Below are 57,671 nucleotides of genomic sequence, written 5' to 3' on the forward strand. Positions count from 1 at the left end.
TGACGATCACCAGACCGGAGTCGTTCTGCGGCGTGGGCAGCAGTCCCATCGGGTAGGCCACCGGGTACGCCACGGTGGACCCGGCGATGCGGTCCTTGGCCGAGTACGCGTACACCCCCCGTACCGCGCTCTGGTTCTGCATCGGCCCCAGGCACACCGTGCCGGTGAGGCCGGTCGCGGCGCCCGCCGAGGGGGTCGCGGTCAGCGGATGCACGGAAAGGTCGGCCACGTCGCGGCAACTGCCCAGGGCCGGCACTTCCAATGGATGCGCCAACGACCCGTACAGCCCGAAACGCAGATCACCGGCCGCGGCGGGCTTCTCCTCCGGTTTCGCGGCCGCCCCCGTGATATCGACCAGCACATACCCGTTCTGGAACCGCAGGTTCGCGACGCTGAGATTCCAGCCCAGCAGGCTCTGCGTCTCACCGACCTTGGCAGTCGGTGCGCCGTAAACCAGTTCCTTCTCAAGGTCTTTCGAGCAGCCCGTCAAGACCAGGGCCCCGGCGACCAGCGCGGCGAGGGCCCGACGGAAGGTCACGATCCGGCCAGGCCGAGATCCGCCAGTCCCAGCACGTACCGATAGGGAACACCTTCGGCGCGAATCGCCTCGGCGGCGCCGGTATCACGGTCCACGACGGTGGCCACCCCGATCACCTCGCCTCCGGCCTCACGGACCGCCCGCACGGCTGTGAGTGCGGACCCACCGGTGGTGCTGGTGTCTTCGACCACCAGCACCCGCTGTCCGGTCACGTCAAATCCCTCGATAAGCCGTTGCATGCCATGAGCTTTCACCGACTTACGCACCACGAACGCGTCGATGGGACGTCCGGGCGCATGCATGACCGCCGTCGCGACGGGATCGGCGCCCAGGGTGAGTCCGCCGACACCGGCGTAGTCCCAGTCGTTGGTCAGCTCGCGCACCAGCCGGCCGATCAGGGCGCCCGCCCGGTGATGCAAGGTGGCCCGGCGCAGGTCGACGTAATAGTCGGCTTCCTTGCCCGACGACAAGGTCACCTTGCCGTGCACCACCGCGATATCGCGGACCAAAGCCGCCAACTCATCACGCTCGGCCGCATTGAGAGCCGGTCCTAAATCAAGTTCTGCCACGACCCCGTCCTACCACGCTGTTGAATTTCCGCACCAAACCTCTTGGTATTAGCCGTGTTACCGAGGTAATCGCCTTGTACTGGATGCCCGGAACGCTGAGCACCTTACCTGCCGCAATGTCCTGCAGACACGCGTTGACCACATCGTCGACCTGGAGCCACATGAACTCCGGAATGGTGCCCATCTCGATTCCGGCCCGCTCGTGAAACTCGGTGTGAATGAATCCCGGGCACAACACGTGCATACCAACTCCGGTGCCCAACAACCCATTTGCCAATCCCTCGGTGAAAGAAACCACCCAGGCCTTGGAGGCCGAATACGTCGACCCGCGTCCAGAGACCAGGCCCGCCACGCTCGCCACGTTGATGACGGTGCCGGCGCCCGCCTCGACCATCGACGGAAGGGCCGCACGGGTGAGCTCCATGACCGCGGTGACATTGACGTCCAGCTGCGAGTGCAACAGGTCGGGCGCCGCCGTCCAGAACTCACCGGCGGTCGCGAATCCGGCGTTGTTGATCAACACCGATATCCCGGCGGCGACGCGCTCGGCGACCTTCGCGCGATCGGCAGCATCCGCGAGGTCAGCGGGCAGCACCTCCGCGTGCACGCCGTAGCGGCAGGTGAGTTCGTCGGCGAGGGCGCCCAGGCGCCGCTCGTCACGGGCGACGAGCACCACGTCGTATCCGAGGGAGGCGTACTTGCGGGCGAAACCACCCCCCAGGCCCGAGGTGGGGCCGGTGACCAGCGCCACGGGGCGCGCCGAATTGGGGACGGCCGCGGACGAACCGCGTGCGTCAGGACCGTCAGCCGCGGAGGAACCGCTTGCGTGAAGACCATCAGCCATGGTTCGTCAGCGTACCGGCTGGCCGCACGCCTCAACCCGCCGTATAACCGGTACTAAATGTTACTAGTACAAATTGTCCGGAAACTGCCGCTTGCGGGAGCAAGCGTTGCTAGCATCGCGAAATGTTTGACCGGCTAGTGGTGTGGCTCATCGAGCGTCAGCGCTGGATTTACCCGGTACTCGCCGTGTTGTGGATCGCCGCGGGCACCTACATAACCACCGCCCCAAAGGTTGCACTGCCGACACCCGAGGTCACTCCGACCAGGCAGGCAGTCAGCGCCATGTCGCTGAGCCAGCCCAAGACGGTGACCTACGAAGTGTCCAGCGATGGCCGTCCCGTCACGGTCTCCTACCTCGACGAAAAGGGCCAATCCAAGCTCTTCAACGGCGCCGCACCGTGGCGCACCAGCCTGACCACCAGCGACTTGGCGTTCGCGGCGGGTGTCACGGCGATATCGACCAACACCGTCACCTGCCGCATCACCGTCGACGGCAAGGTCGCCGACGAGAAGACCGACACCGGTCGCACGCCCTCGGTGAGCTGCAACCTCGTCGCATTCCAGAAACTCGACCCACAAGGCGGTCACTGATGCACGACAGTCCCCTATTCGGACGCTTCGCCGGCATCATCAGCAGGCACGCCGTCCTGGTCATCGGGTTCCTGATGATGGTGGCCGGCGGCCTGATGGCCTCGGCGCCCAACCTCGAGGAACTGGCCCTCACCCACGGCAGTCCCATGATGCCGACCAACACCCAATCGGCGGCGGCGCTCAAACACATGGCCAAGGCCTTCGGGGAGTCCGAATCGAACAACACCGCCGCGGTGGTCGTCGTCAAGGATCAACCATTCACCGAGCAGGACCGTCAGTTCCGTGCCGAACTGATGAAAAAGCTGCGGGCCGATACCGCGCACGTGGAACCGGGTATGGACATGTGGTCCGATCCTCAGTTCGCCACCGCATCGGAGAGCCCCGATAAGAAGGTGGCCCTGGCGCAACTGCAGCTGGCCGGGGAGATCGGCGGACCCAAAGCCATGGAATCGGCCAAGGCCGTGCAGCGCATCATCGATGACATCGAGAAGCCGCCGGGCACCACGATCTATGCCACCGGAACAAGTCAGGCCGCCGCCGACCAGATCAACACGATGATGCGGGATGTCGTGATCATCGGAGGACTCTCGCTGGTGCTCGTGGGTGGCCTGCTGCTGTTGGTCTACCGCTCACTCGTGGTCGCGTTCCTGCCGCTGATCACCGTGGGTGTTGCCGTCGGTATCGCGACCCCGATCGCCAGCTTCCTCACCTTGGCCGGGCTGATTCCCACATCCATGATGACCAATGCGTTGATGGGTGCGCTGGCGCTGGGCGCCGGCACCGACTACTCCATCTTCTTCATCGGCCGCTATCAGGAGGGGCGACGCTGCGGCCTGAGCGTCGATGACGCGTTCCGCGCCAGTTATCGGGGCGTGGCACCGGTCGTGATCGCGTCCGGCCTGACCGTGGCGGGTGCGTTGTCCTGCATGACATTCGCCCAACTGGACATGATGAAATCGATGGGCATACCGGGGGCCATCACCATGATCTTCACCGTGCTGTCCGCGGTGACCGTGACGCCCGGCGCACTACTCATCGGGGCACGCCGCTTCGGCTGGTTCGAGCCCCGCTCGACCGCCCGATCGACTCGGCTGTGGCGCCGGGTCGGTATCCGCGTGGCGCGTTGGCCCAGACCGATATTCGTCACGACCTTCGCCGCCTTGATCCTGCTCATGATGGTGATCCCCACCGCGTCCTTCAACTATGACGAACTGCAGTTCATCCCCAAGGACATGCCCAGCGCGGCCGGTATGCACGCGATTCAGGAGCACTTTCCCGCAGGCCAGATGAACCCCGACATGATCTTGATCCGGGCTCCCGAAGACCTGCGCAGCTCGGCCAACATCGGGCTCCTGGAGAAGGCCGCGCAGCAGATCACCAAGCTGGACAGCGTGGCATCGGTGCAATGGATCACCCGGCCCACCGGCATGCCGATGGATCAAACATCGCTCATGTACAGCGTGGGGATGGCCGGAACGATGATGTCGCAGAACAAGATTGTGATGGAGCAACGTCAGCAGCGGATGCACGCCATGACCGGCGACATGAACTCGATGATGTCCACGCTCCAGGGCCTGCAAGGCACCTTGCGGACCGCGCAGCAGGGCGCCAAGCAATTCAGTGCCGCCGCGCAGCCCATTCAGTCCAGCTTGAATCAGCTTAAATCACAGCTAAATTCGGCAATGGGTCCCGTTCGCGAGGCGGTACGTGCGCAACCCAACTGCGCCGCCGACCCGATGTGCGTGGGTGCGCAATCAACCTTGTCGAACTTCGAGAACATGTCCAGCGTCACCGACCAGATGCGCAGCCTCGTCAGCACATCGGGTTCCATGACCGGAGGTTTGACCCAGGCCGCGCGGACGATGCCACGCATGCTCGAATCCATGTCTTCGATGCAGGATCTGATGACCGAGACCAATGAGCAGATGACGCAGATGATGTCGCAGATCGACACCATGACCTCGCTCATGCAGGACCTCGGCCGAAGCAGCGCCGGCACCGGGGACTACTTCTACTTCCCCGCGCAGATGCTCTCGGACCCGCGATTCAAGCCGTACCTGAAGATGATGTTCTCCGAAGACGGCACCACCACCCGCATGATCGTCATAGGCAGCGGCAGCAGCTACGGCGACGAAGGCATCCAGCGCGTCCGGGATCTGGCCCATGAGATGAAGTACGCCCTCAAGGGCACTCGCCTGGAGGGCAGCGTGATCGAGATCGCCGGCCCGGCGGCGCTCATCGGCGATATGCGGGTGATGCTCGATCGCGACGAGAAGCTGATCATGATCGGCTGCCTGACCGTGATATTCACGGTGGTACTGCTGCTGCTGCGCGGTTTGGTGGCCTCGCTGATCGTCATCGGCTCGGTGCTGGTGTCCTTTGCCTCGACCCTCGGGCTGGCCCTGGTGATCTGGCAGCACGTGCTCGGCATTCAGCTGCACTGGTCGGTGCCGGTGGCAGTCTTCGCGATTCTGATATCGGTAGGGGCCGACTACAACCTGCTGGTCGCGTCGCGTTTCAAGGAAGAGATGAGCGCCGGTATCCGCACAGGGGTCATCCGTGCCATCGCCGGCACCGGCGGGGTGGTGACCACGGCAGGTCTGGTGTTCGCGATGACGCAGTTCGCCATGATGGGGTCGAGTCTGATCAACATCGCGCAGATGGGTTCGACGATCGGGCTGGGCTTGATCATCGACACATTCGTGGTGCGCACCTTCACGGTGCCGACCCTGGCGGTGATTCTCGACAAGAAGTTCTGGTGGCCGCTGCCGATGAACCAGCTCTGGCGGCGTTCCTAGTGGCCGAGCGGCTGGCCGCCCTGACCCACGGGAGCGGGCTGCCGATCCACGGCGGGGGCGGAACTGCTGCCGACGGGCCGGCTGGGGCGCTCGGCGGCCTGGATGGGCGAGGGTGCCGATTCCCCGGAGGGAGGCAGCACCCGTAGCAGGTCGTTGAACTGGCGGACGGCCTTGAGGCCCTCGTCCCACTGCTCACGGTTGCTGTTGATGGGTAGCGCGGCCAGCGTCCAGTGTTGTTCATTCCACAACACCTCCGCCGTCTCGGTCGCGGTGTGGGCGAACGTGACCATGCGCCGGTCACAGGCCCGACGGGCGGCGTCCAGGTTGGTGGAGTACACCATGCGCGGGCCGATGGCGCCGAGCAGCCAGATATCGGCTTCGCGGGGTTCCTGCATGACCTTGAGTCGCAGGTCCACCATGACGTTGGTGCCCACCTTGCGGTGCAGCGCGATGATGGTCGCGACGTCCTCCAGGTCGAAGACGTAGACGGCCTCGCCGCGGATCTGTCCGAGGACCACATTGGCGGCCGCGGCCGATCCCGCACTCGACATCACGCCGCGGTTCCAGCGCTTGACGATCTCTTTGTCCTGCGACATGTAGTCGAAGCCGTGAGATCGCGCCCAGGCCTTTCGGCGATGTCCGCGACTGCGGCGGCGGCCGATATCGACATACAGCAGCACGGCCGCACAGACGAAGCACAGTGCGGACAGCGTGAACCAAAGTAGAGCCATCCGCGACAGCCTAACCGGTGCCGGCCAAACTGCTGCGCACAGCGCTCGGATCGTGACCCAGAGTTACCGCTCCGTGATGGGCCCAGATAGCAGCGAGTGTCGACTTATCGCGGGAAAGTCCCCATGGACACCGCGACAAGTCGACACTCGACAGCTACTTATCCCAGGGTGAGCGAGTCGCCGTCGGCGCTGACGTTCACCGGAACGACGTCACCGTCGTGCACTTCACCGGCCAGCAGCTGTTTGGCCAGCTTGTCGCCGATGGCCTGCTGCACCAGGCGGCGCAACGGACGCGCCCCGTAGATCGGATCGAATCCGCGCTGGGCCAGCCAATTCTTGGCGGGCTCGGACACCTCGAGCGTCAACCGCCGCTGGGCGAGCCGCTTCTGCAGCTGCGCCAACTGGATGTCGACGATCCGCACCAGCTCCTCGGGGTTGAGCGGCTCGAAGATGAGCACGTCGTCGAGCCGGTTGATGAACTCCGGCTTGAACTTGGCGCGCACCGCCGCCATCACCTGCTCCTCGGAGCCACCGGCACCCAGGTTGGAGGTGAGGATCAAGATGGTGTTCCGGAAGTCCACCGTGCGGCCCTGACCGTCGGTGAGCCGTCCCTCGTCGAGCACCTGCAACAGCACGTCGAACACGTCCGGGTGCGCCTTCTCGACCTCGTCGAAAAGCACCACTGTGTACGGGCGCCGCCGCACCGCCTCGGTCAGCTGACCGCCGGCGTCATATCCGACATATCCGGGCGGGGCACCGACAAGTCTTGCCACGGAATGCTTTTCGCCGTATTCGGACATGTCGATGCGCACCATGGCGTGCTCGTCGTCGAACAGGAAGTCCGCGAGCGCCTTGGCCAGCTCGGTCTTGCCGACACCGGTGGGCCCCAGGAACAGGAACGAACCCGTGGGCCGGTTGGGGTCGGCGACGCCGGCCCGGGCACGGCGCACCGCATCGGAAACGGCCTCGACGGCCTTGGTCTGGCCCACGACCCGCGCGCCCAGCACGTCTTCCATGCGCAGCAGCTTGGCGGTCTCGCCCTCCATGAGCCGGCCGGCCGGAATACCGGTCCAGGCCGACACCACGTCGGCGACGTCGTCGGGCCCGACCTCTTCCTTGAGCATGACGCTTTCGCGTGCCTGGGCTCCGGGCAGCGCGGCCTCCAGCTGCTTCTCCAGGTCCGGGATGCGCCCGTAGCGCAGCTCCGCGACCTTGCCGAGATCGCCGTCTCGCTCGGCGCGATCGGATTCACCCTTGAGGGTTTCCAATTGCTCCTTGAGTTCCCGGACGACGTCGATGGCGTTCTTCTCGTTCTGCCACCGAGCGGTCAACTCGGCGAGGCGTTCCTTCTTGTCGGCCAGCTCCTCGCGCAGCTTCACCAGACGCTGCTTGGAGGCCTCATCGTCTTCCTTGGACAGCGCCATCTCTTCGATCTCGAGACGACGCACGACGCGCTCGACCTCGTCGATTTCCACAGGGCGCGAATCGATTTCCATGCGCAGACGCGAAGCGGCCTCGTCGACCAGGTCGATGGCCTTATCAGGCAGGAATCGCGAGGTGATGTACCGGTCGGACAAGGTGGCGGCGGCTACCAGCGCGGAGTCGGTGATCCGCACGCCGTGGTGAACCTCGTAGCGCTCCTTGATGCCGCGCAGAATGCCGACGGTGTCCTCCACCGAAGGCTCCCCCACCAGCACCTGCTGGAACCGGCGCTCCAGGGCAGCGTCCTTCTCGATGTACTTGCGGTACTCGTCGAGTGTGGTGGCGCCGACCAGACGCAGCTCACCGCGCGCCAGCATGGGCTTGATCATGTTGCCGGCGTCCATCGCCGACTCACCCGTGGCACCCGCACCGACGATGGTGTGCAGCTCGTCGATGAACGTAATCAGCTGTCCCGCAGAGTTCTTGATCTCGTCCAGGACGGCCTTGAGACGTTCCTCGAACTCACCTCGGTACTTGGCGCCCGCGACCATGGATCCCAGATCCAAAGAGACAACGGTCTTGCCGCGCAGGCTTTCGGGCACGTCGCCCGCGACGATGCGCTGCGCCAGCCCCTCCACGATGGCGGTCTTACCGACACCGGGCTCACCGATCAACACCGGATTGTTCTTGGTCCGGCGGCTGAGCACCTGCACGACGCGGCGAATCTCGGTGTCGCGGCCGATCACCGGGTCAAGCTTTCCCTCGCGGGCACGGGCGGTCAGGTCGGTGGAGTACTTCTCCAACGCCTGGAACGTCGACTCGGGCTCGGGGCTGGTCACCCGGCCGCTGCCGCGCACCTGAACAAAGGCGTCGCGCAACGCGTTCGGAGTGGCACCGTTGTTGGCGAGCAGCTTGGCGATATCGGAATCACCGGTGGCCAGGCCTACGAGCAGATGCTCGGTGGATACGTAGTCGTCATTGAGCTCGGTGGCGAGCTGCTGCGCCGTGGTGATCGCGGCGATGGAATCACGCGAGAGCTGCGGGTTGGCGCTGGCGTTGCTGACCTGAGGAAGCCGGTCGGCGATGGCCTGCGCCTCGTTGCGCACGGTCGCGGGGTCTACGCCCACGGCCTGCAACAGCGGCGCGGCGATGCCATCGGTCTGGCTCAGCAGCGCCACCAGCAGGTGGGCGGGACGGATTTCGGGGTTGCCTGCAGTAGTTGCTGCCTGGAGGGCAGCAGTCAGCGCGGCCTGGGTTTTCGTGGTCGGATTGAACGAGTCCACAACACCTCCATGGGTTGAGAGAAATGCTTGTCAGTAATTCCAACGCAGCCAACCTTGAGTCTGTTCCGCTCAACTTTGAGAATTTTCGCGGCGCCGTGTCTAGCTCATCACACCCCGGTGTGCTCCGAACCGAATCGGGGATCACACGCGGTCGCCGCGCCCCTCGAGCAGCTCGCCGACGCGCGACAACACGGGAAGTGCTCCGCCACGCAGAACCGACCGCAGCTGGCGATTGAGCGGCGACTGCGGATCGAACCCGCTCAGCGTGAACCAGAGCTGGGTACCGCCATCCCGGGGAATCAGTCGCCAGGTCATGCGCAATGTGGTGATTCCGCCCAGGATCGGAATCTCGAAGGTGCTGTCGATGAGCTCGGGCTCGCGCACCTCCAGGAACTCCATCTCGACCCGTCCGGCGAATCCGACGAGCGGAATCGCATAGGTGCTGATGAAAAGCCGGCTACCGGCTTCCACCGACACCAAATCGTGGTCGTTCACCAGGTCCCCCACGAACTCCTTGGAGGTGACCACCTGCCACACCGTGCGCGGCGGATAGCGATAGAACTCGCCCAAACTGAAGGCCGTCGCATCATCGGGCGGGGGCTCTGCGTCGGACTCCGGAAAGACCAAGAGCTCCTCGACACGCGACATGACCAACGCCCATAAGTCCCGAACGAGAGCGCGAAGCCTCCCATGAGCGGGGTTCGCGAGGTCAAAGCCGGTGTGCACAACCAGTAATCGCGTCCCTCCCGGCTCGGGGTGGAGCGTCCACGTGACCCGCAGATCCCAGGAGTTCTCCGGCGTGGTGAATCTATAGACCATGCGTTCACCCGGCACGACGTCGGTGAACTCACAGTTCCCGCGGCCACCGAAGTTCACCTCGGGCATCGGAAAGGTGGTGAACGAGAACGATCTGCCCGCCTCCACCGCATCCCTGTCGACCTCGGTGGTCCAGTCCGAAACCGACGCGGCCGAGGTGATGGCAAGCCAGACCTGCTCGGCGGGATAGGGGAAGAACTGTCCGACCGTCACCGATGTCAGGTCATCCCGCGAGGCGGTCATACCCCTGGGATACCGCAGATGTGTGATGTGTGCGGACGATCAGGCGGATACATCGGTGACCAGACGGTGCGGAGGCCGATTCTCGGTGCACGGCGCGGTGTCGATACATCGCCCAAGCCGCCCCATCGTGCCGGGCCAACCAAGCTCGGAGATCTTCCGGTAGATACGCGACGCGGAATCGCTGAGATCGAACCCTTCGTGCCGGAACGTGACCATGGTGCCGCCCGGAACCTCGTGCAGCGTCCACGTCACCGTCGACACCCTCTGCTTCGACGATTTCATATCCCACCAGCGGATCGGCAGCACCCTGTTTGGGGTAGCCGCGAGGACCTCGCAGGACAGCGCACCCGAGAAGTCGGCCATGGGCAGGGGGAACGCTTTGAAACGGAACCGGGTTCCGACCTGGGGCCGAAATCCAACCGGGTCCATCAGCCATTCCTCCATGGCGTCTGGGCATGCCATCACGCTCCACACCCGCGCGGGCGGATGCGGATAGAAATGGTCGAGAAGAATGGTGGCGATGTCGTTCGCGTCGTCGAGCACGGCACTCTCCAGATTGATGGGGTTATCTTTCATACCCCACGAATCTGGGTTACCGCCGTGTTCGCATCTGTTAGCCAGGCAAACTCACCCAACTAGGGCTCAACGGCGCCCCCGTCGATCGGGGTGGTCGCTGCACACTCGATCAGGCGCCCGAGCTTGGCCATAGCCGTCGGCCAGAACCGATCGGAAAGAGCGGCCATCCTGCGCACAGCAGGGTCATCGCTACTGAAGGCCGGCCGGCTCACGGTAACCACGGTGCCGCCGGGAACCTCGCACAACGTCCACGCGGTTCGCCAGGCCACCGGGTCCGGAGATTTCGTATCCCACCAGGAAATCGCCAGCATTTCATTGCGAATAGCCACCAAGACTTCGCACGCGATGTCCCCGGAATAGTTGGCAATGGGCATCGGAAGATCCGTGAGCCGGTAGCGCGTACCTTGCACCGCGCGGAACCCAACCTGTTCGACGAACCAATCCCCCATGACATCGGGGTCGACCAAGACGTTCCACACGCGTTCGGGAGCGTGTGGATAGAAGAAATCGGCGACGGCATCCGGCCGATCATCGAGATCGCCCACGGCACACCCTCCATTGTCGGTGGTGAGACCTTTGTACTCCGCGAACCTGGGCGACTGCCGCAATTAGATCGGTTAGCTAAGCAAACCTAATTCGGAAGCATCGGCCGTCAGATACCGATCAACGGTCGGGGCCAATATGGCGACCATCTGCTCCCTGGTCAGCGCGACCAATGGATCGATCTTGAGCGCGTATCGCAGGAGCGCGGTCCCGACCATCGAGGTGGCCGCCAGCGCGAATCGCGTCCGCACCTCCGGCCCCCCACCCAGTTCCTCGCTGATCGCCGCCAACACGTAGTTCTGCATGAATTCCCGAAACGCGCGATGGGCATCGTCGTTGGTGGTGGCCGACTGCAGGATCGCGAGCATCGTGTCGACCGTGCCTGCCTGTTCCCACATCGACAGGTACGCGTTGACAAAGCGTTGACCGACCGTGCCCTCACCCTCGCGAATAGCGAGCACCAGCTCGTTGGGATCGATCACCAGCTGGATCGACTGACGAAACAGCTCATCCTTCGACCCGAAGAGGTACACGACCATGGACGGATCGATACCCGCATCGCGGGCAACACCCCTGATGGTCGTCTTCTCATAGCCGCGCTCGGCGAATGAGCGCTTCGCAACGTCGAGCACATGCTCTCGCGACACCGCTTCCCCGCGACGGCGGCCCCGACGGGCGGTATTCGTGCTGGTTGCCATGCTCTACGGTATCAATTTTCCACAAGTGTTGAAAAAAGGCCACATGCGATCTACTCTCATCTCAATTAATTCAACACTTAATGAAATGGAGGATGAGATGACGGGCCAACACGAACTCCGACCGGGCGCTCATCACCAGGTGCCGGACTGGGCGCGGGCCACATCCGTTGCCGCCCTGCTGACGTGCGCGCTCGGGGTCATCTTCATCGCCTTCGCCTGGCCCTCGGCACGCACCGCACCGCGCGACGTGCCGATCGGCGTCACCGGGTCGGCGGCGCAGGTGGCCATGCTCACCGAGCGACTGGCGGGTGCCTCACCCGGCGCGTTCGCCGTCACCCACTACCCGAGTCAAACCAAACTCGAGGAGGCGACCAGAAACCGCTCCGTCTACGGCGGATTCGTCCTCATGCCCCCGGCACCGACCGTCGTGGTCGCGACGGGCGGCAGCCCTGCCGTCACACAAGCACTGACCGGTATCGGTCAACAAATCGGCAAGCAGAGCGGGATGGCGGTGTCCATCAAGGACCTCGCTCCACTGCCGCCCTCGGATCCGCGCGGCATCGGCCTGGCCGCGGCGGCCCTGCCCATGACCTTGGGCGGGTTGCTTCCGGCGGTCGCTCTCACCCTGTTGTTTCCCGGCAGAACCTGGCTCAAAGCGGCCACTGCCACTGGGTTCTCGTTCCTGGCGGCACTCACCATCTGCGTCATCCTGGATTCCTGGCTGGGCGTCATCACCGAGAACTTCTGGGGAGTGACCGCCGGCCTCACGCTGGGGATGATGGCGATGTCGTTGAGTATCACCGGCCTTGGCGCCCTGCTGGGATATCCGGGAATCGGATTGGGAGCGGCTGTCGCCGTGTTGATCGGGAACCCGCTTTCGGGGTTGACGAGTGCGCCCGAGTTCTTGCCCAAAGGCCTTGGCCTACTTGGGCAATTCCTGCCACCAGGGGCCAACGGCACGCTGCTGCGATCCCTGGCTTACTTCGACGGAGCCGGTTCGGCCGGAGTGATCCTGATCCTGTGCTGCTGGGTGGGCCTCGGGGTCGCGATGCTGGCACTCGACGGGGCTCGGCAGCGTGCGATGGTGCGCGGCGCGAACATGGCAGAACTTCGTAAACCGGAGCTGGTCTGACCGCCAGCAGGTCCTCCGTGATTCCCCCCACGCCGCCGACACAACACCCGGCAAAAATACTCAAGCCGCAAACATGCGCCTGTAGTGCAGACAACTAGCCCTGGCAGTGCTCTCAGCACACGAGTATGCGGCCCGTAAGTCAACCGTTTCCCCCGCTGACCTCATGCAGTCCCAGACGGTCCACAAACTTCCCTCCTAGACTGGCCTCTTGGTGGGCAGGACCAGGAAAGGCGAGGCAACGGAAGCTCGTGGGGCTTGAGGACGTCGAAGCGCTGCACGACTTGGTCGGCGGGGTCGAGCTATCGGGAGACAAACTTGTCCGAAGCTTCTACAGCCGCTGGTTCGCCATCGACCCCACCGTCGGCGATCTCTTCCCCGCCGACATGTCGACACCGCGCGAACACTTCCGTCAGGCGCTGCAGTTCGTGCTCTGGGAGATGGCCGCGTACCGCACCGAAGGCCTGGTCAACTTCCTGGCGCAGCTAGGCCGCGATCATCGGAAGTTCGGGGCCACCGACAGCCAGTACGGCACCATGCGTCAGGCCCTGTTGGACGCCACACGCGACGTGCTGCAACCGATCTGGGACAAGCGGATGGAGGCCACCGCCACCGAGGTCTACACGGTGATGGTCGAGGTGATGCGCAGTGCCGCCGCCTCGGACAGCGGCCAGCCCTGGTGGGACGGGAAGGTCATCGAATACCACCGCACCTCACGGGATCTTGCGTTGATCCGACTGAAACTCAACGCACCCATGGACTACCACTGCGGGCAGTACGTACATGTCCAGGTACCGCAGAGCCCGCGGAATTGGCGCTATCTGAGCTTGGCGATTCCGCCGGACCCTGAGGGCTACATCGAATTTCACGTCAAGGCCGTACCCGGCGGGCTTGTCAGCGGTGACATGGTCAACAAGACGAAAGTCGGTGACACCTGGCGAATTTCGCCGCCACTGGGCGCGCTGTCGGTGAACCGTGACGGTGGAGATGTGCTGATGGTCGCGGGCAGCACCGGCATCGCACCGCTGCGGTGTCTCATCATGGAGCTGTCGCAATGGGCCGAGAATCCGCGGGTCCACCTGTTCTACGGGGCACGCTATCCGCAGGAACTCTACGACCTGTGGACACTGTGGCATATCGCCTCGACGAATCCGTGGCTGTCGGTCACACCGGTGTCCGAATACCCCCGAAACCCGGACTGGGCCAACGAATACCACGATCCGACACCACCACGGGGCCTGCACGTCCGCCAGACGGGATTGCTCTCGGAGGTGGTGACGGCCTACGGCGGCTGGGGTGATCGCCAGATTCTGCTCGGCGGCTCCGCATCGATGATCCAGGCCACCAAGGAGGCGCTGGTCTCAAAGGGGGCCGACGCCTCCAGAATCCAGCACGACCCGCTCTAGCGTTGCTGACGCGGCTGCCAGACGACGACCGCGGTGCTCTTGGGGATGATTGCGACCTCACGGCCCGCCGTCGCCGCGCGCAACTGGGCCACCTCGGCCGTGAGCTCTGCGACCTTGGCCTGCAAAGCCTCCACCTGATTGCTCAGCTCGATAACGCGTTTGATGCCAGCGAGATTGACGCCCTCGTCCTGCGACAGCCGCTGCACCTCGCGCAGCAGGTCCACATCACGCTGTGAGTAGCGCCGACCGCCACCACTGGTGCGTTCGGGGATGACCAGCCCTAGCCGGTCATAGGTTCGCAGGGTCTGCGCGTGCATCCCGGCGAGCTCGGCGGCCACGGAGATCAGAAAGGTGCGGGCTCCTCGCTCCGGCTGACGGCGGGCCGTCATCGTGCACCCGCCCAGCCTGCGCGCGGATCGAATCCGCTGGCCTTCTCGGCCACCTGATAGCGCTGCAACGCCTCCAGCGCACTGTCTTCCAGCTTCGAGGGCACCGCCACCTTGACGGTGACCAGCAGATCGCCGTTACCGCCCGCACGCTTCGGAATGCCGCGTCCACGCACCCGCAGGATGCGTCCGTCGGAGGTACCCGCGGGCACCTTAACCCCAACGCGGCCTTCCAGTGTCGGCACGGAAACCGTGGCACCCAAAGCCAATTCGGTAAAGCTCACCGGAACGGTGAGAGTCAGGTCGTCGCCGTCGCGGCTGAACACCTTGTCGGGCCGCACATGCACGGTGACGTACAGATCGCCCGAAGGAGCGCCGCGCAGTCCGGCCTCGCCCTGTCCGGCCAGCCGAATACGTTGTCCGTCGTCCACTCCCGGCGGAATCCGCACGGTGATGGTGCGGGTTCGGGTGGTGACACCCGTTCCCTGGCAGTCGGTGCACGGGTTCTCGATGATCGAGCCCGTGCCACGGCAATCGGCGCACGGTTCGGAGAATCCGAACGCACCCTGGTTGCGATTGATGACGCCGCTGCCATTGCAGGAGCCACAGACCTTCGGGCTGGTACCCGGGCGGGCGCCACTGCCGTGGCAGGTGGTGCACGGAGCGGGACTGGTGAGCCGCAGCGGAACCGATACGCCCTTGCATGCTTCGACGAAGTCCAGCTGGGTCTCGGTTTCCAGATCGTTGCCGCGGCGCGGGCGACTGGCACGCGGCTGCGCGCGCTGCCCGAACAGGCCGCCGAACAGATCGCCGATCCCGCCACCACCGGAGGTGTCGGCGTTACCGAACAGGTCGTTCAGGTTGAACTCGGCACTGTTGGCGCCGCCGCTGAATCCGCCGCCGCCACCAAATCCATTGTCGCCGAAGCGCCGTCCGAACCCGCCACCGGCGAAGAGCCGACGGGTCTCGTCGTACTCCTTGCGCTTGGCCGGGTCCGACAGCACGTCCTTGGCCTCGCTGACGGCCTTGTAACGGTCCTCAGCGGCCTGGTTCCCCGGATTTCTGTCCGGGTGATTTTCGGCCAGCAGCTTGCGTGCGGCCTTCTTGATCTCGTCCTGGCTCGCGGTGGAGGCGAGGCCGAGCTCCTTGTAGAAGTCCTTCTCGACCCATTCACGTTGCGTCACCCGACATCACCTCCTTCGCGTCCATCGGGTATTGCTGTGCAGTTCTTACTCTGATTCTGTCTTGGATTGCGTTTCGGCACCCGTTGTTCCGGGTTCCTGCTGAGTCGTGTCGCCACCCTCGGGACTTGCCGGATCACTGGGACTTCCGTCGGTTACCACGACCATCGCGGTACGGAGCACCCGATCACCCATCTTGTAACCCTTACGCAGCACCGCCGCCAGCACGGGATGGCCGTCCTGGCCGTCGTGCTGAACCGCCTCATGCAGCGAGGGATCGAAGTCGTCCCCCTCGGCACCGAATGTCGCCAATCCCAGCCCTTCGAGGGCCGCGGACAGCTTGTCCGAAACACTGCGCAGCGGGCCTGATTCCAGGTCGCCATGCTCGCGCGCGCGGTCGAGATCGTCCAGCACACCCAGCAGCTGAGCCACTACGGACGCCTTGGCCGAATCGATGACGGCCTGCCGGTCCCGTTCCACCCGCTTGCGGTAGTTGGCGAAGTCGGCGTGCGCACGCTGCAGGTCGGCCGTCAGTTCGGCCACCTTGGCATCCGCATCCGACTCGCCCCCGGAGGCCGCGGACCCGGGTGCCGAAGCACCCGGTTCCGCTGCGGTGGCTGGCTTTTCAGCCACCTTCGCCTCTTCGCGAACCGCGCCGGTGTTGGGATCGATCCGGCGCTTATCGGTAACGGTCACCGGTTCGCGTTCTTCATCCCGATCTTGCCCACCTGACGGGGTCACTTGCTGTCCTTCTCCTCGTCGACGACCTCGGCATCCACGACATCGCTGTCGGCAGCGCCAGCGCCACCTTCGGCTCCGGCGCCTTCAGCCCCAGCCTTGGCGGCTGCGGCCTCGTAGATGGCCTGACCCAGTGCCTGCGACTGCTCGCCGAGCTTCTCCATCGCTTCCTTGATGGCGCCGATATCGGTGCCCTCCAGTGCCTTCTTGGCATCGGCGATGGCGTCGTCCACCTTGGAGAGCGTCTCGTCAGAGACGACCTTCTCGGTGCCCTCGGCGGGCTCACGCTGCTCCTTGACGAACTTCTCCGTCTGGTAGACCAGCGACTCGGCCTGGTTGCGGACATCGGCCTCTTCGCGGCGCTTCTTGTCCTCGTCGGCGTGTGCCTCGGCGTCCTTGATCATCCGGTCGATCTCTTCCTTGGAGAGGCCGGAGCCTTCCTGGATCTTGATCGTGTTCTCCTTGCCGGTGCCCTTGTCCTTCGCGGTCACGTGCACGATGCCGTTGGCATCGATGTCGAAGGTGACCTCGATCTGGGGCACACCGCGCGGAGCCGGCGGGATACCGGTCAGCTCGAAGGAGCCCAGGAGCTTGTTGTGCGAAGCGATCTCGCGCTCGCCCTGGTACACCTGGATCTGCACCGACGGCTGGTTGTCGTCTGCCGTGGTGAAGGTCTCGGACCGCTTGGTGGGGATGGTGGTGTTGCGCTCGATGAGCTTGGTCATCACGCCACCCTTGGTCTCGATACCGAGGGACAGCGGGGTGACGTCAAGCAACAGAACGTCTTTCACCTCACCCTTGAGCACGCCGGCCTGCAGCGCGGCACCCACGGCGACAACCTCGTCGGGGTTGACGCCCTTGTTGGGCTCCTTACCGCCGGTCAGCTCCTTGACCAGATCGGTCACCGCGGGCATACGGGTAGAACCACCCACCAGCACCACGTGATCGATGTCGGCCACGGAAACACCGGCATCCTTGATGACCGACTGGAACGGCTTGCGGGTGCGGTCCAGCAGATCCTGAGTGATCTTCTGGAATTCGGCACGCGTCAGCTGCTCGTCGAGGAACAACGGGTTCTTGTCCGCGTCAACAGTGATGTACGGCAGGTTGATCGAGGTCGACTGCGAGCTGGACAGCTCGATCTTCGCCTTCTCGGCAGCCTCACGCAGACGCTGCATGGCCATCTTGTCCTTGGTCAGGTCGATACCGGCGCTGGCCTTGAACTTGTCGACGAGCCAGGTCACGATGCGCTCGTCCCAGTCGTCACCACCGAGGTGGTTGTCGCCGGAAGTCGCACGGACCTCCACGACACCGTCGCCGATTTCCAGCAGCGACACGTCGAAGGTGCCACCACCGAGGTCGAAGACCAGGATGGTCTGTTCCTTCTCGCCCTTGTCCAGGCCGTAGGCCAGGGCGGCCGCGGTCGGCTCGTTGACGATGCGCAGGACGTTCAGTCCGGCGATCTGGCCGGCTTCCTTGGTCGCCTGACGCTGTGCGTCGTTGAAGTACGCCGGCACGGTGATGACGGCGTCCTCGATGTCTTCACCCAGGTAGGCCTCGGCGTCGCGCTTCAGCTTCTGCAGCGTGCGGGCGCTGATCTCCTGGGGGGTGTAGTTCTTTCCGTCGATTTCAACGGACCAATCGGTGCCCATGTGACGCTTGACCGACCGGATGGTCCGGTCGACGTTGGTCACCGCCTGGTTCTTGGCGGGCTGCCCGACCAGCACCTCGCCATTGCGCGCGAACGCAACGACGGACGGGGTGGTGCGAGAGCCTTCCGAGTTCGCGACAACTACCGGGTCGCCGCCTTCGAGGACGGCGACAACGGAGTTGGTGGTCCCGAGGTCGATTCCGACCGCACGAGCCATAGTTCATTCCTCCTGTTGGTTACCTCAATGCCTTCAGTGAGATCCGCTCAAGTTTGCCTCGTCCGGATCTTTTCGTCAAGCCATAGTTGAGCCTACATGACTCAAGTTCGACATACTGGTCAACGGACCACCGCCGACATTTGTTCCCGGTACCTACTCGCCTGCATCCACGACACATCGATGCAGGTGGTCCTCGTGGAATGTCTGCGCAGCGCCACCCTCGATCCCGCAACAGGCGAGCGTGGCCATCCTCAGTTCGTTCCCAGAATCCGTCACTAGCTTGATTCGGTAGACAACAAATCTTGCAGTGAGAGGCGGGTCATGGTTTCCCGACGGACTGTCGCAGCTTCTGTCATCGTGGCTGGTATCGCAGGGGGTGTGCTGGCACCGATCGCATGGGCTGATGACCCTGCGCCATCCCAGCCCGTGTGCACAGCTCTAGGGCAGATCGCCGAAAGCCTTAACGATGACATCGGTGCGGGCCTTCAGCCTCGCGGCCTGAGAAGGTACGACATCACGCAACTCACTCACGGGGTGAGCTACATGAACCAGGTGAACGCCAACGCCCGTATCACTGCCCTTGACGTTCCGTTGCGCAATCTGACCAGCACGATCAACGACCTGCAGAATCAGTACCAGCTAGTCACCGTGTCCGATGAGGACGGGACCTGGCACCCCATGTCCGCCTCGCAAGAGCAGGATCTCGACCAGGCGTCCGCCCAGCAAGACACACTGACGGGCCTGGTCAGCCAATTGCAACAAAGCAACCACTGCCCACCTCCGCCGGCCGGCTGATAACTCAGCGCCGTCTGCGCACGGCGTACGAACTCGCCGCCGCGACAACCACAATCAGCGCGATGCCGGCCAGCAGCGGCCACACGCCAGTCTCGTCCACCACGCTCACCAGCCAGGTCTGCACCTCGCTTGCCGCGTTGATCACCGGGTCGTCGGCGCTCCCGTCGCCGAAGTTCAGCCGAATCTCGTAATAGCCGTAGTAGGCGACGTACAGCCCGGTCAGCAGCACGATCACCCCTGCGATGCGGCCCACATACGGCAAGACCTTCCGCATGGTGGCCTGCACCGAATTTCCCAGCAGCGCAACGGCTAATGCCGCGATGCCGACGGTCGCGGCCATCCCCGCCCCGTACGCGACGAAGGCCAGCACCCCCGAGACGATGGACCCCTGTTTGAAGGTGGTGCTGATGACCGCCAGAAACGGGCCGACCGTGCAGGACAGCGATGCCACCGCGTAGGTCAGCCCGTAGCCGTACATGGACAGCAGCGAGGCCGTTGGCGCCCCGCCGGAAACCCTGGGCAGCACGACGGTGAGCTCACGCCCGGACAGCAGCCAGAGGGACAGCGCTACCAGCGCGACACCGATCACCACGGTGGCGAAGGGCATGTAGCGACCCGCCGAGGCGACCACCGGCGAGATCACCAGCCCGAAAATCCCGAACACCGTCAGGAAACCGGCGGCCATCGCCACCGTCGCGGTCGCTGCCCGCGCCACAGCGGTCAGCCTCGAAGCGGTGCCGTCACTACCGGCGATCACCAGCCCGAGATAACCCGGGAGAAAAGCGAAGCCGCATGGATTGAGCGCGGCCACCAGCCCCGCCCCCAGCGCGAAAGTCAGTGCTGCGGTATCAATCACGTCAGTACCGCAGCATCAATGCAGCTGCCCGATTTTCTTGTCGAGTTCTGGTCCCGACAGCGGGCTCTTGACCACCTGGGCATTGCCGTCAGATCCCAGGAACGCGAAAGCCGGCTGATGGGTGACGTCGTACAGCGCCCACACCGCGGCATCGGTATCGGCCAGCTGAACAAAGGTGAGGCCGTACTTGGTCACGAAGTCCCGCATCGCGGACACCTGGTCCTGCGCCGCCACCCCCACAAAGGTGACATCCGGATGCGCAGTGGCCGCCCGCTGCAGATCGGGCGCTTCCTTCTGACAGGTCGGGCACCACGGCGCCCAAAACCACAGCACCGCCTTCTTACCGGTCAGACTGCTGCCCGCGAAGTCGGCACCATCGATGGTCTTGGCGCTGAAGTTCAGCAACCGCGAGGACTGCGACGACGACGAGCCAGCCGTGGAGGTGTCGTTCTTGTCGGCCCCGGAGCAACCGGTCAGTCCGATACCCAGAGCCAGCACCGCGATAGCCGAAACCGCAACGCGTGATATCACTTTCCCTCGTTTCGCCGCATTCTCATCAACTCACGCCCATCTCGCACACTCACCGTAACCATCGACGCAACGCGCCCGCGCTCGGGTGTGCGGCCTTACGTACGCTGGCAGTCATGGACTTCCGGGTATTCGTTGAACCGCAGCAGGGCGCCACCTACTCCGATCAGCTGCGGGTGGCACAGGCCGCCGAAGAACTGGGATTCTCCGCGTTCTTCCGGTCCGATCACTACCTGGCGATGGGTGGTGCCGACGGGCTGCCCGGCCCCACTGACACATGGGTGACACTGGGAGCGATCGCCCGGGAGACCACCAGCATCCGGCTGGGCACCCTGGTCACCTCGGCTACCTTCCGCCATCCGGGACCGCTTGCCATCACTGTTGCACAAGTAGACGAGATGAGCAGCGGCAGAGTAGATCTCGGCCTGGGCGCCGGTTGGTTCAGCGAGGAGCACGAGGCGTACGCCATTCCCTTCCCGCCGCTGGGCGAGCGGTTCGATCGTCTGGAAGAGCAGCTCGACATCCTCACCGGCCTGTGGTCCACACCTACCGGCGACACCTACTCCTATGCGGGCACGCACTACACGGTGACCGACTCCCCCGCGCTGCCCAAACCTGTGCAGGAGCCGCATCCGCCGATCGTGATCGGCGGGCTCGGCGCCAAGCGCACTCCGGCACTCGCCGCCCGTTTTGCCGCCGAGTTCAACGTGCCGTTTCAGCCCGTCGATGTCGTCACCGGTCAGTACGCACGAGTGGCGCAAGCGGTCGAAGCCGCTGGGCGGCCGGCAGATTCGATGATCTACTCGGCGGCCTTCGCGTTGTGCGTCGGCGATACGGATGCCGATATCGCGCGCCGCGCGGCCAATGCCCGCCGCGAGGTGGACGAGATCACCGAGAACAGCCCGCTTGCGGGCACTCCCGACGTGGTGGCGGACAAGCTGGGCACCTACATCGACGCCGGGGTCCAGCGGGTCTACGCCCAACTACTCGATATCCGGGATCTGGATCACCTGGAGTTCTTCGCTTCGACGGTAATCCCCCAGTTCGGCTGACATTCTTCGGTTAGGCTCCGCGCGATGAGTGAGCACGAGACACCGAACGCTCCCGACGACGACGAGAGCTACTTCTCGGGGATGATCGAGGAGAGCGAGAAGCCGACGCCCTGGTATCGAACGGGGCCGGCGATCGTCGGCACCATCGCTGCCGTCATCGCGATCGTCGCGGTGCTCATGACCATCGTGTTGTCCACGGACAAGCGCGTGGTCAACGACAACACACCGCTGACGACGACATCGCCGACGCCGAGTACCACCACCACTGAGCCTTCACCTGAATCGTCGTCGACGACCACCGAGACCACGACCATCGAATCGACGCAGGAGCCGGTGCCGCCCGCGCCGACCTCCGAGCCCACGTACTACGACACCCCGACCTCGACGACGTACCAGTGGCAGGCGCCCGCGATCCCCTCACCGCCAGCTATTCCACCGATTCCGCAGATCCCACAGATCCCGCCTATTCCACAGATCCCGCAAATACCGGGGCTGTAAGGGAGTTGGGTTACGCTCCGGATCATGTCCTACCCGGAGCCGCCAGAAGACCCGACGATGTACAACGAGCAGTACCACGATCAGGGACCTGATGGGCCCAACCCTTGGTACAAGCAGCCGGCCGTGCTCATTGCCCTGGCAGGAGCGGCGGTGGCGGTCATCGCGGTGATCATCGCCTTCGTGATTACCCGAAGCGACAAGCCTGCCCCCGCTGGGAGCACCACCTCGGTGACATCCGCGACGACCAGCAGTTCGGCACCGGCCAACTCCGGCGGTCACGAGGGGCATGGCGGCTCCGGTAGCACCACCGGCGGCAACTCCACGGTGACCGAGACCGTCTCCGAGTCGCCGAGTCAGAGCGCCGAAACGACGACCACTGCGCCGACGACCACGACCACCACTACGGATACGACGACCACCACGACCACTCAGCCGACGACTACGACAACGACGGCCCCGCCGACCACCACGACCGGACGCTCAGTGGTGATCCCGATTCCCGGCGGCGGCAACGTCCAGGTGCCCGTTGGCGGTCAGTGAGCCATCCGGATTCCCGGCGGACCTGTGACGCCCTGACGGGTCCTGCCGGGTTTTCCGGGGGACGCCTCGTTCCATAGGTGACCTGCCGCGCACAGCGCAACGACGAAGGACAGCACACCGATCGGGATCGCCCAGAGGCGACGCGTATCGAGCTTGGCGGCGCACTGGTCGTGGTAGTTGGTCGACTGATTCGCACCGGAACTCATCTTGTCCAGCTCCGCGCTCCGGGTGAGTCGGGGCCCCACGGGCATACCGCAGGTCACCGACTGGGTGGCACCGCCCGTGTCGACTTGAATAGACACCGGTGTGAGCAGGACGGCCATCGCGATGATCGTCGCGATACCGCATACGCCTGAAAGGACTCCGCGTCCGTGCATACCTGGGACGCTACGCCGTCAAGGGCACGCAATGATGGTGATTCGATATCCGAAGCGACAAAAAACTGGACGCGAATTTCAGCAGGCTGCGCTCTTGGCGGTGCGGCAGATCGGTGCCGCCACATCGCGCAGAACCTGCTGCTCATCGACCTCTACCCAGGGCGAACCGACAGCACCCGTGACGGCGTTGGTGACGGTCAGCTCGGCCACCGTTCCGGTACCGGGCGGCTCCACCACATACAGCCGGTACTGCGGCTGCTTGCCACCCTGCGCCGGCAGCGTCACCGTGGCCGCATGACCATTGGGTAGGTCGACCACATTGACCTGAGCGCCAACGGCGTTGAAGCAGCGATCCAGCCGTGCGCGCAGCGACCGATAGACAGTCGACGCGTACTGGTCGGTCACCGAGGTATCGCCGGGCCAGTGCGCGATCACCTCCACCGCCGTCCACCCGGACTCATCCGAAGTGACTGTCGAGGAAGCAGATTCGGGCGATTGCGGCAGACTCTCTCCCAGCGAGAAGCAGAGATTCGCTGACCAGAAGGCCGGGCGGTCAACCGACGTTGCGTTGCGCGACAAGGGAGCCCAGTGTGCGACGTGATCCATGGGGACATCCCGCGGGTTGATCCACACCGTGTCGGGCACAGGCTTCGGATCCGCCGCGGCCGGAGCCGCGGTGCCCAGGCAGGCGATCACAGCGATCGCCGGAATTGCCCGCTGCCACCCGCGCATCGTCACAGAAGTCCCTCGCTAGCAGGAGCCCTTGCACAGCGGCTGGGCAAGGGCGCGCAGAACCGTCGCGTCATCGACGGGCTTCCATGGCGAGGGCTCGCGGCCGGTGCGGGGCACGGTGACGGCAAGCTCGGAAACGGTGCCCGACTCCGGCGGAACCACGTTGTAGATGTGCACCTCGCTGGTGGGGTTATCGCGCTCCTTGCCGATCAGCAGGGTCGCCGCAAAGCCGTACCACGAGGGCGCCGGGCGCAGGTCGACGCTGATGACGTCGCCTACTCCCGGGCAGTAGTTGAGCTGAGATCGAATACCACTCTGGAAGGCCGCGGCCCCATCGGTATTTCCGTCGGGCCACTGTCCAGCCGCCTGCACCACGGATGCCGCGACGCCCGACGCGGCCTGGGTGGCGATGGCCGAGGCCGGCGGAAGGACGTCCGACGACGGGGCGCCGCAGAGCCGCATGCTGAGGAAGGAAGCCCTGCCGGTTGCGGTCGGGTTGGCCGCTGACCAGTGGTATTCGCTGTTCATTGGGATCTCACCGGGGCTGATCCACACGCCCGCGGGCACCGGCCTGGGGGCGGGCCCGGCCGGATTGGGGGTGGGCTCCGCCACTGCCGTCGCCGTGCCGAATCCGGCCATCAGGATTACGGTCGCGGCAGACAGGCGCATCATCATCTGCTCAGTATGCCGGGCGCTCGTGCGCAGACAACTGGGTGAGTATGCCTTCTGCACTGCGGGCAGCCGCTAAACACAGCCGGCTGGTGAACGGATCGTTGAGTGGATATGCGGCCCGCGCGCGCCAGCGTCCCACCGCGTCCAGGGCGGCACGCCGCGGATCCGGGCGGGTCTCGTCCAGACCTAGGCGGGCGGCCGGTTCCGTGCCGGAGGCTCCCAGCAGTCTGCGGATGAGCACCGTCTCGTGTTCGGTGAGCGTGGTGGTTCGGGAGGACAACTCTGCCAACAGCCGTAGCTCATCGAAGGCGTGAGTGTCAGCGAGCAGGGGGTCGATGTCGTCGATCACCGGGCGGCCGCCCTGGACCGGGTAGGACGTCAGCACCTGACGGGCCGAGAGCAGCGCGGTATGAGATTTCAGGATGCCCGCGCGCTGACCGAATTGGTTGGCGATGATGTTGTGCAGTTCCACCAGACCACTGCGTTCGAGGAGTTCCTCGGCCAGCCCGGTGGCGGTGATCTCGGAGGTGCCTGCGACCCGGATGACGGCCACCGCGATCCGGATACCGAACATCCCGAATCGATGTAGCAGTGCGGCCCGGGTCTGTGGGTCAACCGGAAGCGAATCATCTTCGCGCACAAACCTATCCACGGACAGCAGTGCCTTGGCCAGCACCTGCGGATCCACTTCCGCGAGTTTCTGCAGTGCGATGAACTCTGCTTGCCGCAGTGTGCGGGCGGTCAGCGCCAGCAGCCCGGCGACCGGTACCACGGCCTGACAGATCCCGGTGCGTTCCATCTCGCCGGCGAACCGGGCGGACACCTCACGCGCGGACAGCATCGCGTCGAGACGGCCCACCCCGATCTCATCCGCACGCGATACGACGCCAATCACCCCGACAGCTCCCCCACGCTCGCCGCCGACAAGCTTGCCGATCTGGGTGAGCAGGCCGATATCGGCGGCGTTCAGGCTGCGCAGCAGGAAGATCACTGCATCCACCCGTGGCACTCCATCCTCGGGCACCAACAGCGCGAGACTGCGCTCTGAGACCTCGGTGGACAGCGACGAAGTCCCTGGGGTGTCTATCAGGGTGATCTCATTCAATTCCGGTGCGGGCCAGTGAACGTCGAGGTCTGCCACCGAGGCCGGGTCCAGCCGGTCGAGTTCGAAGGAAAGGCCGCCGTCACGACGGATCGGGATGTCCTGGCGCACGCCGCTGAACAGATTGGCCGTGACCTGCGGAGCGGCGCCGTGACGGAACCACGCCACGATCCGGGTGGCCTCGGTGGCATCCGTGGGTGCAATGTCTTCTCCGACAAGCGCATTGACCAATGTTGACTTGCCGGCATTGAGAGTTCCGGCGATGGCCACCCGGATCGGTTCGTCGAGCCGGGCAGCAATACGGCTCAGCTCGTCATGTGGCTCCGCGATCCGCGCGTACCGCGAATCACTCTGGTAGGCGCGCATGGCCTCACCGATGATGGCACGGGCCTGCTCGATGGTGCTCATGCGGACGGACGCAGCCCTTCCAGTCCGTCGATATGCGTGTTGACCTGGCGCAGGATATGCAATTGGCGCTCCACCTCACGGGTGCGCGCATCGCGATCCTCGGCCTCCAGCCGCGCCGATGCAATGGCCGCCTGTAGCGATTCGTTGAGCGAGCGCGTGGTCTGGTTGGCGATATCGCGGAAATGGTCCCGGAGCTGGCGCTGCACCAGGCGCAGCCGGTCGCGTGATTCCTTGAGCACCACGAAGGACACGTCGTCGAGGAAGCGGCGGACGTTCGTCTTGGCCTCACCCCGGATGCGCAGCATCCGGTTCTCCATGTCTTCGTTGTAGGTCTTCTTTCCCAGCATCGCACCGGCCCCCAACGAGATCAGGTTGAACATCCCGAGCCCTGCGACGGTGGTCAGCATGCCGAACATGATGACACCGCCGTAGGAACCACGCAGCCCGGTGATGGCCTTGTGCCCCAACTTGATCGGCTTGGCTTCCAGCTTCGACAGCGACTTCAGGTCACTCAGATCCGCGCCCATCTCGCTGGCCCGCAGCCGGGGCATCTTCACCGAGTCCATGCCGGCGGTGGCGAAGGTCTCGGCCACCTGAGCGGCCAGGTGCATCGCCCGCTGATGTGCCCAGACGAAGTTGTTTCCCACCGAGTTGGCCACGGCCTGCTCGAGTTTGGCGCCGACCTCGGCCCAGTTCTTGGTGGGATCGGTGCGGTCGATCACCTCTTCGGTCCGCTGCAGGATCCGCCGGAATCGTGATTGCAGATCGTGCTCGACATCGGTCGACACATCGGTGATGCCATCACCGAGAACCTGCTGCCACAGTGCGGTATGAGCCAGCGCCTCCTCGGCCTCACGCTTACGGCGTTCCAGGTCTGAGGTGAGCTCATCGCGGCTCTGCGGATCCTGCAGAGCACTGAGCTCGGCGTCCAGGGTGAGCGTGAGATGCTCCGATGCCGAACCGATCTCGGCGACCGCCTGCTGTCGCGAGCTGGCCTGATGGTCCGCGATGGCATTGCTGAGGAATGTCACCAATGCGGGGAAGTTGGACTCCGCATTGAGTTCCTTGTCGTTGAGCTGCAACGCGTGCGAACGCAGCGCCGACGACACCGTAATGGCCGGCACGGCGATCTTGGCCTGGTGCAGATGCGCGGAGTTGGCAGCCACCACCTCGCGCCAGTGCGGGTACAGATCCGTCTTGGTGTTGACGATAGCCGCGACGGGGCACAGGTCGAGCGCCTGCTGGATGAAAACCAGTTCGGGTTCGGTGAATTCGGAACTGAGATCGCTGACCATGAGCATGACATCGGCGTCCGGCAGCAGCCCAAGGGTGCTCGACAGGTGCGGCTGACCGAACCCGCCGACGCCGGGCGTATCCACCAGGCACAGACCACTTTTGAGCATCGGGCTGGCAACCTTGATTTCCACCCGAAGCACCTCGCGGCCCTGCGCCTGCGGTGCGCGCTTGAGGTCCTTGCCGATATCGGCCACCGGAATCGGGGTGATCTCGGGTTCTCCGGCCAGTCCCCCGCCGTCATATTGTTCGGCGGGAGCAACCACCAGGGCGGCCGAGGGCTGCTCGCCGTAGCTGATAACGGTTGTCACCGAAGTGGTTTCGTCATCGCCCACACGCGCGACCGGCATGTTGAGCAGCGAGTTCACCAGCTGACTCTTGCCCTGTTTGAGCTGTCCTGCCACCACCACGCGCAGCGGACGGTCCACCAGAAGGCTGTCCACCCGGTCCAGGCGGTCGATCAGATCGCCCCGATCGTTCTCGCCCGCGATCTTGCGCACATGCCCCAGCAGCTCGTTGACGAGCGCCAGCTGCTGCTGGCCGTCCTGCGCGGTGTCCGACACGGTTCCCTAACCCTTCTGGCTCGAAATTCCTCATTACTGTGCCATTTCTTCTGGCCGGCACAGTTCAATCCGGTATCCATGCCGATGCCCCGCACCATTACTGGTGCGGGGCATCGCGCCCGGGGACTAGTGGTGCTCGGTTCCCGGAAGGGTGGTGTGGTCGGCGGCCGACGCGTGACCCTGGGCCTGTGCCTGGGCCTCGAATCCGGTACCGGCCGCGCCATGCGAGCCCAACGAAGAGTTGAACGACTCGTTCATCGAGGAGCTGTGCGAAGCGTTAAGCGGGCTGCTCAGCGAATCGTTGATGGCGCTGCTGTGCGAGTTGCTCACCGCGGTGCTGCTGGATGCGGAGTGCGAGGTGTTCAGCGAGTCGTTGATCGCGTTGGTGTGCGAGTTGCTCAGCGAGGTGCCGGTGTGCGCCTGGTTGTTGGACGCGATGTCGGTGTTCACCTTGTTGTGCGATGCGATATCGGTGTTGGTGCTGGTGCTCGTCTGGTTGTGCGAGCCGATATCGGTCTGTGTCTTCACCTGGTTGTGCGAGGCGATGTCGGTGTGGGTGGTGTTACCCGAGCCGATGTTCGTCGAGCGATCGGTGTTGAACGAATCGTTGATGTTGGTGGTGTTGCGCTGCGAGTGGTCGTCCACGACGGTCACGCTCTTGTCGATACCGGCCGAGCCGTGCCCGCTGACGTTGGTGTAATCACCGCCGACCCGAGTCTGGCTCTGGTCGACACCGACCTTGCTGCCGTGGTCGGCGTTGATGATGTTGCTATCGCGCACATCGCCGTTGACCGCGGTAGATCCCTTGCCGGAGGCGATGGGTCCGGAGTTGCTTCCGCCCACGGCCACCGCACCGTCGCCGATGGCGTTGGTGTCGCGGTTACCGAACTGCAGGTCGCCGAAGCTCAGGTCCAGCAGCGGGCCACGGTTGAAGCTGTCGACGTTGCCGCTCGGGCTCATGACCTGGTTACCGCTCGCGATCGGGTTGTGGCTCGCGAACTCGGTGTCGTTGTGGCTCATGAAGTCGTTGTTGCGGGGGCTGAAGTTGTCCCGGGGGCTCAGCAGAGACGGCGACAGGATGCTCGGGGCATCGGGCTGTGCGGCGTAGTAGTTCTGCAGGTTGCCCGACAGGTCGTTCATCGGGTTGCCGGTGTTGACCCACTGCGACTGGTAGCCGTAGTTGGAGGCCACCGATTCGGCGACGACCGGCATGACCGCACCCACCTGTGCGGCGGTGACGGCCGACAGCCCGGCGTTGGCCAGCGAGGTCTGCGGGTCGGCGACGTAGCTTGCGGCCTGCACGGGGTCGCGGAAGAGGTTGAGGATGAAGTCGATGATGGACATTTGAGGTCTCCTTGGGGGATCGGAGTCAACCGGGTCTGTCCGGTCGAACTGAATACAAACCTACGAACCTGCAAGTGCCCTGGAAACGGGAGAACTTCCCCTTCTCCGCCAATCCCCCATGGGGGTCCGCTGCTGTCCCCATTAGGGGATTAGGGGGCCACTAGGGGTCGGGTTCTCCGGTCGCTCATCGTCACACCATCGCCCGGTTCCCGCCGCCAACGACTGGACGGCCACAACGCCCTGAACAGCACAGACGTGCTAAATACTATCGGCCTTAGTATTTATCTACTATCTTTCCTAGTAGTTAAATACTAAGTCGGTTAGTAGATCGAAAGAGGGAAACCGTGCGGCGAAGCGAGAACCGTCAGCGTGATATCTGGATCGCCGGGGCCCTGGGCGTGGTCATCGTCGTGCTGGCCACGTACCTGTTCTTCGATCACAGCGGCAAGAGCACCGCATCGGCCGGCTCGCCGGCGGCCACCGCCCACCACAACAGCCTGGCCCGGCTGCACACGAATGATCCGATGGCACTCGGCCCAATCGATGCGCCGGTAGTGCTGGTCGTCTACTCCGATTACCGCTGCCCTTTCTGCGCAAAGTTCAGCCGTGATACTGAGCCGCAACTCGTCGAGCGGTACGTCAACACCGGGAAGCTGCGCATCGAATGGCGTGATCTCCCGATCTTCGGGGCGCAATCGGTGCAGGCCGCCAAGGCCGGTAGAGCAGCAGCGGAACAAGGCAGGTTCTGGGAGTTCAACCGGACCGTGTATCGGCATGCACCGGATCGCGGCCACGCCGAGCTGACTGACGAGGTCCTCCTCGAACGTGCTCGCGAAGCTGGGGTCCCGGATCTGCCGCGATTCCAGGCAGCGGTCGCGGGCGATCGGCTACTGCCTGCCGTACAACAAGATATTCAGGAAGCTGTGGCGATCGGTGCGTCGTCGACGCCCGTCTTCGTGATCAACGACCAGCCTGTGGTGGGCGCGCAGCCCTTGGACGTCTTCGTATCGGTCATCGAGCAGGCTCAGCGGTGATCGATGTCGGGGTCCTCGGCGCCCTGCTCGGTGGTGTGCTGGCGTTGGTCAGCCCGTGCTCGGCGATGCTCCTGCCGTCGTTCTTCGCATACTCCTTTGACCGAGCCGGGCTGCTGCTGCGCAGGACCGGGCTCTTCTACCTGGGCATGCTCATCGTGCTGGTGCCGTTAGGTGCGGGCGTGGGCGCCGTCGGAGCGCTACTCACCGAATACCGTTCCCAGGTGACAACGGTGGGAGGCGTGTTGATGATCGCGCTCGGTGTGGCGATCATCGCCGGGTTCGGCTTCCGTATCGGCCCGGCGGCGCGGGTGGCGGCTCGCCTCGACCTGTCCTCGGGCCTGTCGGTCCTGATGCTCGGCACCGTGTACGCGCTCGCGGGATTCTGCTCCGGGCCGATACTCGGGAGTGTGTTGACGGTGGCCGCCATCGGCTCCAGCCCGGTCTATGGCGCTTTACTCATGGCGCTGTACTCACTGGGCATGGCAGCGCCCTTGTTCGTACTGGCATTCGCCTGGGGACGGTTGAGGCTGGCTGACCGACGCTGGGTGCGGGGAACCGAGATCCGGATCGGACGGCTGCGAACCCATTCCACAAACCTCATCTCCGGTGGGATGTTCATCGTGATCGGCATATTCTTTGTGGCCACCGACGGGACGGCTGCACTCGGTGGGATCACCGGCAGCGATACTCAATTCGACATGCAAGCGAGGCTGCAGGACCTGACCTCGCACCTCCCGAACGCGGCCGTCGCGCTCGGGATCGCCTGCGCCGCATTCGCAGTAGTTCTGATGCGTCTGCTGTATCCCCGCACCGCTACGGCGCGCGGCGCCCGAGACCAAAGTGACAGAACGAGAGAGGACACCGATGACCGCACCTAGCCAGAAGGAGACAGCGCGTGCGTGACATGTTCGGCCTCGGTGAGCGGGAGTCGACGATCATGGAGGTGCTGTGGTCCGCGGCCGAACCGGTGACTGTCCGTGATGTCCTGGATCGACTGGAGCGCCCCTTGGCGTACACGACAGTCATGACGGTCCTCGACAACCTGCACAACAAAGGGCACGTCACCCGCGAAAAGGTCGGGCGGGCGTTTCGCTACCGGGCGGCGCAAACGCGGGAAGCCGTGGCCGCACAGATGGTCCGGGAAGTCCTGGCCGCCAGCGGCGATGCCGAAGGGGTGCTTTTGCACTTCGCGGGATCTGCCTCCCCCGAGGAATCCACGGTGCTGCGCAGAATTCTCCGCCGGGGCGGCCTGACATGACCGTCGCCCTGGTGTTGATGGCGAGTGCGGCCCTCATTGGTGTCGCCGGACCGGCATGTCTGCGGCCGACCGTGCGTCCCACCCTGCTGCCGGCCGCAGCGCTGGCCGCGTGGCTCGGAGCGCTGATGGCCTTCCTCGTACTCACGGCGTTGTCCGCGATGCTGCTGCTCTTTCCTCACATACTGGATACCCGCGGTGTCACGACGCTGGTGGGCGGATGTCTGAGCGGAACCATCCCGCACTCATCCTTCGGAACCCTTGTTCAGCTTGGGATCTCGCTACTGCCGCTGACCATCCTGGCCCGGGTCGCGTTTGTGGCCGTTCGGGGCCTGCGCGCTGCGCGCCGGCACCGCGCCCGCCACTTCTGGATGCTGCGGGCGGCGACGTGCCACTCCGGACAAGTCCATTGGATCGATGACCCGCGGCCGATCGCCTACAGCCTCGGGGGTGCTCGCGGGGCGGTGGTCGCCACTCACGGCATCCGCAGCCTCGGCGAAAAGCAGTGCGCGGCAGTGATCGAGCATGAATTGGCACACATTCGCGGCAGGCACCACGTGGCCGTGTTGTGTGCCGATATCGCGGCAGCGGCACTGCCGATACTGCCGTTGATGCGCCGTGCGCCGGGAATGGTGCGGCTGATGGTGGAGCTGGCAGCCGACGATGCGGCAGCGCGGGCCCACGGGCCGCGGACCGTGCACGCCGCGCTGCTGGCCATGAGCAAGTCGGGCATGGCCGTGCGTGGCGCACTGAACATGTCCAGCGAATCGGTGGCGGTGCGACTCATATGGCTGCGAGCCCAGGGACCCACCTGCCGTGCATCGATAGGACGCTGCCGACTGATGCTCGGCTTCGCGTTACTTCCCACGGCCCTTGCGGGCGCGGTGTTGGTGGCGCTGTTCAGGGCGTATTGCACGTTCTGAGACCCGGCCGGATCGACGAGGAGAGTTCATGAACATTCAGCGCGCCGGTCAGATCGCGCGTTGGGCCATTCCCACCGGCGCCCGCCTGGTGTTCGGCGTCATCTTCCTGTTGGAGGGGACCCAGAAGATCTTCGGCTGGTGGAGCGGATCACCTACCGGTTCCGGACATCCCGAGCCATTCCTCAACTGGCCGTACTGGTGGGCGGGCGTGTTCGAGCTCGCCCTCGGCGTCCTGCTGACAGTGGGATTGTGGACACGAGTGTCCGCGGTTCTCGCGGCGGGAATGATGGCGTACGCGTACTTCTTCGAGCACCTGCCGGTGCACTGGGAACCCATGCAAAACGGTGGAGCCTTCGCGGCCACATTCTGCTGGGGGTTTCTGCTCCTGGCCCTCGTGGCAGATGACACCCGGCTATCGCTCGACCGTGTGCGCGCCCGCCGCACTCAGAGCTAGAACTGGTCGATTCCGGGATCGTGATCGATTCCGGCCTGATGGCCAAGGTCTCCATGATCGAAGAACGGATCCTGCAGACCCGCATCGCCGGAACCGCCGGCTCCCAGTTCGGAACCGAAATGCTGGGGCTCGAACCCGGCTGCGTCCAACCCGGACGGGGATGCGTGCAACGGAGCCTGGAACTGGTCGATCGCGGCCACCGCACTGTCGGCCGATGGACCGAACTGGTCGGGGACGGTGATCGCGTCCTGACGAACGCTCAGGTCCGATACCGCATTGGTCGCCGCGTGCAGACCCGCATCCAGGCTCGGATCATGCGTGGGCGCGGTGAACGGCGAATCGAACGCCTCGAAGGCACTGGTCGCCGCACCACTTGCCCAGATGTTGTCGGCAGGAATTGCGGTCTGCACCGCATGCGTCAGATCGGTGGCCGCCGGGTTCGCGGCGAACTGCGAGGCCTGTGTTCCCAGGGCGGCCGGTATCGACTCGCTGACCACCGGGATCAGCGCGGAGACATCTGCGGGCTGGACTCCGTCCAGGTGCGCATCGGCAATGACTTGTTCGGGATTGGCCGCGTATTGCGCAGCCATATCCTGGTCACGGACCAGTGCCATGACGAAATCCAACAGGTTATTGCCCATGTCTGCGATGGTAGGAGCCACCGGGAACCTCGGCTACGGGGCGCGACCCGTTTCCCACCAGTGCCCATTGGGGGACGCGCGTTAGGGGATATGTCGTCATTAGGGGGTGTGACGACCGTCATCCCCTACTGTTGGGCTGCGGGGTGAAACGCCACAGCGCCGCAAAACGAACGGATAGGTATGGCCAACGCACTGGGACTGTCGATCGGCGCCACTCAACTGGTCGCGACAGCCGACGACTCGCAGAGCCAACCCGTGGTGCGCAGTTCGATCCTCACCCTGCATGAGGACGGTCCGCCCGAGGTTGGAGTACCGAGCCATCCAGGTTTGACGCTCACCGGATTCGTCGGCAGAGTCGGCGACCCCGTCGGCATCGTGGCGGCGGACGGATCGGTTCACCGGGCCGAATGGGCACTCACCGAGGCCATGCGCGTGCTGATCGCCGACGCAGCCTCCGCTGCCGAATTCACCGCGCCTCCTGCACTGTCCGCATCAATTCCCGCGCATTGGAGCCCGCAGACCGTCGCCACGCTCCGGGACGCGATCGACCGCGTTCCCGCCCTCGCTCCGGGCGGCCGGCAGCTCAAGTTGATCCCCGATGCGCGCGCTGCCCTGGAGTCGCTGGCCACGGGACCGGGAGTGCCCGACCGCGGTGTCGTGGTGGTGTGCGATCTCGGCGGCTCGGGTACCAGCATCACCCTGGCCGATGCGGCCCGGGGATTCCAGCAGATCGGGCAGACCGTCCGGTTCGTCGAGTTCTCCGGCCAGCAGATTGACCAAATGCTCCTGACGCAGGTCCTCACCGACCTGAACCAGGATCCCGAGGGCACCACATCGGTCGGCGCGCTGACCAGACTGCGCGATCAGTGCAGGTTGGCCAAGGAGCGGCTCTCCGGCGAGACCGCGACCTCGGTGCCGGTGGCGCTTCCCGGCATCACCACCGACGTTCGGCTCACCCGCGCCGAACTCGAAGACCATCTGCGCGGCCCGCTCTCCAGCTTGATCAACGCCATTCAGGACACCGTGGAACGCAACGGTATTCATCCGGCGAACATCAACGCGGTCGCCTCGGTGGGTGGTGGTGCCAACATTCCTCTTGTCACCCAACAACTTTCCGAGCGGATGCGAGTACCGGTCATCACCGGACCCCAGCCACAGCTTGCGGCCGCCCAGGGCGTGGCCTTGCTGGCCACCCGGCCCGACCTGCCGCCGCAAGATGCCACCGCGATGCGGCCGGTCGAGCAACCGCCGGGCGATGCCACCATGATGCGCCCGGCGCCCACCGGCACCGGAACCTTTGCCGCTCCGGTGGCTGCGGCCGCCAACGATGCACCGGAATTGGCTTGGTCCCAAGATGATTCGGCCCCCGACCTGGCTCCGCTGCAAGAGACCGGCTACCAGAGCGGATACAGCACCGGATACACCGTCGACCTCGACGACGAGTACCAGGGTCCGGCCGAACCCACCACCGCCCGTCCCGAGCTTCAGTTCAGCCACGAACCGTATGCGGCCGACGACGATTACGACGACTACCCGCCGCTGCCGTGGTACCGCCGGCCGCTGGTGTGGTTCATCGCTGCGGCGGCGGTGGCCGGCATCGCCTTCACCGGAATGATGGTGTCACTGACCAGCAATGAGTCGCCGGCCCCCGCCCCAACCACACCGAGCGTGAGCGTGGTGCCGAGCACAGGCGATGCCCCGGCCGAGCCGCCCCCGTCGCCCGAACCTCCGCCACCACCGCAGACCCACACCGTGACGCAGTCGGTGCAACCGCCGCCGCCCTCGCCGGAGCCTCCTCCGCCGCCTCCACCGACGACGACAACCACACCTCCGACAACCACGACAACAACCACCACCACAACGACGACCACGACAACTACCACCCCGCCGACCACCACAACGACACCACCAACCACGACGACCACTCAGCCGCCGACAACAACCACGCAGCCGCCCTCCACGTCCACGTCGCGCCCCATGATCACGATCCCGGGGTTGCCGCCGATCCCGATCGGTCCGCGCAACTGAGCGCCCCTCGGGAAAGCGGAACCTCCGGGACATTCGATGGAATCGCCTCGGCGGTAACGACTATCACGCAGGCGCTGTCCGCGGGCGGCGCGGCGAAGGTGCTCATCAGCGGCACCGCCGGTAGCGGAAAGACGTCGATTCTGGCGCGGGTTCGAGATGTCCTGAGCACCACGGGCTCTGCGCCGGTCAACCATGTCCCGGAGACAACGACCGGAAAAGGCTTGGGCCCATTCGTCATCGACGACGCCGACTCGCTCAGCGGCCCACAGCTCGATACCCTGCGTGCCGTCGTGGAGAACGATCCGACGGCCATCGTGGTGGTGGCCGCGACACCCCGGCGCCAGCCTGCGCTACGTGCACTGTTTCAGGCCTTGGAGCGCGAATCACCCACCATCGCGCTCGGTCCCGTCGACAAGGGTGATATCGCCAGGCTTTCGGCTCGCTCAGCAGCCTTCGCCGATGAGATCGCGACCGCCACCGGCGGAGTGCTGGCTCTGGTGGCGGCGGCCGTCGATCGCCTGGACGGCGCGGATTCACTCGAATCCGCACTGCGTGCGATCGATTCCCGCATCGACGAACAACTGCGCCGCCTCTCGCCGTCGGCCCAGGCCGCCGTGCTGCTGATGTCCCTGGACCCCGGCATCGGGGCCTCAGATATCGCTGCGGCGCTTGCACTTTCCGACGCCGAGGATCTGGTCGACGAGGCTCTGGGAAGCGGGCTGGTGCCCTCCCCTGGTCAGATCGCCTTCGCGGCCAGAGTGCACGGCTGCGCCACACGACTGCTGGGAGCGGCGCGGCACCTCGATCTCGAACGATCGCTGTTGCGCACGCAGCTCGACATCGGTTCGGTGTCCACCGACCTGGCTCTGGCCCTGGTAGCCCACGGATTGCGTGATACGCAGATCGCCGGACTGCTCGCCGAGTGGGCCGCAACCGAATCCGACCCCGTCACCGCGGCGGATCTGTACCGCGCCGCGCTGACCGCGGGCGCCGAGCCGGGCCCGATCAGGGTGCCGCTGGCCGAGTCGCTGGCGCGCGCGGGTGATCTGACCGCGGCGGCCACCCAGGCCGATGAGGTGCTTAACGCCACCGATCCAGGACATCGCGCGGCTGCCGTACGTATCGCGGCGGCCATCGCGTGCCACAACGGGGACTCCGGTCAGGCGGTCGCGTTGTACGACTGGCTGGGTACCGGCCTGGACGGCCTGACGGCCCTGTCCGCTGCGCCGGTTTTCGTGGGTGTCGGACAGTTGACGAATGCACGGAAAGTCTTGGAAGACAACGTGGGAGCGCCCCCTACGACATCGGCCACCGCGACGCGCAATGCCGCCCAGGGGGTCATCGCGTCGGTTGAGGGCCGTGGCCACGAGGCGCTGTCCATGCTCGGTCAGGCCGTCACGCAGCAGCCGTCGACGTCTTCCTTCACCCCGGACAGCATCGTCGCCCTGGCTGCGTTGACCATGCTGCACAGCGGCGAGACGGCGCGGGCCCGCGGCGTTCTCGCCGGGGCGATCCGTACCGACCTGCCCCACGACGTGTTCGCGGTGCGGCATCGCCTGCTCGCCGCCTGGATTGCCATGCTGTCCGGTGATCTGACCGGCGCCGCGCAATGGCTGCCTGAGGCCGACGCCGAGCTCTCCCGGCGCGATCGCCTGTTCGCCGAATCGCTACGGACCGGCATCGCCCGGCGCCACGGCGACACCGGTCCGCTACGCCAGCACTGGCAGGCCGCTATGGATGCGTTGTCGGCGTATTCGATCGACCTCTACACATTGCTTCCGGTTGGCGAGCTGTGGGTGGCGGCGGCACGGCTGCGCACCCTCGATGCCGTCACGCATCATGTCGACCGTGCATTCGCGATTCTGGCGCAGCTCGGCGATCCCATCGCCTGGTCTGCACCCTTGCGATGGGCAGGCGTGCATGCCGCGATCCTGACCAACTCTCCGGAGAATCTCGCCCCGCACGGGCAGGCGCTCGCCGCGGCCGCGGGAGTCAGCCCGTATGCGCGCACCCTGGCGACGGCCGGGCGCACGTGGCTGCGGGTGCTCGCCAACCAGGTGGACGGCGCCGAGGTCGATGGCGCCGCGCGGATGCTGGCCGATACCGGCCTCGGCTGGGATGCGACCCGCTTGGCCAGCCAGGCCGCGCTGCACGCGAACGACCCGAAGGTGGCCGCCGCGATGCTCGCGCTGGCCCGCGATCTGCGGACGCCGTCGGCCAATACTGACGGTCCCGACCCGGCTGCGGCGCCGTCCTCGGCCGGCGACTCGCCAACATCCACGCGTCTGTCGGATCGCGAGCGCGAGGTCGCCGAGCTGCTGCTACGCGGCCTTCCCTATCGCGATATCGGTGCGCAGCTGTTCATTTCGGCGAAGACCGTCGAGCATCACGTCGCCCGTATTCGCCGTCGCCTCGGGGCGGAATCGCGCTCCGACATGTTCTCGATGTTGCGGTCGATCTTGACCCCATAAATGCGACAAAGTTCACCCTGTACGGCGGGTTAGGTAAGCCTGACTAGGACTTTCGACTCAGTCAATGCGACGATGACCTCGCATCGGACACAAGTTACCCGCGAGTAACATTACACTTGTTACTGACGAGTAACTTCTCGGGACCGGGAGGTCAGCACCACCGTGAGTACCGCGACGCTCATTCTCGGAATCATCGGCGTCACCTACAGCCTGATCGCCTGGGGCTCGTTCTTCGGTGGCGTCGTGAAGATGCTCCGCGTCATCCTCTCGGGGCAGCCGGACGGCACGCGCTGGCGTCCGATCGTCCCGCGCGTCAAGACGGTGATCGTCGAGGTCGTCGCGCACACCCGGATGAACAAGTTCCGCACCGTGGGCTGGGCGCACTGGCTGGTAATGGTGGGCTTCCTGGGCGGCTTCCTGCACTACTTCGAGTCGTACGGCCAGACCTTCAACCCCGAATTCCACTGGCCTTTCTTCGGCGCCAGTTTTGCGTGGGAACTCTGGATCGAGTTCCTAGGTGTCGGCACGATCATCGGCATTGTCACGATGATCGTGATCCGGCAGCTCAACCATCCACGCAAGCCCGAGCGGCTGTCGCGCTTCGGGGGCTCCAACTTCATCGCGGCGTACACCATCGAAATGGTCGTGCTCAGCGAGGGCCTCGGCATGCTGCTGGTGAAGTCCGCCAAGATCGCGACCTACCACCACACCAACCCATACTCGGATCCGGTCAGCTCGCAGTTGGCGAAACTGCTGCCGGAGAGTCCACTATTGGTGTCGGCTTTCTCACTCTCCGTCATGTTCTTCGGCGGTCTGTTCCTACTCCTCGTCGGCCGCAACCTCGTCTGGGGTGTGGCCTGGCACCGGTTCGCAGCCTTCTTCAACATCTACTTCAAGCGCAACGCAGACGGCAGCGTCGCGCTGGGCGCGGCCAAGCCGATGATGTCCGGCGGCAAGGTCCTGGAAATGGAGAGCGCCGATCCGGACGTCGACGCCTTCGGCGCCGGCAAGGTCGAGGACTTCAGCTGGAAAGACCTGCTGGACATCACGACGTGCACCGAGTGCGGTCGCTGCCAGAGCCAGTGCCCCGCCTGGAACACCGGTAAGCCGCTGTCCCCCAAGCTGCTGATCACCTCGCTGCGCGACCACACCTACGCCAAGGCGCCCTACCTGCTGGCCGGTGAGGACAAGTCCAAGCTGAGTGAGGCCGAGGTCGCCGAGGGCGAGCGTCAGCTGGTCGGCGGCGAGGGTGCCGTCATCGACCACGAGGTGCTGTGGAGCTGCACCACCTGTGGTGCCTGCGTCGAACAGTGCCCCGTCGACATCGAGCACGTCGACCACATCATCGACATGCGCCGCTACCAGGTGCTCATCGAATCGGAGTTCCCCGGAGAGCTCGCGGGCCTGTTCAAGAACCTGGAGAACAAGGGCAACCCCTGGGGCCAGAACTCCAAGGATCGTCTCAACTGGATCGAAGAGGTCGACTTCGACGTCCCGGTGTTCGGCCAGGACGTGGACAGCTTCGCCGACTTCGAGTACCTGTTCTGGGTGGGTTGCGCGGGTGCCTACGAGGACCGCGCGAAGAAGACCACCAAGGCCGTCGCCGAGCTGCTCGCGCTCGCCGGAACCAAGTTCCTGGTGCTGGGCGCCGACGAGACCTGCACGGGTGACTCCGCCCGCCGCGCCGGTAACGAGTTCCTGTTCCAGCAGCTGGCCATGCAGAACATCGAGCTGCTCAATTCGGTGTTCGAGGGCGTGGAGCACAAGCAGCGCAAGATCGTGGTGACCTGCGCGCACTGCTTCAACGCACTCGGCAACGAATACCCACAGGTCGGTGGTGACTACCAGGTGGTGCACCACACGCAGCTGCTGAACCGCCTGGTGCGCGATAAGAAGCTGGTTCCCGTCGCACCGGTTTCACAAGACGTCACCTACCACGACCCGTGCTACCTGGGCCGTCACAACAAGGTGTACACCGCGCCGCGTGAGCTGATCGGCGCCTCGGGTGCCGCACTCACCGAAATGCCCAGGCACGGAGAGCGTTCCATGTGCTGTGGCGCCGGTGGCGCCCGCATGTGGATGGAAGAGCAGCTGGGTAAGCGCATCAATATCGACCGCGTCGACGAGGCCCTTGCCACACCTGCATCCAAGATCGCGACGGGCTGCCCGTTCTGCCGCGTGATGCTGACCGACGGTGTGACCGCCCGCGACGATTCCGCTGCCGTAGAGGTCGTCGACGTCGCGCAGTTGCTGCTCGAATCCGTGGGCCGTACCGATGACGTCCGGAAGGCATTGCCCGCCAAGGGCACTGCCGCTGCCGCGGCGGCCGAGAAGGCCGCCACCCAGGCCGCGGAGCCCGAACCTGTTGTCGCCGAAGAGGAAGCACCGGCAGCGGAGGCCACAGCGGCAGCGCCTGCGGCCGATGCCAAGCCCATCACGGGTCTGGGCATGGCGGGCGGGGCCAAGCGCCCCGGAGCCAAGAAAGCCGCGGCTCCCGCCGCCGAAGCCGCTACCGAAGCACCGGCTGCACCCGCCGCACCCGTCAAGGGATTGGGCATGGCGGGTGGCGCCAAGCGCCCCGGAGCCAAGAAGGCCGCCGCCCCGGCCGCCGAAGCCGCTACCGAAGCACCGGCCGCACCCGCAGCGCCCGCCGCGGCCGCACCACCGGTCAAGGGTCTGGGCATGGCAACCGGCGCCAAACGTCCGGGCGCCAAAAAGGGGACCCCGGCCCCTGCTGCCGAGGCGGCTCCGGTGGCCTCCGAGCCGGAGGCAGCAGCACCGGCAGCACCCGCCACCCCCGTGCCGCCCGTCAAGGGTCTGGGCATGGCGACCGGGGCCAAGCGCCCCGGAGCCAAGAAGGCGGCCCCCGCCGCTGCCCCAGCAGCGTCTGCGCCCGCACCGACGCCCGAGCCTGAAGCTGAGTCAGAGGCAGAGGCACCTTCCGCGCCCGCAACACCGGCAGCTCCCGCAGCTCCAGAGCCTCCCGTCAAGGGTCTCGGCATTGCCGCCGGTGCACGGCGTCCCGGCGCCAAGAAAGCGGCCCCTGCCGCGGCTACTCCCGCAGCAGAACCTGAGCAGCCCGCGGCCACGCCGGAACCTGCCGCACCGGCCGAAGCCCAGCCTGCGGAAGAGGCTGTGGAAGAGACCGCCGAGGCCCGCACGGCCCCGGAACCACCGGTGAAGGGCCTGGGTATGGCCCCGGGAGCACGCCGTCCAGGCCGCCGAAATTAGATATTGGCTGGACAGCAATGCCACCATTGAGACCGTGAGTACCGATAACTTGCCGACTGACGTGCCCGCGCGCGTGCCCGGTCTTTCCCCGCGGCAGCATCAACGGGTCTTTGCTCAGTCCACCAAGCTGCAAGACGTCCTGTACGAAATCAGGGGTCCGGTACACGCTCACGCCGCCCGGCTGGAGGCCGAGGGGCACCGCATCCTCAAGCTCAATATCGGCAACCCGGCACCGTTCGGTTTCGAGGCGCCCGATGTCATCATGCGCGACATCATCCAGGCGCTGCCCTATGCGCAGGGGTACTCCGATTCCAAGGGCATCCTGCCCGCGCGGCGCGCGGTGGTGACTCGCTACGAACTGGTCGAGGGATTCCCGTACCTGGACGTGGACGACGTCTACCTGGGCAACGGGGTATCCGAGCTCATCACCATGACCACCCAGGCGCTGCTCGACAACGGCGATCAGGTGCTCATCCCCGCGCCCGACTATCCGCTGTGGACCGCCGCGACCTCGCTGGCCGGCGGCACCGCGGTGCATTACCTGTGCGACGAGACCAACGGCTGGATGCCGGATATCGAGGATCTGGAATCCAAGATCACCGAGCGCACCAAGGCTCTGGTCATCATCAATCCGAACAACCCCACCGGCGCGGTGTACACGCGCGAAATCCTCACCAAGATGGTGGAACTGGCGCGCAAGCATCAACTGCTGCTGCTGGCCGACGAGATCTACGACAAGATCCTCTACGACGACGCCGAGCACATCAGCGTGGCATCGCTGGCCCCGGACCTGTTGTGTTTCACCTTCAATGGCCTGTCCAAGGCCTACCGGGTGGCAGGCTACCGATCGGCATGGCTGGCCATCACCGGCCCCAAGGATCACGCCGCCAGCCTGCTGGAAGGCGTCAACCTGCTGGCCAATATGCGTCTGTGCCCGAATGTTCCTGCGCAGCATGCGATTCAGGTTGCCCTCGGCGGGCATCAAAGCATCGACGACCTGGTGCTGCCGGGCGGTCGGCTCCTGGAGCAACGCGATGTGGCGTGGACCAAGCTCAACGAGATTCCCGGCGTCTCCTGCGTGAAGCCGAAGGGTGCGCTGTACGCCTTCCCGCGGCTGGACCCCGAGGTGCACGAGATCCACGATGACGACCAGCTGGTCCTGGATCTGCTGCTCAACGAGAAGATCCTGCTCACGCAAGGCACGGGCTTCAATTGGCCTGAGCCCGATCATCTTCGGATCGTCACGCTGCCGTGGGCCCGCGACCTTGCGGTCGCTATCGAGCGGCTGGGTAACTTCCTGGTGAGCTACCGCCAGTAAGCGCACCCCCTGCCGTCGACACGCCCGCTCGTGGCGAACATATGCGAGACAGAACCGCCGCAAGACGGCGTGTCGGCGCTATCAGGCGTGGGCTAGTTCTTCCACGCGCTTGCCCAGGCAGAACACCCGCCATCCGGCGTTGACCCATTTCGCGGCGTCCAGGCAATTGCGACCGTCCACAATGACTTTGGTGCGCACAACCTTGGCCAGCTCGTCCGGGTCGAAGTCGACGAACTCCTGCCATTCGGTGAGCAGCAGCACGGCGTCGGCACGATCGGCCGCCTCCACTACCGAGGTGGCGTAGTTCAGCGTCGGGAACAGGCGGCGCGAATTCTCCAGGGCCTTGGGGTCATACACGTTGACCGCGGCGCCATTGAGCTGCAGCAGCCCCGCGACATTGAGCGCGGGCGAGTCGCGGACATCATCGGACTCAGGCTTGAAGGCCGCACCCAGTACCGCGATGTTGGCGCCCAGCAGCGATCCGCCGCAGGCCTTGGTGGCAAGCTCCACCATCCGGGTGCGCCGGCGCATGTTGATGCTGTCGACCTCACGCAGGAAGGTCAGGGCGTGGCTGGCGCCCAGCTCACCCGCGCGGGCCATGAAGGCCCGGATGTCCTTGGGCAGGCATCCGCCGCCGAAACCCAAGCCCGCATTGAGGAATCGCCGCCCGATGCGCGGGTCGTACCCCAGCGCATCGGCCAGTGTGGTCACGTCGGCACCCACCGCCTCGCACACCTCGGAGATGGCGTTGATGAACGAGATCTTGGTCGCCAGGAATGCGTTGGCCGAAACCTTCACCAGTTCGGCAGTTTCCAGATCGGTCACCAGGAAGGGAACTTCCTCGTCGAGGATCGGTCCGTACAGTTCGCGGACCAGCTTCTCGGCACGGTCCGAATTCTGCTGCACCCCGAGCACGATGCGATCCGGGTGCAGGGTGTCCTTGACGGCATAGCCTTCGCGCAGGAACTCGGGGTTCCAGGCCACCTCGACGTCAACGCCTTCGGCCGCGAATCCGGCTGCCCGCTGACCAAGTTCGCGTGCGGTGCCCACCGGGACGGTCGACTTGCCGATGATGACCGCCGACTGGGTCAGCAGCGGAACCAGGGTGTCGATCACCGAGTGGACGTGACTCAGGTCCGCGCCGTATTCACCCTTCTTCTGCGGCGTACCGACGCCCAGAAAATGCACATCGGCGAATTCCGCAGCCTCGGCATAGCTGGTGGTGAAACGCAGCCGACCCGATGCGATGTTGCTCTGCAAGATCTTTCGAAGGCCGGGCTCGTAGAACGGGATGTCGCCGCCAGAGAGTTTGGCGACCTTACCTGGGTCGATGTCAATGCCGAGCACCTCGTGGCCAAGCTCGGCCATGCAGGCTGCATGGGTGGCGCCGAGGTATCCGGTTCCGAAAACGGTGCATCTCATACTGCCTATATAGGCCTCCAGGGTTAGCAACCTGGATACGCCGCACCATCGGTGTCCTAACGCCGGATGTACGGCGAAAAGCACTGTGAATTACGGATTAATGGCCGCCAAACTGCCAGGGAAAACCCGAGTTGGAGCCGCCGCCGGATCCGCCGCCCGATCCACCTCCGTGGGAGCCGCCGCTGTCGCCCCACCCGCCACGAGAACTGCCACTGTCGCCCCATCCACCGCGAGACACGCCTTGATCCCCCCAGCCGCCACGTGAGGACCCATTATCGGAGCCGCCGCGCGAGCCGCCGTCGCCCCAACTACCGCGACCGGATCCGCTGTCGGAACCACCGCGTGAGCCGCCACGGGACCCGCCGTCGGAGTTTCCACCGCCAATGGGAGGCAGGCCCGGAATCGAGATGATGGGCGGCTGCTGCGTCTGAGCGGGCGGTGTCCACGTCGGGGTGTACTCCGGCGGCGTATAGGTGGGCCGGTTACGCGGGGGTGCCCACCACGGATTCTCTTGGCGCCGCGGCTGCTCCCATACGGGCGGGAACAACGGAATCGGCACCGGCACGATGGCCGGTGGGGGTGCTACCGGCGCGGGTTCCTCGGGGGCTGGTGCTGCCGGTGGCGGGGGCGCCTCTGGCGCGGGTGCCGGGGCCTGGGGTGCGGGCTGTACAGGTGCAGGCTGTACGGGTGCAGGGGCGGCGGGCTTGGCTGCCGCCGGTGCGGGGTTGCGCTGCGGTGCAACCACTTGCTGCACCGGCGCGGGGGCCACAGGTGCCGGTGCCTCGGCCACCGGCGGCGGGGCTTGTTTGGGCGCCTCGGGCGGCAACGGGTTCTGGACGGGGTTCTGCACCACCGCGCGGTCCGGTGAGGTCGGGCCCTGGTCCACTGTGGAACGCACCGTCACGGTCAGCGATACGGCCAGCGCTATCGAGCAGATGCCAAAGACCAGCAGCAGCGGCGCCCCCACCAGCAAGAATGGCTTGCGTTCGGCGGGCTGGTCATCGGTGTCCTCGTATTCGCTCAGCTCGGTCTTGGCGTCCCCGAACTCGCCGGCACTTTCGGTGACAGCGTCGGGGTGCGCGAAGCCCGCGCCCGTGGGTCCCTCGAGTGAGTAGGCCTGTCCCAGCAGCGCGGTGCTGGCCTCAAAATCCGGTTCTTGCGCCGAGGCCAGCGCGGCGCCGCGGGCCAGTGCCAGCTCGGGCTGGTCCGGCGAGTTCACCGGCAGGGCGATCGCCTCGCCCAGTGGGTCGGTCAGATCGGAGACATCAGTGCCCAGGCCCAGCAGGAACACCCCGTCGGGCGCGTTGTCGTGGCCCTTGAGCGGGTTCACCAGGTTCGCCAATACCCCGGGGGTGACGCCGGTGATGAGCGGCTCGCTGGCCAGGCCGACGATCGATCCGTCGGCGGAGTCGACCACCGCCAGCGTCGCGTTCTCCGGCTCGATCACCAGCAGCGCCGACTTGTCGTACCCGGTGACATTGCTGGCAGCCTTGGCCAGCGCGCCTCCGGCGTGCAGGGCAGAGAAGAATTCGACGCCGTCGATCCCGCGGCTGGCCAGGGAATCGCGCAGCGCGGCGGCTTCGGCGTGATCGCTCCACACCACGCCGGTGGACACCAGGTGATGGCCGCCGTCGAGCATGCCGTCGCGGGTGCCGACGATCGCGGAAAGAACCTGTTCGGAGGCGGTGCCTTCGCCGTCGGAAACGATGATGGTGTCGGTGTCGACGATCCTGCCGTCGGCGCCCGCGCCCTCGACCAACACCAGCCGGGCAGTCGTCGGTGTCATCGAGACACCAAGTACGACGTCCACGTCAGATCCTCCGCTACATATCGAGACGGTCACCCGAACAAACGCGCCGAGGCCGTCAAAAAGTTCGAGTTGTTGCCGATTGTGTATCGGTGCGGCGCGTTTCCCCGTTACCCCAGCTAGGGGTTGATGAAGTTCTGGTAGGAGCGCGACGGGGTCGGACCGCGCTGCCCCTGGTACTTCGACCCTACCCCGGCACTTCCGTACGGGTGCTCGGCCGGCGATGTCAGGCGCAGCAGACACAGCTGCCCGATCTTCATGCCCGGCCACAACGTGATGGGGAGGTTGGCGACGTTCGAAAGTTCCAGGGTGATGTGCCCGGAAAAGCCGGGGTCAATGAATCCGGCGGTGGAGTGGGTCAACAGGCCCAGGCGCCCCAACGAGGACTTTCCCTCCAACCGTCCGGCGAGGTCGTCGGGCAGCGAGCAGACCTCCAGCGTGGACCCGAGCACGAACTCGCCGGGATGCAGCACAAACGGCTCACCCTCGTCCGGCTCTACGAGGCTGGTCAGCTCGTCTTGGCGTTGTTTGGGGTCGATATGCGTGTAGCGGGTGTTGTTGAACACCCGGAACAGGCTGTCGAGCCGAACATCGATGCTCGACGGCTGGATGAGGGCTGGATCAAGGGGCTCGATACCAAGACGCCCAGCGTCGAGCTCGGCGCGAATATCGCGATCGGACAGCAGCACGCGACGAGCCTACCGAGGAGCTGCCGGTACGCAGGGGCTCGGGCGGATGCGGCTACCCCTTGATGGCGATGACAGCTCCCGGCCGCAGCCAGCCGATGAGTCGTACCAGCGCGGCATCGTCGAGTGTCACGCATCCGGCCGAGGGCCCACCGTCGGAGGCGTGCACGAAGAATGCCGACCCACCGCCGGGTGTGCGTGATTTGTTGACGCCCATGACGATCGCGCGGGGGTATCCGTCCAGCTCTTCACTCAGCGAGGTGTCGAACGGGCAAGCGGATTGCGCGCACCGTTGGTGAGAGTTGTACCCCGGACTGGCGGGATCGCCGTCCCACCAGTCATCGGCATCCACCTGCAGATAGTTCAGGCCGTGCGCCACCGATGGTTCGGTGCCAAAGGCGTAGTCCAAACTGAAGACACCGGTGGGGGTCGCCGGATTGTCGTCGCTGGCGGTGTCCGCGAATCCGGTCGCACCGACATCGGAGGGCACGTTCTGTTCGATCGGTTCCCAAGCATTGCCCGAGCGCTGCCAGATGCCGATGACGGCCTTGGCGCCACCAGTCCCCTGGACCGATACCACTTGTGTTGCGGTACCGACAGATTCGGCAAACCACGGCGGCGGTGTGGCCTGGGCTGCGGCCGCCGGAACGACAGCGACCGGATGCGCCTCGGGGGCGGTGCCGCACGCGCCGGCCAGCAGCACAACGCTCAGCGGCAGCAGGCGGATCGGGCGCACTTATCCATGGTGCGGGTCAAACCTGAAAACCGCCTGTTAGTAACTAACCCTTAATGGCAATGACCGCACCGGGCCGCAGCCAGCCGATCAACTGCACGAGCATCCCGTCGTCGAGGGAGACACAGCCCGCGGTCGGTCCGCCGTCGGTGCTGTGCACGAAGAAGGCCGAACCACCGCCGGGAACCCGGTCCTTGTTTACCCCCATGACGATGGCGTGTTTGTACTGCGGGATCGGGAGGTTCTCGCTCTGCGCGGTGTTGAACGGGCACTCGGCCTTGGCGCACTGCTGATGCGTGTTGTACGTGGGGCTGTTGCTATCACCGTCCCACCAGTCGTTGGGTCCGATCTGGAGGTAACGCAGGCCGCTCGGGGGCGGCGGTGCGGTACCAAAGGCCCAGTCCAGTGAGTAGACGCCGTTGGGGGTGGCCGAGGCTCCTTCGCGTGCCTTGTCGATGAATCCGGCCGAGCCCACGTGAGCGGGAATCCCGGTGGATACGGCCTTCCATTCGTTGCCGCTGCGCTGGAACACATCGATCTTGGCTTTCGAGCCGCCCGCGCCGTTGACCGCGACCACCTGGGTCGCGTTGCCGACGGACTGGGCGAACCACGGCACGAAGGGTTCCGCGGCCGCAGATGTTGAGGTAGCCAGGGCGAGTATGGCCGCACACAGCAGCGTCACAAGACGGAACACGAGACCATCCTCGCTGATGTTGTTCTCGAATCCTTCAAGGTTGGGACACGGTTGCGCCACGGACCGATCGGTATAGTTCGGCCATGGACGCCGAGCTTGAAGAATGGAAAGCCGCCGGGCATTACTTCGATTACCTGGGTTTCGACATCTTCTACCGCGTTGAGGGCAGTGGGCCTCCCCTGTTACTCGTGCACGGTTATCCCTTCAACTCGTGGGATTGGGCACTGATCTGGCCCACGCTGGTGCAGCGGTTCACGGTCATCGCGCCGGACATGATCGGGATGGGCTTCTCCGACAAACCCGTTCAGTACGGGTATTCGGTTCTCGATCACGCCGATATGCACGAGGCGCTGCTGTCCTATTTGGGCATCGAGCGGATTCACCTGCTCACCCATGATCTGGGGAACTCAGTCGGCCAGGAGTTGTTGGCGCGCTTCGAGTTCGACGAGCAGTCGCGCGGCCGGGTGCCCATCGACTCGGTCACCTGGCTCAACGGCGGGCTCTTCATCGAGGCCTACCGGCCCCGTATCGCCCAGACCTTGATGTCTCGAACACCGTTGGGCGACTTGGTGAGCCGGTTCCAGGGCACGCCGCTATCGCGCCGGATCCTGGATGCCGCCGTCAGCGAGATGTTCGGCCCGGACACCAAACCGTCGCCACGGCTGCTGTCTTTGTTCCAGCAGGTGTTGGAGTACAACGACGGCGCGCGCGTCACCCATCAGGTGGGCCGATTCATCAACGACCGCTATGACAACCGGAGTCGATGGGTGCGGGCCATGCGCGAAACCGCCGTGCCGATGCGGATGATCGACGGACCGATCGACCCGAACTCCGGGTTGCACATGGCCGAGCGCTACCTCGAGGTCATTCACGACCCGGATGTGGTGCTGCTCGACGACAACATCGGCCATTGGCCACAGATCGAGGCGCCCGAGGCGGTGCTCACGCACTTTCTCGCACACATCGACCGGGTCACGCCTTAGGCGGGGCCGTATCCAGGTACGAGGAGAAGGTCGCGTAGTTACAGTCGGCCTCTCCGGTGCCGGTGGTGCTCTGGCACACCACCTTGTCGTTCAGGTAGATGCGCACCGTCACCGCCGCGTCTGGGGTCGCGGTGGAACGCCAATCGGCCTTGATCTCCGCGTGGTTGGGCGTCTTGGCGCCACGAGACAGATCGCCGACGGGCGCGTCGACCTTCCAGGGCAAGGTGACGCCGTCGGCGGGCTGCATCTCGGTGCCGTCCCAGTACTGCACGTTCGCCGTGGTCGCACTGGACGACGTGACTTCGTAGGTCACCGTCTTGTCATCCGCGTGTGCCGCCGCCGGGAAGCTAAGCGCGCAGGCTGAAGCCACGGCAGACGCGGCAAGTAGTTGACGGACGGTCATGGAACACCTCGAGATGTCAGTTAGGTTTACAGATCGTTAGGCAGGCTACAGGGATTTTCTGGGCGTCAGCTGAGGCCGCGATCCAGGGGTTTCCGCCCGACTACGTCAGCAAACCGTCAAGCGTCCGAACCATGAGGCGGGGCGACTTGAGGACCGGCCCCGCAACAGGGGCGCAGAGTGACCCCGGCAGCAAGAAGGATTCTCCTCACCGCCGAGTACGGGGCTCCGGAGGCCGTAGCCAGGTCGCGGATACTGGCGCCGGCTTGGTATCCCGCCGCGAGCTGCGCGCGTTCGGGGGTCATCACGGGTGCCGGCTTGGGGCGCTGTTCACGCCGGCGTTCGATTTCCGTGGCACCACCCCAAATCCCGTAGGGCTGGCGTGTCTGCAACGCGTAGGTCAGACAGACGGCCGCAACGGGGCATCGACGGCAGATGCTTTTGGCCTGTTGTTCGCGCATACGGCGCACGGATCTGAGCTCGCGATCGCATGGGAAGAACAGCTCCGGGTCCACGGAGGCGTGCCGACATCGGCCGTACATCTGCCAATGCGCATAATGGATATCTGGCGGTGGTGATTGCATAACCAGCTTTCGTTTTCGATACGCCGGGCAATCAACGGTTGCCGCGTCCGGACCACCAGCTGGTTGAGGCCCGATCTCTGAGCAGGGCCCAGCGCGGTCGGACATCTCCGACCTTCACCCCTGCGACAATAGGAAGCGACCGGCTCGGTGCCATCACCCTTTTCGGGTGATCTTCCGGCGCATGCGATAACGACGGGCGCGGAAAGTGACATAGGCCCAGTGGGTAGGGTCGGCCATCTGCGACGTCTTGAGAAGGAGGACTCGCCGGTGGATCGAGTCAATAGGCCGCTGACTGAGTTGGTGGAATTGCCGGGCGGCCCATTTTTCATGGGCTGCAACACCTTTTACCCCGAGGAACGGCCGGAGCGCACCGCGTCGGTCGATGCTTTCGCCATCGAGCGCCACCCGGTCACCAATGCTCAGTTCGCCGATTTCGTCACCGAGACCGGTTACGTCACGGTGGCCGAGAAGGCGCCCGACCCGGCGCTGTACCCGGGCGCGTCCCCCGACGATCTGGTCCCCGGCGCGATGGTGTTCCGGGCTACCAGCGGACCGGTGAACCTGCACGACTGGCAACAGTGGTGGGACTGGGTTCCCGGCGCTTGCTGGCGGCGGCCATTCGGGCCGGGCAGCGATATCGACGGCGCCCCAGATCATCCCGTTGTGCAGGTCGCCTACACCGATGCGACGGCCTACGCACGCTGGGCGGGCAGGCGGCTGCCCACCGAGGCCGAGTGGGAGTACGCCGCGCGCGGTGGCACCTCCACGATCTACGCCTGGGGCGACGAAGTGTCACCCGGGGGACAACTGATGGCCAATACCTGGCAGGGCAGGTTCCCGTACCGCAGCGACGGCGCACTGGGCTGGCACGGCACCTCCCCCGTCGGCACCTTCCCGCCCAATGACTTTGGCCTTCTGGACACGATCGGCAATGTGTGGGAATGGACGTCCACGCGCTTCGAACCGGGCGCCGAGGCGCCCACCTCGTGCTGCAGTCCTTCCGAGAATCCTGACCCCTCGGTGATACAGGCCCTCAAGGGTGGCTCGCATCTCTGCGCGCCCGAGTACTGCCATCGCTATCGGCCGGCGGCGCGCTCGCCTCAGTCACAGGACAGCGCGACCACCCACATCGGGTTTCGCTGCGTGCAGAGCCGGTCATGATTCCCGCCCGGTGACCATGCCCACCGGCGCGCCCATGATGGCGACAACAAGCGCGTACATGGTTCCGATGTCAGACTGATCCCGCGCTACGGCAACGCACGTGGCGGTATTGACTTGTCGGAGGAACTGTATGAAACGTGATGTTCGAGCCCAACTCGACGTAGACATCTTGGCACCGTCAACCTTGGAGTTCCAGGTCGCTGTGTCGCCGCTTCCCGGTGCCGAAGTGACGGAAACCATGTCGCTGGAGCTGAATGGACAACCGGTCGAGGCCCAGGAGGTCGCCGGCGAGCACGGCAACCGTATCCATCGGCTCTACGTCGGGCAGGGCAACCTCCAAGTCACTTATGAGGCAACCATTCTCGGACAAGCGGACGAAGTTCCGGTCGAGGCCGCGGATTTGTCGACCTACTTACGCCCGAGCCGCTACGCCGAAGCCGACAAGTTTTACGGTTTCGCGGCAACCGAATTCGGTGAACACACCGAACCCGCGGTTCTGCTGGAGAAAGTCTCATCCTGGGTCGGCTCACGGTTGACGTATTCACCGGGATCCAGCGATCCGATCGATGGTGCCGTCGATACCCTGCTGGCGGCCGCCGGCGTCTGCCGCGACTACGCGCACCTGGTGGTGGCGTTGCTTCGCGCCGTCAAGGTGCCCGCCCGGCTGGTCGCGGTGTACGCGCCTGGCTGTGACCCGATGGATTTTCACGCCGTAGCCGAGGCCGTCGTCGACAATCGCTGGCGCGTGGTGGACGCCACCTGCCTGGCCCCGCGACAAACAATGGTGCGCATCACCACCGGGCGCGACGCCGCCGACACGGCGTTCCTCGACAACCACGGCGGGCAGATCGTGCTGAACGGAACGTACGTCTCCGCCGTGGTCGACGGTGAGTTACCTCAGGATCATGTCGATCAGCTCATCTCCCTGCGATGACCACAGGGAGATGAGCTGACGACGGCTAGGAGTTCCCGGTCAACTTGTCCTTGACCGCGTCCACGCCTTCCTTGAGCTTGTCCGCGGCGTCGGTCAGCTTCTGCTTGACCGCGGCGATCCCCTGATCGAGCTGGCCTTCTGCCTTCAGATCCTCGTCACCCGTCGCGGCTCCAACGGCTTCTTTGGCGCGGCCCTTGAGATCCTCGGCCGTGTTCTTTGCGTCGTCAGCAATTCCCATGTGTTTCAAACCTTTCTGTATTCCACCCGCGCCAAGCACTAGTGGAAGGTTCATCACATCGATCTCCGGCAGTTATCGTCAACGCCATCTTCGACAGTACCCACGGATTCCGCCGCCGTGATGGGTTCCTTTCACCGCGCTGCCCCGAAGAATCACCCGAAAAGGGTGATGCTCACCCTGGCCGCCGCCATTAGCGTCGGTGTGAGCATGTCTATTCATATATTCACGCCCATCTTCGCGATCACCCTCCGTTTCCGGATCTTGGCGAGACACAATGAATCACGTTGATGAATAGCGCCGCGGTGACGCCACTGCAGACCCAGATTCTTCGCTCCGAAAGGACTACCCATGGAACCCGATAACGGGGGCAACGCCAAACCCACCGAGGACAACAAACGCGGAGGCCTCTCGCGGCGTTCGATTCTGGGCGGTATCGCGGCCGCCGGTGTCGGTGCCGCCGCGGCGACCGCCGCGATCAAGGGGTTCGAGGGCACCGATCACGCGACAGGTGCCGGTACCCCGGGAACCGGGCCCACCAATGAGGACTTCCACGGGAAGATCGCCCTCGACGTGCGCGACTCGACACCCGACTGGACTCCGTACGAATTGAAGCGCGCGCCGGAAGGTGCACCCAACATCCTGGTGGTGTTGTACGACGACACCGGGCTGGCGGCCTGGTCGCCATTCGGCGGACGTATCAATATGCCCGTCATGCAGCGCCTCGCCGATAACGGGCTGCGGTACTCGCAGTGGCACACCACCGCGCTGTGTTCACCGACGCGGTCCTGCCTGTTGACCGGCCGCAATCATCATGTGAACCGTTCGGCATCGATCACCGAGGCCTCCAATGGATTCCCCGGTGCCGCGGGACGGCTGCCCGCGGAGTGCGCCACCATCGGGCAGGTGCTGCAGGACAATGGATACAGCACCTTCTGGGTCGGCAAAAATCACAACGTGCCCGTCGAAGACATCGCCGGTGGGGGCAGCCGGTCCGAGTGGCCACTACAGAAGGGCTTCGACCGCTTCTACGGGTTCTTGGGTGGGGAGACCAACAACTGGTACCCCGACCTGGTCGAGGACAACCGGTTCATCGAGCCACCGTCCACCCCTGAAGACGGCTATCACCTATCCAAAGACCTTGCCGACCAAGCACTTCGGATGCTGCGCGACCAGCGCGCCACCAACCCGTCCAAGCCCTGGTATCTGTGGTACTGCCCCGGCGCCAACCACGCACCGCATCACAGCCCCGCCGAGTACACCGAAAAGTACAAGGGCAAGTTCGACGACGGCTACGAGGCCTACCGCGAATGGGTGCTGGCCCGCATGGTCGAGAAGGGCGTCCTCCCCAAGGACACCAAACTCACGCCGCTGAACCCGATGCCCGCAGAGGTCGCCAACGAGGCGGACTCTGTGCGCCCGTGGAACACCTTGAATGCCGACGAGAAGCGCCTCTTCTCGCGAATGGCCGAGGTGTATGCCGGGTTCTCCGAGTACACCGACGCTCAGGTCGGAAGGGTTATCGACTACCTCGAACAGACTGGCCAGCTGGACAACACCATCGTGTTCTACTGCGCGGACAATGGCGCCTCGGGCGAGGGCTCTCCGAACGGCTCGGTGAACGAGAACAAATTCTTCAACGGCTATCCCGATGAGCTGTCGGAGAACATGAAATATCTGGACACACTGGGCAGCCCCGATACCTACAACCATTACCCCACGGGATGGGCGGTGGCTTTCTCCACGCCGTTCCAGATGTTCAAGCGCTACTCGCAGTTCTCCGGCGGCACGTGCGACCCACTGGTGATCCACTGGCCCAAGGGCATCAAGGACAAGGGTCAGGTGCGCCACCAGTACCACCACGTCACCGATATCGTGCCGACCATCCTCGACGTAACGGGCCTGCAGATGCCCGAGACCTATCGCGGCGTCAAGCAGTACCCCGTGAACGGGGTGTCGATGCGGTACAGCTTCGAGAAGGCGGACGCTCCCACCACCAAGAAGCGGCAGTACTACGCAATGCTGGGCACCCGCGGAATCTGGGAGGACGGCTGGAAGGCGTCGGCCCTGCACGCACCGATCAGCGGCAAGGGCCATTTCGACCAGGACAAGTGGGAGCTGTATCACGTCGACGAAGACCGTTCCGAGTCAAAGAATCTGGCCGACCAGCATCCTGACAAGCTCAAGGGTCTGATCGCGGCCTGGTTCGACGAAGCAGACAAGAACTTCGTGCTGCCCCTCGATGACCGGTCGGCCACCGAGCTACTGACGATCGAGCGGCCCTCGGCCGAGCCTAAGCGCAACCGTTACATCTACTACCCCGGTACAGCACCCGTGCCCGAGGCTGTGGCGGTCAGTATCCGCGGCCGGTCGTACAAGATCATCGCCGATGTTGACACCACCAAGGATGCGCAGGGCGTGATCTTCGCGCACGGCTCACGCTTCGGAGGGCACGCCCTGTTCATCAGGGACGGCAAGCTGCACTACGTCTACAACTTCCTCGGCATCAAGCCGGAGCAGGTGTTCATCTCACCTCCGCTGATTCCCGGTAAGCGGACACTCGGTATGGAGTTCGTCCGCCACGACAAGGGCAAGTACGGCGAATCCCTGGGCACAACAAACCTTTACGTGGACGGAAAGCTGGCCGCGACCGGTCCGATGCGGACGCAGCTGGGTAACTTCACCCTTTCCGGCGATGGGTTGTGTATCGGTTACGACAGCGGAGACAATGTTTCGCAGTTGTACACCCACCCCGGGACGTTCACGGGAGGCACCATCAAGGGTGTCGCGATCGATGTCAGCGAGGAAACCTTCGTTGACCTGGAGCAGGAAGCGCGGGCCGCTTTCGCGCGGGACTGAGCTCGCACGCGGGGTGAAATGCCGCCGGGCCCGGGCTGACCATCGGGAAGCTGGTCGGTCCGAGCCCGGTGGCTCCATTCGCCGATAATGCGCTTGCGTTGAAGTCCCCTCGCGACGACATTTGTCAGCGGACGTAGCGCTATCAAGGTGAGGAGTCCTCGTGCACCGACCGGAGAAGTTCGCGAGGACGGTGGTTGAGCGGCGGGCAGAGCTGGCGGATATCCCCGCGCTGGTGCAGCTGAGGGAATCCATGTTTTCGGCCATGGGTCTGCCAGAGTCCTCGGGTTGGCAAGTTGCCGCCGCGCGCTGGTTCGCCAGACAGCTGGACAGTCCACACGTGGGCGTGTTTGTGGTCGAGCTGGACGGCGAAGTCGTTTCCGGTGCAATAGGTGTGATTAGGGATCTGATTCCGTCGCCGACAGTGCCAGACGGTTGCGAGGTATCGATCAGTAACGTCTGCACCTTGCCGACGGTGCGCGGTCACGGATATGCACGGATGGTGTTCAAAGCGGTGCTCGACTGGGCGCAGGGCCAAGGCGCTGCACGGGCCGAGCTGATGGCCGTTCCAGCGGGGCGCCGACTCTACGAATCATTGGGTTTTACCGAGGTCGACCACCCCGCCATGCGGATGACCTTCACACCTCAGCCCAGCTAACGGCGAGTCTCATTGCATCAAAATCGGTTGTCCTAATTGCCCTTTCCCAGACTTATGAGACGAAGCACGGTGGAGGAAGGCATCCATCAGACCAAAGGAGATCCAGATGATGCGCGAACCTGACATCTGCGATCGGCCGCACCCCGGTGTGGGCTGCTTCGTGGTGAAGGACGGCCGGTTTCTGATGGGGCGGCGCCGTGGCGCCCACGGCGCAGACACCTGGTCGGTGCCAGGTGGCTGGATCGAGCGGGGTGAGAGTCCGGAATCGGCAGCGATGCGCGAGGTCTGGGAGGAAACCGGCATGCGAGCCACCGATGCGCATGCCGTCGGCGCCACGACAACTGTCCATGCTGAAGGTTTGTGTTCTCTGACGGTGTGGGTTGTTTCGCGTTGGGAATCCGGCGAACCGATCTGCATGGAACCTGACAAATTCGTTGAACAGCGTTGGTGTGCACTGGAAGAAGGCCTGCCCACACCACTATTCGACGTATGGGCTGATCTACTGGCCTCGCCCACCTACGCGCGTCTACGCGAGGTGTTGGCCGCCAGCCCGTATGCATGACGGCGCCAAAGTACAGGCTGATTAAACTCACCACGAATTCAAGCTGCGGGACTACGGCAGTAGGTATCCCGTCGCCCATACAGCCAAATCTTCACCGCGACTTCGTTTAACGTCCAAACCCACTCCCCTCATTTGTTCGATCGTCGCTATCTACTTCCGTGATCCGATTGCGCAGCTTCTTGATTTCCGAGTGGTTTGGAGTATCCGGTGGTCGATTTGGGCACATTGCTATTGCGGACGGGCGCTGGAGCGCTGCTGATTACGGCGGGATGCCTGGTGGGCGCGAGTGCGGCGCAGGCCGCGCCGTCCGGCGACGGCCCCGGAGCTCATGGGGCAGAGTCGGCCAGTGGAGCGAAATCCAGCTCGGGCGCGACGTCTTCGGGTGAGTCCACTGCTCCCGCCGGGACCTCCACAGCCACAGATTCCGTCAACACCAAGTCCTCCAAGGAATCACAACGCTCCGTCACCCTTCACAATTCGCACGACGCAGCAGATTCGTCCAGCACAGCAAGCCCTGGCAGCTCCGCCACGGCGCAGCAGAAATCCCCCAGTGCCCCGTCGCGGACCAACACTCTCACCAGCACGAAACCAAGTACCGCAGGCGCATCCAGCGCCAGCCGCGAACCACACACGGATGCCAGCCAGACGACGGCGTCCGAAACCGCTCGCGAGGCAACCACCGCGACCAAACCGGTCGACGGCTCCAAGGCGCCCGCGCAGACTCTGTCAGGTCACGACACGACGGTCGGCGACCCGAAAGCACCTGAGGCGCAAGTTTCTCGGACCAAGACCTCCGAGCCGGAAGCACTTCCCGCCGCCGCTGGCGCCCCCAACGCACAGACGCAACAGGCGGGCAAAAGGACGTCCGCCCGAAGCACGGAGCCTGCCGTCACTGCACCACTTCACACCGCAGCCGATAGCGAGCTGGCCAACAAGGTCACCTCTACTGTCAGCATCACTCGACGCGCGCCGACAGCAACCCTCACCGATACGGTCGCACCAAAGCACCTGGCAACAGTCGAGCTGCCACGACGCCAGTCGGCCACAGCCGAAGCAGCGCTGGCGCCCATAGCCTTAGCGCCAACGACTTCCGTCTCCACGGCGCTGGCACCTGCCCTCCCCGCGCCGGTCGCCCCGCTTGCACCACCGGCGCCCGCGCCGGTTCCGGTGCCAGTCAATCCACCGGCGCCCACCGGTGGAACCAGCTCCGTCACGTCGACCTCTGTCAACACCCGTAAGCGCGGGGAGAGCGCCGGCGATACCGTGACCCAGGAACCCGTGAACAAGGTGCTGGTGATCGGTGTTGACGGCACCAACATGAGCAAGATTCTTGATGCGCAGACACCCAACTTCCACGAGTTGATGCAAGAGGGAACCACTGGCGTGTCAAGTATCGCCGGGCATACCACCATCTCCGCGGACTCATGGACGACGATCCTGACCGGCGTATGGGACACCAAACACGGCGTAACCAACAACGGC

General features: G+C 64.9%; 54 protein-coding genes (2 of these 54 cut by a window edge). 24 read left to right on the forward strand and 30 right to left on the reverse strand.

Features of this window, described 5'->3' with window-relative positions; all coding sequences use genetic code 11:
• The 3 genes in view from RHO23_RS18200 to RHO23_RS18210 are tightly spaced (each overlapping or abutting the next) and all read right to left on the reverse strand, a layout consistent with a single transcriptional unit that may run on beyond the window.
• Positions 1-538: the 5' portion of a hypothetical protein gene (locus tag RHO23_RS18200; RefSeq protein WP_064409764.1), read on the reverse strand. Its footprint begins 377 nt before the window's first position; 538 of the gene's 915 nt are visible here — the first part of the coding sequence; its start codon is at positions 536-538; its stop codon lies off the left edge, out of view.
• Complete coding sequence (pyrE, locus tag RHO23_RS18205) at positions 535-1,107, reverse strand: orotate phosphoribosyltransferase (RefSeq protein ID WP_070915731.1); 573 nt, start codon at positions 1,105-1,107, stop codon at positions 535-537. The genes RHO23_RS18200 and pyrE overlap by 4 nt, the downstream gene beginning before the upstream one ends.
• Positions 1,094-1,858, reverse strand: a complete 765-nt coding sequence (locus tag RHO23_RS18210; protein ID WP_070921068.1) for an SDR family NAD(P)-dependent oxidoreductase — start codon at positions 1,856-1,858, stop codon at positions 1,094-1,096. The genes pyrE and RHO23_RS18210 overlap by 14 nt, the downstream gene beginning before the upstream one ends.
• Positions 1,859-2,073: 215 nt before the next feature.
• Between RHO23_RS18210 and RHO23_RS18215 the strand changes: the two genes are divergently transcribed.
• Entirely contained in the window at positions 2,074-2,541 is a 468-nt protein-coding gene (locus RHO23_RS18215; protein ID WP_070923114.1) for an MmpS family transport accessory protein, read from the forward strand.
• A complete protein-coding gene (locus tag RHO23_RS18220) occupies positions 2,541-5,339 on the forward strand; it encodes an RND family transporter (RefSeq protein WP_264920432.1) in 2,799 nt (932 codons plus the stop codon). The genes RHO23_RS18215 and RHO23_RS18220 overlap by 1 nt, the downstream gene beginning before the upstream one ends.
• Here the strand turns inward: RHO23_RS18220 and ttfA are convergent.
• The 6 genes from ttfA to RHO23_RS18250 form a co-directional block, all read right to left on the reverse strand.
• Positions 5,336-6,070: a trehalose monomycolate transport factor TtfA gene (gene ttfA / locus RHO23_RS18225; RefSeq protein WP_030097156.1), complete on the reverse strand. Its 735-nt coding sequence runs from the start codon at positions 6,068-6,070 to the stop codon at positions 5,336-5,338. The genes RHO23_RS18220 and ttfA overlap by 4 nt on opposite strands.
• A gap of 158 nt (positions 6,071-6,228) precedes the next feature.
• Positions 6,229-8,775, reverse strand: a complete 2,547-nt coding sequence (clpB, locus tag RHO23_RS18230; RefSeq protein WP_030097157.1) for an ATP-dependent chaperone ClpB — start codon at positions 8,773-8,775, stop codon at positions 6,229-6,231.
• Between the two features lie 141 nt (positions 8,776-8,916).
• Positions 8,917-9,834, reverse strand: coding sequence for an SRPBCC family protein (locus RHO23_RS18235; RefSeq protein WP_418037131.1), 918 nt, complete (start codon positions 9,832-9,834; stop codon positions 8,917-8,919).
• 39 nt (positions 9,835-9,873) lie between these two features.
• Entirely contained in the window at positions 9,874-10,410 is a 537-nt protein-coding gene (locus RHO23_RS18240) for an SRPBCC family protein (RefSeq protein WP_423488132.1), read from the reverse strand.
• A gap of 59 nt (positions 10,411-10,469) precedes the next feature.
• Positions 10,470-10,955, reverse strand: coding sequence for an SRPBCC family protein (locus RHO23_RS18245; RefSeq protein ID WP_418037130.1), 486 nt, complete (start codon positions 10,953-10,955; stop codon positions 10,470-10,472).
• 72 nt (positions 10,956-11,027) lie between these two features.
• Positions 11,028-11,651, reverse strand: coding sequence for a TetR family transcriptional regulator (locus RHO23_RS18250; RefSeq protein ID WP_264920435.1), 624 nt, complete (start codon positions 11,649-11,651; stop codon positions 11,028-11,030).
• A gap of 97 nt (positions 11,652-11,748) precedes the next feature.
• On the opposite strand from RHO23_RS18250, the gene RHO23_RS18255 reads away from it, so the two are divergent.
• A complete protein-coding gene (locus tag RHO23_RS18255; protein WP_423488133.1) occupies positions 11,749-12,783 on the forward strand; it encodes an ABC transporter permease in 1,035 nt (344 codons plus the stop codon).
• 248 nt (positions 12,784-13,031) lie between these two features.
• Positions 13,032-14,186 (forward strand): FAD-binding oxidoreductase, encoded by a 1,155-nt coding sequence (locus RHO23_RS18260; RefSeq protein ID WP_423488134.1) that lies wholly within the window; start codon positions 13,032-13,034, stop codon positions 14,184-14,186.
• On the opposite strand, the gene RHO23_RS18265 is transcribed toward RHO23_RS18260, so the two are convergent.
• From RHO23_RS18265 to dnaK, 4 genes are read right to left on the reverse strand one after another with little or no spacing between them, the layout of a single operon-like run.
• Complete coding sequence (locus RHO23_RS18265; RefSeq protein ID WP_044105369.1) at positions 14,183-14,575, reverse strand: heat shock protein transcriptional repressor HspR; 393 nt, start codon at positions 14,573-14,575, stop codon at positions 14,183-14,185. The genes RHO23_RS18260 and RHO23_RS18265 overlap by 4 nt on opposite strands.
• A complete protein-coding gene (gene dnaJ / locus RHO23_RS18270; RefSeq protein ID WP_057968946.1) occupies positions 14,572-15,756 on the reverse strand; it encodes a molecular chaperone DnaJ in 1,185 nt (394 codons plus the stop codon). Before dnaJ ends, RHO23_RS18265 begins: the two co-directional genes overlap by 4 nt.
• 45 nt (positions 15,757-15,801) lie before the next feature.
• Positions 15,802-16,494 carry a nucleotide exchange factor GrpE gene (grpE, locus tag RHO23_RS18275; RefSeq protein WP_030097166.1) on the reverse strand — a complete coding sequence of 231 codons (693 nt, stop codon included), beginning with the start codon at positions 16,492-16,494 and terminating at the stop codon, positions 15,802-15,804.
• Positions 16,491-18,359, reverse strand: a complete 1,869-nt coding sequence (dnaK, locus tag RHO23_RS18280) for a molecular chaperone DnaK (protein WP_030097167.1) — start codon at positions 18,357-18,359, stop codon at positions 16,491-16,493. The genes grpE and dnaK overlap by 4 nt, the downstream gene beginning before the upstream one ends.
• Positions 18,360-18,902: 543 nt before the next feature.
• Here dnaK and RHO23_RS18285 point away from each other — a divergent pair.
• Positions 18,903-19,154, forward strand: a complete 252-nt coding sequence (locus RHO23_RS18285; protein ID WP_131822279.1) for a hypothetical protein — start codon at positions 18,903-18,905, stop codon at positions 19,152-19,154.
• A gap of 4 nt (positions 19,155-19,158) precedes the next feature.
• On the opposite strand, the gene RHO23_RS18290 is transcribed toward RHO23_RS18285, so the two are convergent.
• Positions 19,159-20,010 (reverse strand): cytochrome c biogenesis CcdA family protein, encoded by an 852-nt coding sequence (locus RHO23_RS18290; protein WP_423488135.1) that lies wholly within the window; start codon positions 20,008-20,010, stop codon positions 19,159-19,161.
• A gap of 15 nt (positions 20,011-20,025) precedes the next feature.
• Entirely contained in the window at positions 20,026-20,541 is a 516-nt protein-coding gene (locus RHO23_RS18295) for a redoxin domain-containing protein (RefSeq protein WP_423488136.1), read from the reverse strand.
• A gap of 113 nt (positions 20,542-20,654) precedes the next feature.
• On the opposite strand from RHO23_RS18295, the gene RHO23_RS18300 reads away from it, so the two are divergent.
• The 3 genes from RHO23_RS18300 to RHO23_RS18310 are packed head-to-tail and all read left to right on the forward strand — an operon-like array spanning position 20,655 to position 22,628.
• Complete coding sequence (locus tag RHO23_RS18300) at positions 20,655-21,590, forward strand: LLM class F420-dependent oxidoreductase (protein WP_423488137.1); 936 nt, start codon at positions 20,655-20,657, stop codon at positions 21,588-21,590.
• A 24-nt stretch (positions 21,591-21,614) separates the two neighbouring features.
• Entirely contained in the window at positions 21,615-22,088 is a 474-nt protein-coding gene (locus RHO23_RS18305) for a hypothetical protein (RefSeq protein WP_423488138.1), read from the forward strand.
• 57 nt (positions 22,089-22,145) lie between these two features.
• Positions 22,146-22,628 (forward strand): hypothetical protein, encoded by a 483-nt coding sequence (locus RHO23_RS18310; RefSeq protein WP_030097173.1) that lies wholly within the window; start codon positions 22,146-22,148, stop codon positions 22,626-22,628.
• Here the strand turns inward: RHO23_RS18310 and RHO23_RS18315 are convergent.
• From RHO23_RS18315 to RHO23_RS18340, 6 genes are all read right to left on the reverse strand, one after another.
• Complete coding sequence (locus RHO23_RS18315; protein ID WP_070921076.1) at positions 22,622-23,005, reverse strand: hypothetical protein; 384 nt, start codon at positions 23,003-23,005, stop codon at positions 22,622-22,624. The two genes, RHO23_RS18310 and RHO23_RS18315, sit on opposite strands and share 7 nt — an antisense overlap.
• A 78-nt stretch (positions 23,006-23,083) precedes the next feature.
• Complete coding sequence (locus RHO23_RS18320; protein ID WP_057968939.1) at positions 23,084-23,737, reverse strand: hypothetical protein; 654 nt, start codon at positions 23,735-23,737, stop codon at positions 23,084-23,086.
• A gap of 18 nt (positions 23,738-23,755) precedes the next feature.
• Entirely contained in the window at positions 23,756-24,412 is a 657-nt protein-coding gene (locus RHO23_RS18325) for a hypothetical protein (protein ID WP_057968938.1), read from the reverse strand.
• A gap of 4 nt (positions 24,413-24,416) precedes the next feature.
• Positions 24,417-25,919, reverse strand: a complete 1,503-nt coding sequence (locus tag RHO23_RS18330; RefSeq protein ID WP_057968937.1) for a dynamin family protein — start codon at positions 25,917-25,919, stop codon at positions 24,417-24,419.
• Positions 25,916-27,775: a dynamin family protein gene (locus RHO23_RS18335; protein WP_423488139.1), complete on the reverse strand. Its 1,860-nt coding sequence runs from the start codon at positions 27,773-27,775 to the stop codon at positions 25,916-25,918. The genes RHO23_RS18330 and RHO23_RS18335 overlap by 4 nt, the downstream gene beginning before the upstream one ends.
• Before the next feature lie 126 nt (positions 27,776-27,901).
• Positions 27,902-29,119 carry an IniB N-terminal domain-containing protein gene (locus tag RHO23_RS18340; protein ID WP_057968936.1) on the reverse strand — a complete coding sequence of 406 codons (1,218 nt, stop codon included), beginning with the start codon at positions 29,117-29,119 and terminating at the stop codon, positions 27,902-27,904.
• A gap of 344 nt (positions 29,120-29,463) precedes the next feature.
• On the opposite strand from RHO23_RS18340, the gene RHO23_RS18345 reads away from it, so the two are divergent.
• The 5 genes from RHO23_RS18345 to RHO23_RS18365 are packed head-to-tail and all read left to right on the forward strand — an operon-like array spanning position 29,464 to position 32,785.
• Complete coding sequence (locus RHO23_RS18345; protein WP_057966225.1) at positions 29,464-30,153, forward strand: DsbA family protein; 690 nt, start codon at positions 29,464-29,466, stop codon at positions 30,151-30,153.
• Entirely contained in the window at positions 30,150-31,031 is an 882-nt protein-coding gene (locus RHO23_RS18350) for a cytochrome c biogenesis CcdA family protein (RefSeq protein ID WP_423488140.1), read from the forward strand. Before RHO23_RS18345 ends, RHO23_RS18350 begins: the two co-directional genes overlap by 4 nt.
• 17 nt (positions 31,032-31,048) lie before the next feature.
• Positions 31,049-31,411 (forward strand): BlaI/MecI/CopY family transcriptional regulator, encoded by a 363-nt coding sequence (locus RHO23_RS18355; protein ID WP_078284891.1) that lies wholly within the window; start codon positions 31,049-31,051, stop codon positions 31,409-31,411.
• Positions 31,408-32,331, forward strand: a complete 924-nt coding sequence (locus tag RHO23_RS18360) for a M56 family metallopeptidase (RefSeq protein WP_057968934.1) — start codon at positions 31,408-31,410, stop codon at positions 32,329-32,331. The genes RHO23_RS18355 and RHO23_RS18360 overlap by 4 nt, the downstream gene beginning before the upstream one ends.
• A gap of 28 nt (positions 32,332-32,359) precedes the next feature.
• Positions 32,360-32,785 carry a DoxX family protein gene (locus tag RHO23_RS18365; protein WP_423488141.1) on the forward strand — a complete coding sequence of 142 codons (426 nt, stop codon included), beginning with the start codon at positions 32,360-32,362 and terminating at the stop codon, positions 32,783-32,785.
• On the opposite strand, the gene RHO23_RS18370 is transcribed toward RHO23_RS18365, so the two are convergent.
• On the reverse strand, positions 32,782-33,426 hold the full coding sequence (locus tag RHO23_RS18370) for an Rv0340 family IniB-related protein (protein WP_057966221.1): 645 nt from the start codon (positions 33,424-33,426) through the stop codon (positions 32,782-32,784). The genes RHO23_RS18365 and RHO23_RS18370 overlap by 4 nt on opposite strands.
• Before the next feature lie 180 nt (positions 33,427-33,606).
• On the opposite strand from RHO23_RS18370, the gene RHO23_RS18375 reads away from it, so the two are divergent.
• The 4 genes from RHO23_RS18375 to RHO23_RS18390 all read left to right on the forward strand — a co-directional run bounded on the left by RHO23_RS18375 (position 33,607) and on the right by RHO23_RS18390 (position 42,474).
• Entirely contained in the window at positions 33,607-35,454 is a 1,848-nt protein-coding gene (locus RHO23_RS18375) for an Hsp70 family protein (RefSeq protein ID WP_070915749.1), read from the forward strand.
• Between the two features lie 74 nt (positions 35,455-35,528).
• Entirely contained in the window at positions 35,529-37,925 is a 2,397-nt protein-coding gene (gene iniR, locus RHO23_RS18380) for an isoniazid response ATPase/transcriptional regulator IniR (RefSeq protein WP_423489253.1), read from the forward strand.
• 162 nt (positions 37,926-38,087) lie between these two features.
• Positions 38,088-41,156, forward strand: coding sequence for a (Fe-S)-binding protein (locus tag RHO23_RS18385; protein WP_423488142.1), 3,069 nt, complete (start codon positions 38,088-38,090; stop codon positions 41,154-41,156).
• A gap of 7 nt (positions 41,157-41,163) precedes the next feature.
• Positions 41,164-42,474 carry a pyridoxal phosphate-dependent aminotransferase gene (locus RHO23_RS18390; protein ID WP_423489254.1) on the forward strand — a complete coding sequence of 437 codons (1,311 nt, stop codon included), beginning with the start codon at positions 41,164-41,166 and terminating at the stop codon, positions 42,472-42,474.
• Between the two features lie 81 nt (positions 42,475-42,555).
• Here RHO23_RS18390 and RHO23_RS18395 read toward each other — a convergent pair whose 3' ends face one another.
• The 5 genes from RHO23_RS18395 to RHO23_RS18415 form a co-directional block, all read right to left on the reverse strand.
• Positions 42,556-43,896: a UDP-glucose dehydrogenase family protein gene (locus tag RHO23_RS18395; protein WP_057965435.1), complete on the reverse strand. Its 1,341-nt coding sequence runs from the start codon at positions 43,894-43,896 to the stop codon at positions 42,556-42,558.
• Between the two features lie 97 nt (positions 43,897-43,993).
• A complete protein-coding gene (locus RHO23_RS18400) occupies positions 43,994-45,706 on the reverse strand; it encodes a DUF7159 family protein (RefSeq protein ID WP_264920453.1) in 1,713 nt (570 codons plus the stop codon).
• Positions 45,707-45,822: 116 nt separating this feature from the next.
• Complete coding sequence (dcd, locus tag RHO23_RS18405; protein WP_030097194.1) at positions 45,823-46,392, reverse strand: dCTP deaminase; 570 nt, start codon at positions 46,390-46,392, stop codon at positions 45,823-45,825.
• Positions 46,393-46,444: 52 nt separating this feature from the next.
• Positions 46,445-47,125, reverse strand: a complete 681-nt coding sequence (locus tag RHO23_RS18410) for a L,D-transpeptidase family protein (RefSeq protein WP_109394504.1) — start codon at positions 47,123-47,125, stop codon at positions 46,445-46,447.
• Between the two features lie 43 nt (positions 47,126-47,168).
• On the reverse strand, positions 47,169-47,876 hold the full coding sequence (locus RHO23_RS18415) for a L,D-transpeptidase family protein (RefSeq protein ID WP_078284845.1): 708 nt from the start codon (positions 47,874-47,876) through the stop codon (positions 47,169-47,171).
• A gap of 23 nt (positions 47,877-47,899) precedes the next feature.
• Between RHO23_RS18415 and RHO23_RS18420 the strand changes: the two genes are divergently transcribed.
• The gene (locus RHO23_RS18420) at positions 47,900-48,799 is read left to right on the forward strand and encodes an alpha/beta fold hydrolase (RefSeq protein WP_030097199.1); all 900 of its coding nucleotides are present in this window, start codon (positions 47,900-47,902) and stop codon (positions 48,797-48,799) included.
• Here the strand turns inward: RHO23_RS18420 and RHO23_RS18425 are convergent.
• Positions 48,789-49,202, reverse strand: coding sequence for an MmpS family transport accessory protein (locus RHO23_RS18425; RefSeq protein ID WP_030097200.1), 414 nt, complete (start codon positions 49,200-49,202; stop codon positions 48,789-48,791). The two genes, RHO23_RS18420 and RHO23_RS18425, sit on opposite strands and share 11 nt — an antisense overlap.
• Before the next feature lie 116 nt (positions 49,203-49,318).
• Positions 49,319-49,888, reverse strand: a complete 570-nt coding sequence (locus tag RHO23_RS18430) for a WhiB family transcriptional regulator (RefSeq protein WP_423488143.1) — start codon at positions 49,886-49,888, stop codon at positions 49,319-49,321.
• Between the two features lie 162 nt (positions 49,889-50,050).
• Between RHO23_RS18430 and RHO23_RS18435 the strand changes: the two genes are divergently transcribed.
• Both RHO23_RS18435 and RHO23_RS18440 read left to right on the forward strand, forming a co-directional pair.
• A complete protein-coding gene (locus RHO23_RS18435; RefSeq protein WP_423488144.1) occupies positions 50,051-50,944 on the forward strand; it encodes a formylglycine-generating enzyme family protein in 894 nt (297 codons plus the stop codon).
• A 130-nt stretch (positions 50,945-51,074) separates the two neighbouring features.
• The gene (locus RHO23_RS18440; RefSeq protein WP_030097202.1) at positions 51,075-51,878 is read left to right on the forward strand and encodes a transglutaminase-like domain-containing protein; all 804 of its coding nucleotides are present in this window, start codon (positions 51,075-51,077) and stop codon (positions 51,876-51,878) included.
• A 25-nt stretch (positions 51,879-51,903) separates the two neighbouring features.
• Here the strand turns inward: RHO23_RS18440 and RHO23_RS18445 are convergent, their stop codons facing one another.
• A complete protein-coding gene (locus tag RHO23_RS18445; RefSeq protein WP_423488145.1) occupies positions 51,904-52,116 on the reverse strand; it encodes a CsbD family protein in 213 nt (70 codons plus the stop codon).
• Positions 52,117-52,464: 348 nt separating this feature from the next.
• On the opposite strand from RHO23_RS18445, the gene RHO23_RS18450 reads away from it, so the two are divergent.
• From RHO23_RS18450 to RHO23_RS18465, 4 genes are all read left to right on the forward strand, one after another.
• Positions 52,465-54,972: an arylsulfatase gene (locus RHO23_RS18450; protein WP_423488146.1), complete on the forward strand. Its 2,508-nt coding sequence runs from the start codon at positions 52,465-52,467 to the stop codon at positions 54,970-54,972.
• Between the two features lie 160 nt (positions 54,973-55,132).
• A complete protein-coding gene (locus tag RHO23_RS18455) occupies positions 55,133-55,627 on the forward strand; it encodes a GNAT family N-acetyltransferase (protein ID WP_206193556.1) in 495 nt (164 codons plus the stop codon).
• Positions 55,628-55,733: 106 nt separating this feature from the next.
• Complete coding sequence (locus tag RHO23_RS18460; RefSeq protein WP_423488147.1) at positions 55,734-56,189, forward strand: nucleotide triphosphate diphosphatase NUDT15; 456 nt, start codon at positions 55,734-55,736, stop codon at positions 56,187-56,189.
• 207 nt (positions 56,190-56,396) lie between these two features.
• Positions 56,397-57,671, forward strand: the 5' portion of a protein-coding gene (locus tag RHO23_RS18465) for an alkaline phosphatase family protein (RefSeq protein ID WP_423488148.1). The gene runs 1,005 nt beyond the window's last position; only the first 1,275 of its 2,280 coding nucleotides appear in the window; the start codon lies at positions 56,397-56,399; the stop codon falls past the right edge of the window.

It is taken from the genome of Mycobacteroides sp. PCS013 (assembly GCF_049532645.1).
Lineage (GTDB): Bacteria > Actinomycetota > Actinomycetes > Mycobacteriales > Mycobacteriaceae > Mycobacterium > Mycobacterium gwanakae.

Excerpts from the sequence above, each read along its gene's own strand:
- RHO23_RS18215 (WP_070923114.1), top strand. The coding sequence starts at position 2,074 with ATGTTTGACCGGCTAGTGGTGTGGCTCATCGAGCGTCAGCGCTGGATT.
- RHO23_RS18220 (WP_264920432.1), top strand. The coding sequence starts at position 2,541 with ATGCACGACAGTCCCCTATTCGGACGCTTCGCCGGCATCATCAGCAGG.
- ttfA (WP_030097156.1), bottom strand. The coding sequence starts at position 6,070 with ATGGCTCTACTTTGGTTCACGCTGTCCGCACTGTGCTTCGTCTGTGCG.
- RHO23_RS18235 (WP_418037131.1), bottom strand. The coding sequence starts at position 9,834 with ATGACCGCCTCGCGGGATGACCTGACATCGGTGACGGTCGGACAGTTC.
- RHO23_RS18240 (WP_423488132.1), bottom strand. The coding sequence starts at position 10,410 with ATGAAAGATAACCCCATCAATCTGGAGAGTGCCGTGCTCGACGACGCG.
- RHO23_RS18250 (WP_264920435.1), bottom strand. The coding sequence starts at position 11,651 with ATGGCAACCAGCACGAATACCGCCCGTCGGGGCCGCCGTCGCGGGGAA.
- RHO23_RS18255 (WP_423488133.1), top strand. The coding sequence starts at position 11,749 with ATGACGGGCCAACACGAACTCCGACCGGGCGCTCATCACCAGGTGCCG.
- RHO23_RS18265 (WP_044105369.1), bottom strand. The coding sequence starts at position 14,575 with ATGACGGCCCGCCGTCAGCCGGAGCGAGGAGCCCGCACCTTTCTGATC.
- dnaK (WP_030097167.1), bottom strand. The coding sequence starts at position 18,359 with ATGGCTCGTGCGGTCGGAATCGACCTCGGGACCACCAACTCCGTTGTC.
- RHO23_RS18285 (WP_131822279.1), top strand. The coding sequence starts at position 18,903 with ATGAACCAGGTGAACGCCAACGCCCGTATCACTGCCCTTGACGTTCCG.
- RHO23_RS18300 (WP_423488137.1), top strand. The coding sequence starts at position 20,655 with ATGGACTTCCGGGTATTCGTTGAACCGCAGCAGGGCGCCACCTACTCC.
- RHO23_RS18305 (WP_423488138.1), top strand. The coding sequence starts at position 21,615 with ATGAGTGAGCACGAGACACCGAACGCTCCCGACGACGACGAGAGCTAC.
- RHO23_RS18310 (WP_030097173.1), top strand. The coding sequence starts at position 22,146 with ATGTACAACGAGCAGTACCACGATCAGGGACCTGATGGGCCCAACCCT.
- RHO23_RS18315 (WP_070921076.1), bottom strand. The coding sequence starts at position 23,005 with ATGCACGGACGCGGAGTCCTTTCAGGCGTATGCGGTATCGCGACGATC.
- RHO23_RS18320 (WP_057968939.1), bottom strand. The coding sequence starts at position 23,737 with ATGCGCGGGTGGCAGCGGGCAATTCCGGCGATCGCTGTGATCGCCTGC.
- RHO23_RS18325 (WP_057968938.1), bottom strand. The coding sequence starts at position 24,412 with ATGATGATGCGCCTGTCTGCCGCGACCGTAATCCTGATGGCCGGATTC.
- RHO23_RS18330 (WP_057968937.1), bottom strand. The coding sequence starts at position 25,919 with ATGAGCACCATCGAGCAGGCCCGTGCCATCATCGGTGAGGCCATGCGC.
- RHO23_RS18340 (WP_057968936.1), bottom strand. The coding sequence starts at position 29,119 with ATGTCCATCATCGACTTCATCCTCAACCTCTTCCGCGACCCCGTGCAG.
- RHO23_RS18360 (WP_057968934.1), top strand. The coding sequence starts at position 31,408 with ATGACCGTCGCCCTGGTGTTGATGGCGAGTGCGGCCCTCATTGGTGTC.
- RHO23_RS18365 (WP_423488141.1), top strand. The coding sequence starts at position 32,360 with ATGAACATTCAGCGCGCCGGTCAGATCGCGCGTTGGGCCATTCCCACC.
- RHO23_RS18370 (WP_057966221.1), bottom strand. The coding sequence starts at position 33,426 with ATGGGCAATAACCTGTTGGATTTCGTCATGGCACTGGTCCGTGACCAG.
- RHO23_RS18375 (WP_070915749.1), top strand. The coding sequence starts at position 33,607 with ATGGCCAACGCACTGGGACTGTCGATCGGCGCCACTCAACTGGTCGCG.
- RHO23_RS18395 (WP_057965435.1), bottom strand. The coding sequence starts at position 43,896 with ATGAGATGCACCGTTTTCGGAACCGGATACCTCGGCGCCACCCATGCA.
- RHO23_RS18420 (WP_030097199.1), top strand. The coding sequence starts at position 47,900 with ATGGACGCCGAGCTTGAAGAATGGAAAGCCGCCGGGCATTACTTCGAT.
- RHO23_RS18425 (WP_030097200.1), bottom strand. The coding sequence starts at position 49,202 with ATGACCGTCCGTCAACTACTTGCCGCGTCTGCCGTGGCTTCAGCCTGC.
- RHO23_RS18430 (WP_423488143.1), bottom strand. The coding sequence starts at position 49,888 with ATGTCCGACCGCGCTGGGCCCTGCTCAGAGATCGGGCCTCAACCAGCT.
- RHO23_RS18440 (WP_030097202.1), top strand. The coding sequence starts at position 51,075 with ATGAAACGTGATGTTCGAGCCCAACTCGACGTAGACATCTTGGCACCG.
- RHO23_RS18445 (WP_423488145.1), bottom strand. The coding sequence starts at position 52,116 with ATGGGAATTGCTGACGACGCAAAGAACACGGCCGAGGATCTCAAGGGC.
- RHO23_RS18450 (WP_423488146.1), top strand. The coding sequence starts at position 52,465 with ATGGAACCCGATAACGGGGGCAACGCCAAACCCACCGAGGACAACAAA.
- RHO23_RS18460 (WP_423488147.1), top strand. The coding sequence starts at position 55,734 with ATGATGCGCGAACCTGACATCTGCGATCGGCCGCACCCCGGTGTGGGC.